The sequence below is a fragment of the Streptomyces sp. NPDC058880 genome, from assembly GCF_042742535.1.
GTDB lineage: Bacteria > Actinomycetota > Actinomycetes > Streptomycetales > Streptomycetaceae > Streptomyces.
Genome location: NZ_JBHYMC010000034.1, coordinates 1 through 57,671 on the forward strand (window position 1 = coordinate 1; position 57,671 = coordinate 57,671).

The window sequence follows — 57,671 nt, forward strand, 5'->3', positions numbered from 1 at the left end:
GCCCCCGCTGAGAGCAAGGCCCACGCCAGTAACCCACTTCCCCTCCTCACGCTCCACTGGAAGCAGGCTACGGGAGATCTCAAACGCGGTCTGAGGCGCAGGCGGCGGCAGTAGCGAAGGACGGCCCTTTGGCGCCGAGGTCAAGGGCGACTTCTCCTGATGCCGTGTCCGGCAGGCTGCGGGGCAACGCCAGGGGTGACACCCGGGAGGGATGGCCGTCAAGGAGTTGGGAGAACTCGCCGTTGTAGTTCTGCATGCTGTTGGAGGCGGTACCCAGGACGACGCCGACGCGTTCACCATTCCACGTCCGCGAGTCCAGTTGGCTGTCCATGACCGCTGCGCGGGCCGCGATCAGAGCGAAGTGACCGAAGCGATCCAGTCGCCTGGCACGAGAACGGCCGAACATTGCGGCGGCGTCGAAGGCCGGGACCTGGCAGGAGAAGTCGCTGGGCAGCCCGGACAGACGCGGATCCCGAGTGGCCAATGACCGCCCCTGGCACAGCGCAGACCAGTTGTCCTGGACGGTGAGTCCGGCCGGCGTGACGAGACCGATGCCGGTCACCGCGATGGCGTCAGCGCGCATGCTCGGCACCCTGACGTGGGGGGGCGAATGGCCGAGCCGAAAGGACGGTGATTGCCTCAAGAAGTCCGCCGCGATGCCGGCAAAGACGATCACGGCCCATACCGGCGTCCGAGCCTGAGCCGTCCCATACGCTGGGCGTACGGGTCAGTTGCCTCGAAAGCTTCATATCTGGTGCGGTGACCCTCAGCGCAGTGGCTCTCATACGGCCGCTCCGTCGGGCTCAGTCGAACCCTGGGCGGAGTGGATGTGTCGGTCGAGGGCAGCGGCGACATCCCCGACGGTCAGAGCCGAGCTGAGGTCTACGCCGAGTTCGGAAAGCGTCACGCCCAGCCTTTGATGGACTACCACCAGCATTTCCATCAGGCCCAAGGAATCCAGCCCGAGGCTTTCGAAGGTAACGTGCGGAGTCAGCATGGTGGTATCGACATCGTCGAAGTGCGTGGACAAGAGGTCGCGGATCGTCTCGAAGCCGTTCGCATACGGGGCCATGGTGACGTTCTTCCAAACAGGGCAGGTGGCCGGAGCCACGGAGGGTGACGGTGGGTGTTAGAGGCGAAGGGCGAGAGTACCGAGGCTGACCCCGCTCGCCATGCCCAGGAGCACCACCGGGTCACCGGGATGCAGACGCCCAGCCTCGACCTCCAAGGCGAGTTGCATGGGCAGGGTGGCGGCCGCAGTGTTTCCGTGGGTTTGGATCGTGGTGGACACCCGTGAGGCGGGAATATCAAGCGATGCCAGGATCCGGTCGGTCCAGCGCTGCGTCGGAAGGTGCATGAAAAATCGGGCGACATCGTCGAATGACATCCCGATAGCAGGCTCCACGACCCTCCTGTCGATGGCAAGAGAGCGACCCGCTCGCATCATGGCTTCCAAGCTGTTGGTCCATTCCCACTCCGGCGCGGAGGGAATAGGGATGACGGTGGCGCCCCAAGCCTTGGACTGCGCGAAGAAGCGCGCGCCGAGGATGCCTGGTTCGGCGGCGGCTTCGATCCACATCGCCGCCCCGGCATCCGACATGGTGTAGCTGACCATGGCGTGCGCGAACTCTCTGGGCGTCGCGACGCACAGGCGTCTGGTCTTCTGCCAGGTCTCACCACAGCACAACAGGATGCGTTCATACGCACCCGTCCGGATCAGCGCATCGGCGACCTCGAGGCCGTTGAGGAAACTGTTGCAGGCGTTCTTCACGTCGAATACCGGGCACTGTGCGCCGAGCTTGGACGCCACAATGTGCGCGGTCGCAGGCTCGAGGACATCCAACGAGGTCGCGGCGAAGATGATGAGATCTGCGTCCTGAATGCTCTGCCCGGTTTCGGCAAGAAGCTTCTGGGCGGCGGCGACCGCAAGGTCTGACGGACACTCATCCGGCGGACTGATGTACCGGTGTTCCACGCCGGTCACACTCTCAATCGATCCAGCAGGAACGGCGAAGCCCGGGCTTTTCCGGGCGATTTCCTCCTCAAGGTCGGTTGTCGAGATCCGCTTCTCGGGAAGATAAGCGGAAACTCCTGCCAGACGACTGAACCGGGGCGCGTTCACACTGGAAACATATCGGGCTGCATCGCACTCCGTGGGATTCGCGCGGCGCTCAGATCGTGCGCCCAGACCGGTTCACCCGAACGGCCCCCACTCATGTCCATGAGCGGTCCGGCAAAGGCCAGCAACCCGACTTCCGAACAACAGCTACCCGGGACCCGACCCCAAAGCAGCGAGCCCTGCTTGCCTTCCCTACACCTGGGCGAGTGAATCCAGGCGCCAACCGTTGTGTTGGCCGTCAGCACCGCGAACGCCCGCACCAGAGTGCTCCCCGGAAGGGTCCTCAGCAGCGCGTGAACACGGGAGTAGACCATGGACACCCGCCCGACAACGGCGCCGCCCGAAGGCACATCCCACGACGTCGCCCGGCGGCTGCTGCAGGCATCTCCACCGCCCGACTCCCAGACTTCCGTCACATGGGACACGACCGCCCCGGATGATGCCTGGTACTGCGTGCCCGAGCGCCTGTCGCTCTTCGGAACACCACTGTGGCAGCGCATGAACGACAAACAGCGCCGGGAGACGTCCCGCCGTGAACTCGCCAGCATGATGGGCTTGGCTCTGTGGTCCGAGCTCCTTTTGATGGAGACCTTCGCTCGGCACCTCACCCGACGCGACCCCAAGGACCCCCGCACCCAATACGCACTGACCGAAATCTCCGAAGAGGCCCGGCACTCCGCCATGTTCAGCAAACTCCTGGACCGGCTCGACTGCCCCGACTACCGCCCCCCAGCGGCACTCCACCGGGCAGCGGCGTGCTTCCTGCCGTCCCGCGACGACCTCACATTCGCCACACCGCTGATCTTCGAAGAAGTCCTCGACCGCTTCCAACGTGAGGCGGCCCGCGACGAACGGGTCCACCCACTCGTCCGCCAGGTATGTCAAATCCACGTCGCCGAAGAAGCCCGGCATATCACCTTCGCGCGTTCCGCCATGCGGGACGCGGTCAGACGCACCTCACCCGCACGCCTTGCCGTTCAACGGCAACGGATGGGTGTGCGCGCCATGGCAGCCACCAGGCTCCTGGTCAACACCCACGTCTATCGCGACATGGGCCTGGACCCACGCGCCGCCCGCAGCCAGGTACGCGCCAACCCACACTTCCGAGAGACGCTGCTGTGGAGCGGAGCCAAGGTCGTTCCCTTCCTCACAGACATCGGCATGATCACATCGACGGAAAGGCACTGGTGGAGGCACGCTGGCCTTCTCCAGTAGGCCCCGGCCCGGGCCGGCACGACGCCGCGGGCGCCGCCCGAGTGCCAGTAGCTCATCGAGTACACGGGCCGCCTGTTCGCCACCGCGGCACTGCTGGTCGCCGCAAGCATGGGCGCGCTGATGCTCGCCCGGACCAGCCTCCTGGTGGTGCTGGGCGCGACGATGACGGCCATCGTCCTCATCGACGCCACCGTCGTACGGGGCGTCCTGGTCCCCGCGTTCACGCAACTGGCCGGTTGGGCGACCTGGTGGTCACGGCCAACGCCCGGCCGGGCAGCGCCCGCCACGACTCCCACACCCGCCGAAGCACGGAACCCGTAACCGCAGCAACGACATGACTCTCCATGGCTTCTGACCCGCTCTTGCAGTGTGGCAGTGCCGAGATGCCAACCAGGCGCTGCTGCCACCGTGGTAAAAGTCGTCCGCCACGGCGAGGAACGAAGCGCTTGCTCCAGGGGCCTGCGATAAATCTGCACAAAACACCCTGATCGCGCTGGTTGTGCCGCCCTTTGAGGTAGGAGTTCCCATGTCACGTCTGCTCGCTCGTGCCGCTCTGCTCGCCGCCACGGCCGCCCTGGCCTGCAGCGGACCCGTATACGCGGCTGCAGCCGCCCCGACAGCTCTGCCCTGCCCGCCTCCGCGCACACCGACGGCACTCGTCCCGTTGGGCTGCCCGTGCAACCTTATCGGGCAGCGTGGCCTGGTGCCGAACTCCGTGTGCACACGCGTCGGCAACTCTGGTACCGGTATCATGTTGTGCCGCGCAGGTTACGCCCCGGCCTTGAACGGCACGGTGTGCCGGCAGACTGAGCCTGCGTAGAACGCCTGCAGGGCGCCGAGAACCCGTCTGGGGCGACTAGGCCGTGTTTTAGGAAGCGCGGGCGGCCAGCCACTTGGTGAGGTCGCCCGCGATGCGGTCGTTGCTGGTCTCGACGGTCACGTCGTGTTCGCGGCGGGTGGTGTCGCGGCGGACGATCTCGTATCCGCCCTCGTCCAGGACGGCGACTGAGGCGAACCAGGCGGGGTCGTCTTGGTCGGGCTGGATGACGACGAAGGTGTTGTCGAAGTCGTTGAGGTCGCCGATCAGCATGAACAGGGCGTCCTCGGACGGGTCGTCGACGTGATCGCCGTTCTCGCTGTCGGCGCAGTAGTACCTGGCGGTCACTGAACCCTCCCCATGCGTGTGCTGCCCAATGCCGTGATCAGGATGGCATGACCGTGCGGGCGACCGCTGGTCACAGCCACTGGTGGATCGCCGCTATCTGGACCGTCGCCTCGAACCGGACGGCGAGCTTGTCATACCGGGTCGCGACCGCCCGGTGCTGCTTGAGGCGGCTGATCCCGCACTCGACCGCGTGGCGGGCCTTGTAGTCCTCCCGGTCGAAGGCCGGCGGTCGGCCACCGGCGCGGCCACGGCGCTTGCGGTTGCGGACCTGGTCGGCCGGCTCGGCGATGGTGCAGCGGATCCCGCGTCTGCGCAGGTAGGCACGGTTGGCGCGCGAGGAGTACGCCTTGTCACCACGTACCCGCAGCGGCTTGCGCCTGGGACGGCCACCGCCGACCTTGGGCACCCGGATCGCTTCGAGGACCGGCTCGAACTGCGGACTGTCACCCCGCTGCCCCGCCGTGACCAGCAACGACAACGGCTTCTGCCCCTGCTCGCACGCCAGATGGATCTTCGTGGAGAACCCGCCCCGCGACCGGCCCAGCCCGTGATCCTCCGGCTCGACCCCGAGACCGCCGGGCGGCTCCTTCTGCCCGGACCCGTCCCGGCGGGCACCAGCAGCATGCTGATGGGCTCTGCAGACCGTGGAGTCGACGTTCACCTCCCAGGTGATGAGCCCGGCCGCATCAGCCCTCGCCTGCAACAGGGTGAGAATCCGGGCCCACACACCCTCGCGCTGCCAACGGCGAAAGAGCCCGTAAACCGTCTGCCAGGGCCCGTACTCGTGCGGCAGATCACGCCACGGAACACCCGTCCGAACCCGCCACCGAACTCCATTGACCAACCGCCGCCGGTTCCCCGACCTGCGGCTCACACCCGCCGCAGGCAGCAACGACTCCAGCACCGACCACTGCTCATCAGAAAGATCCCCACGCCCCACACCATGATCATCACGGCGCGAGGCGTGAACCGGAACCCCGATCTAAAACACGGCCTAGGGCGAGCGCCGCCTGCCCCGCGTACGCCAGGAGGGGTTCCAGCTCGTCCTCGGTGAAGGCGGGCTCTCCCGGGAAGCGTGCGAGCAGCATGACCCCCCAGCTGTCCAGGCCCTCGGTCCCCATCGGGACGACCACGGCGGGCCCGAGTCCGCCCGCCACCTGCGCGTCGGACGCGTACGGTTCGTCGTCCGACGGCGCGGCCGCGGCGACGGGCCGTGCCAGGACGTACGCCGCTCCGGAAAGCGTCCCCTCCAACGGGACGACCAGCCCTTGCCGGGTCTCTCGGTCCCCTCGCAGGGAGAACTCGACGACCAGGCTGTCGGTGCCGGGGACGGGCCCGGCGATGTCCGCGATCTCGGACCCGGTGATCTCCTGCGCCCGGCGGGCGATCAGCGCCAGCACCTCGGCCCGGGACCTGCCGGCCAGCAGGCTCTCGGTGATCTCCGCGTTGGCCCTGAGCCAGCGCTGCTGGCGCTGCGCGGCCTCGTACAGCCGAGCGTTGTCGATGGCCACGCCCGCCGCGACGGACAGCGTCGTGATCACGGCCTCGTCCTCGGCGTCGAAGTCCGCTCCGCCGCGCTTCTCGGTCAGGTAGAGATTGCCGAACACCTCCTGGCGCACCAGGATCGGTGCACCGAGGAAGGTCCGCATCGGCGGATGGTGGGCCGGGAAGCCGTGGGAGGAGGAGTGCGTGCCGAGGTCGCTCAGCCGCAGCGACTCGGGGTGGCGGATGATCTCGCCCAGCAGTCCGTGGCCCGCAGGGTAGGGGCCGATCGCGGCGACCTCGTCCTCGGCGAGCCCCACCGTGAGGAACTGTGAGAGCTTGCGACCGTCGGGGCGATGGCCCCCAAGGCGCCGTACTCGGCATCCACGAGGAGGGCCGCCGCCTCCACGATGCGTCGCAGGACCTGCGCCAGTTCCAGTTCGCGCCCGACGGCCACGACCGCCTCGAGCAGGCTGTGCACCCGGTCCCGGGTTCCGCGTACGGCGTCGATCCGCGCCTGGAGCTCGTCCAGCAACTCGTCCAACCGCATCCTCGGCACCCGTGCCGACACGGCCCCCGTGCCCAACCCAGCATCTCGTACAGGTCCCACGGGCACCAGGGCATCGAGGTGCGAGCGCCGGCCGGGCACCGCTCCCCCGACCCGCCGTGCGGAGGGAAGGGGCCGTTTGGCCCTGTCCGGCCCCGGCCCCGCGTCGATCATGGGGTGGTTGCCGGGAAGCGCCGCGGGTCCCCCGTCCGCGGCCCTTCCCGGTTCGTCATGTGTACGGCCGACACGAAGGTTGTCTGCTGACCTCCAGCATCCACTTGAGCTCCTCTCGCCGCACCAGCCACAGCCCCGAGAACATGACTACCCTGCGCAACCCCGCCATCGACACCCTGCGAGGCACCGGATACACCGGCATCCCGGCCGGCCTGCGCGAGGCCTCCTCCGCACCGCACAGCCGGCCGCTCGACCTACTCAGCCTGTCCCGACCAGCACAGACGCCAAACCGCCCCGACTATGAATCAGCCCTGCTCCAGGGGCTCCCGCGGAACTCTCACAGATGACCATTTCTGCGAGCAGGAAACGCGACGGCCTCCGCCGAGGAGGCGACTCCCGGAGGCGCACCACGCAGGGAGAGCTCCGATGCGACCGGACATTTCTCCACGCCAAACCTGTCCGAGGGGGCGCCGAGAGGTGTGCCGCACGGGAGAGGTGAACCCCTGTGACATGGTTTGCTCCGAATGATCCGTTAACCACGTTGCCGGGGCTATGCGAGGCGTTCCTGCCGTAGCTACGGTCAATTGCATGAGCACCCAAGGTGGAAGCCAGTTCGATACGGCAGCAGATGCCTACGAGGCATCGGCCGGCGACCTCCCCGTCCGCCCCCACATTGAGCATCCCTCCATCCGCGCACTCTGCGGCGACCTCACCGGAAAGCTCGCCCTCGACCTCGGCTGCGGCACGGGAATGTACAGCCGCAACCTCAAACAGTGGGGCGCCCAGCAGGTGATCGGCGCCGACATCTCCCTCGGGATGCTGGAGCGTGCCCGGGAGATCGAGAACGCGAGCCCGCTCGGCATCACCTACCTCCACCGTGACCTCAGGGAGGAGTGCCAGTGTGATCCACGGTTCGCCGACATCGCCGGGAACATCGACCTCGTCCTCGCTGTCTACGTGCTGTGCTACGCCACCAGCCGGGAGGACCTGACCGCGATGTGCCGCACCGCGCGGGCCGACCTGAAGCCGGGCGGCCGGTTCATCGCACCGGTCCTGAACCCCGACTACGCCGACGCAGCGGACTTCCCCCGCTTCTACGACGCCTACAACTTCTCCCTGACCGGTGTCGGGCCGACGGAGGAAGGCCGCACCGTCAGCCTGGACGCCTGGTTCCCCAAGGAATCCGGCATCGCCCCTGTCCACGTGGACGCCGTCTGGTGGACGAAGCAGACTTACGAGCAGGCGCTCCGGGCAGCGGGCTTCGAGACCGTCACCTGGCACGAGATGCAGGTGACCGGCCAGGGCGTGGCCGACAAGGGCAGAGAGTACTGGGTCAACTACCTCGCCCGGCCGCACGCCCTGGTCATCGAGGCGTCCTAGAGTGTGCCGGGTTCTGTTGGAGGCGGGGGACGGCACCCCGATCGAACGCGGCGAGTCGGTGATGTGGGGGGTCTCCCCGTTCAACTCGTTCTACTCGTCCGCCACCATCCGGTGCCTGATCCACTGGTCCGTACCCCGCTTCGACCGCGTCTACGTCCTGCTCGCGGGCCCGGAGGCGGCTCGCCGGTTCATCTCCGCAGGGATGGCACCACGCAAGGCAGTGGCCAAGGTGATGACTCAGGTCCACCAGCAGCGCCGCGCCGCCCAACGGGCTATAAGAACAGCCGGGTACGCCCACTCGGACCGGGACGTCATCGTCTGGTCGCGCCTCGCCGGGAACGCTCGCTACCTCGAACTGCGCTCCCTGATCCGTCAGGCCTACGAGACGGAACCCAACGTCAGGGAGGTAGTGCGCGCCACCACGGAACTGGCGCTGGCCGCGGCCGCCGGCGGCCGGTCCGCGGCCGAGGTGGTCGACGCGAATGTGGACTACGTCTTCGCGGAGACCCCGGTCGTCCTCGACGCAGCGGCCCTGCTGAGCCACGACCACACCGTGTTCGCCTACCACCGGCGCTTCCCGCTCTTCGACTACCTCGCCACCGGTGCGGTGCCTGCCCTGGCACCAGGTCCGGGACAGGTCTACGCCCAGCTGACTCTCACCCCGGAGGCTCCTCATGCAGTGCCCTGCGAGCCACTCGGCCATCGACTACCCCCTCCCGACCGGTGAACACGGCGGACCGTCGCCGCTGTTCGAGTCTCTGCGCCGCGACCATCCCCTGGTAAAAGTCCGGACATCAACCGGACAGATGGTGTGGCTGGCGACCCGGCACGCTGATATCACGCGGATCGTCACCGATCGCCGCTTCTCCCGTGACCTGACCCTCGGCGGGACCGTGCCGCTGCCACGGGACGACTTCAACGGTGTGCCGGGCGGGATCTTCAACCTCGATCCACCCGACCACACCAGAGTGCGACGCGTCCTGCAACGACACTTCTCTCCCGCCGCAGCAGCCGCACTCGAACCGGTGGTGGCCTCACATGCCCACCGCCTCATCGACACAATGTCCCAAGGGCCCAACCCAGCCGATCTGGTCGCCGCCTACGGTCGGCCGCTCGCTCTGCACATGGCGTGCGAGGTGATGCACGTTCCGGTGGAACAGCGTGTGCGGATCGTCGGGGATCTCCGGGTCCAGATGGACACCACAGCCGACTCCGTACTGGTGGGCGCCTCTACCGAACGGCTGCTGTGCTTCACCGACCAGATCCTGACCGACCCGCCGGAAGCCGGGCCCATCGGCTCCCTCGTTCAGGCCCATGCCGAGAACATGATCAGTGCCGAGGAACTACGAGGGACGGTGATGTACCTGTTCCTGACCTCCGCCGAACCTGTCATGGGCCCCACCGCCACCGCCGTGCACACACTGACCAGGCACCCGGAGGTCCTGCGCCAACTCCAGAACGGTACGAACGGGAACGAGCTGTGGGACGAGACGGTGTGGGAACTGTTGCGCTACCACCACAACTCCAACTCCTCCATGCCACGCGTCGCACTGGAAGACGTCACCATCACCGACGTCACCATCCGCCGGGGCGAGCACGTCGTCACCCCCTTCGGAGCCGCCGCCAACGACCCGGCCCACTTCAAGACACCGCATAAGTTCCGTACCGGACGTGCGGCTTCTGAGGACCCACAGGTCACCTTCGGGTCCGGACCGCACTTCTGCCTCGGCGTGAACATCGCCCGCATGTATCTACGCACCGCCCTGCGCACGCTTTGGGATCGTCTTCCCAATCTCACCCTGGCGGTCAAACACCAGGACGTGGCGTGGGAGCCGCGCGAGTTCTTGTTCACACGACCGGCCGAACTCCCCGTCGCCTGGTAGCCGGGACGCACCTGCCGGCTCGTTCATCAAGCGCCCCTCCCAACAGCCGGAGGACTGCTCGCAGGTGTCTGGACCCCAGCAGACCGCCGATGGCGCCGCGCCCCTTGCTGCTGGCCTCCGACATGAAGCGAACTTCATAGCCGAGGGTGATCGTCGGAGCACCGAGGCCCGCATCGCCCTCGCCGCCCGCGGCGTCCGCGACACAGGCGCAGGCTCCATGATGCTCGCCCGCATCGACCGCGAAGAGCCCTACTACACCCCAGGAGGCCGCCCAAGACCTCCAGCGCGACTGCGGCGTCGGCATCGAGCCCGCCCTTCAAGAAGAGATCGACACGGAGTGGATCTGGGGTAACCACCGCATGACCCACCTGACCCGCGGCGGACAGGGCGGGCAACCGCGTGTCTCCGCTACTGGCACAGGGCTCCGATAGGACTGTCGAGCCCTCGCCTCCGGTTCTGCGAGGATGGCATCTGACCAGGTCAGGTGGCGCGCGCCAGGTAAGATGCATCTCTTCGCTTATCGGATGACTTCGGAGGATAATGTGGGGGATTCGCCGGAGAGGGGGCCTGCGTCGATCGCAGAGGTCCGATTCACCTTCCTCAGTGGTGTCGAAGCGCTGCAGGGCGACCGACGACTGCCTCTGGGGCCCCCTCAGCGGAGAGCGGTGCTGTGCGCGCTGGCGTTCCGGCGCCGCCAGTGGGTATCCACCCAGAGCCTGCTCGCCGCCCTCTACGAGGGTTCCGCCCCGACAAGTGGTGTGGGTGTGATCCAGACGCATGTGGCCGGACTGCGCCGGGTCCTCGAACCGGAGCGAAGACCGAGGGCTGCCGGTACCGTGCTGCTGTCGGGGCACGGCGGCTACCAGCTGCGCATCGAGGACGATCAGACGGACCTGGGCGAGTTCGAGCAGGTGGTCACCGAGGGCAAGCACGCACGCGAGCACTCCGAGTGGCAGAAGGCCGAGCAGCTCTACGACCGAGCACTGCGGCTGTACCGCGGCGAACCCCTGGCCGGTATCCCCGGCCCGTATGCCGCCATGTGGCGCGCGACCTTGACCGAGCGCCGTCTGGCCGTCCTGGAGGACAGTCTCGATGTCGAGATCGCGCTCGGCCGGCACGACTCCGTGATCGACCGGCTGAGGGTGCTGACGACCGAGCACCCGTTGCGCGAACGCCCGCGTGCCCTCCTGATGCGCGCACTGCATCTGGCCGGCCGCCAGTCCGACGCACTGGAGGTCTACGCACGGACCCGGCGGCTCCTGATCGACGAACTGGGGGTCGACCCGGGCCCTGAGCTACGCGCCCTCCACAGCCGGATCCTGTCCCGGTCGCCGTCCGGCGCGTACGAGGAGACGTCTCCCGTCATCGTGACCGCCACGGCCCCCGCTGTCCTTCCGCCGGCACCGAAGCCCTCCGCCGAGGCCGCTCCATTGGTGGAGCGCGAGGACCAGCTCGCCGCGATCGTGACGCTCGCCGAGCGAGCGGCAGTCGCCGAGGGCGGCTTGGCCCTCGTGTCCGGCATCTACGGGCACGGCAAATCGCGATTCCTCGATGAAGCCGCTCGCCTGGTACCGGCCGCGCGGCGGCTCAACCTGCCGAGGAGCCCTTCCGTCGCGGACGCGCCCCTCGGTCTGCTCAACGCGATTCTGGACGGCATCGGTCGCGGAGCAGGTGACGGTCGTGCGGATTCGTCCGCTCTCCAGGCCCACGTCACGGACCACCGGCTGGCGGAGCAGATGATCGCCCTTCTGGTCGACAGTGCCGCAGGGGCCCCGTTGGTCCTCCTGGTGGACGATGTCCTGTGCATCGACGAGCGCTCGATGAAGGTCCTCACGCTGGTGGCACAGCGGCTGCGTTCCACACGCGTCCTCTTGGTGCTGGCGGTGGAGGACCGCCCCTGGGACCCGGAGGCGTACCGGCGGACTCTGGACCTGGGAAACGTCTCCTCGGCGACTCTGCACCTCGGCAGGCTCACCCGATCCGGGATCGCCGAGCTCGCGGCGGCTCGGGTGGACGCTCCTCACCTGCAGGAGTTCGCCCGGAGTGTCCATGAGGCGACAGCCGGTATCCCCAAGCTCGTCGTGGCGCTGATCGCGGACCTGTGTGCCCTGCCCGATGCCGACCTGCGGCGTGTGCCCGAGCACACCCCGGACGTCCGCTTCAAGCGGGCGATGGCGCTGATGCTGGACAACTACACGGACGACCGTGCCCTGTTGCTCCGAGCGATCGCGGTCCTGCACGAGTTTCAGCCGACGCCCCACGTACTCGCGGAGGTGTGCAAGGAGGCCGTGGCCGAGATTCAGGCCCGGTGCGAACGCCTGACGGCGATCGGCATCCTGTCCACGGCCGACCCCGCCCGCTTCCGGCACCCCCTGGTGCCCAACACCCTGCGCTGGCTCTGTTCGCCGGACGAGGACAGCCGGCTTCGGGTGGCAGCCGCGCGGTACTCCCTGAGCTCAGGGCACAGCGCCCGGCAGGCCGCCCGGTACCTGGACGCGCTGACGGGCACGCACTGGTCCTCCTGGACGACCGTCCTGGTGGACGCGGCCGACGAATGCCTTCGGCAGCACGCGGTCCGGGAGGCCATCCACCACCTCCAGGCGGCGCTCCGCATCGCCGGCCACGACCAGCGCGCCGCCGTGCTCGTCCAGCTCGGTCAGCTGGAGCTGTGGGTCAACCCCACCGCTTCGCTGACCCATCTCCACGAGGCACTCGAGGAACAACGTGCCGCGCGGAGGGCACCGACCGCGCTGATCCCCCTGGCCTGGACGATGGCGTCCAACCGTCGCGGCGGAGCCGCCCTCACCCTCATGGACGAAGTGATCGCCGAAACCGAACCGCGCGATCCGGCCGCGGCGGAGGCCGCTCGTGCCTCTGCCTGGATGGTGGCCGCGCTGACCCCCGAAAGCTGGGCCGTACATATCGAGCGGCTACGTGCGGCGCGAGCGTCAGGGGACCGGGCCGACGACCTGGTGACGAACGCCGTCCTCACCTGGGAGGACACGTACCAGGTGCGGTACAGCGCCGCGGAAGCGATGTCCCGTTTCCCCGCGGAGTGCCACCAGGACGGTGCGTGGGAGAAACTGCCGCGCGAAGTGGTGGGCATTCTGACGCACATCGCGAAATGGGCCGGGCAGTTCGCTCTCGCCGGACAGCTGAGCGATCTCCACGAGGACCGCTACTTCGGGACGATGGACATCTACCGACGCATCATGCGTTCCGAGGTCCACATGCGGGGCGGCGACTACCGGCGGGCCCTCGAGACATGCGCCCCCGTGGCCGGACTGTCCCTGGAGCAGGCGCCGCGCCGCCCGGCCGCACTGATCGCCCAGTACGCCCAGGCGCTCCTGGGTCTCGGCCAGGCGGACGAAGCCGAGAAGTGGCTCGACAGCGCGACGGAGCACGCCAACACCGAGACGTGGGAACTACCGGTGGTGAAGTGGGTACGCGGCCTGCTCCACTCCGCGCGCGGGCAGGCACACCAGGCGGCAGCCTGTTTCGTCGACTGTGGTCGTCGCAACGCTGCCTGGGGTCTGCACAATCCCGGGTACCTCGCCTGGCGCAGCTCCGCCGCCATGGAACTGCTCAAGACCGGTGAACGCGAGCGCGCCAGGGAGCTGGCGGCGGCCGAACTCGCGCTCGCACAGAGATGGGACACCGCCGTGTCGCTCGGTCGCGCCTGGCGGGCCGTCGCGCTGACGTCAGGTGACGACAGCACCCTGCCCCTGCTGGAACGGGCCGTCGGCCACCTGCGGAGCAGCGAGGCGGTGACCGAGCTGATCGCGGCCCTCATCGACCTGGCCCGTGCCCGCGCCGACCAGGACGACCACAGGCAAGCCCGCGAGCTCCTGCTGGAGGCTCGCGCGCTGTCCGAGCCCCGAGGGCTGGCCCTCTTCACCGCCGAGATCGACAGGATCCTGCGAGACCTGCCCCGTGTCGACTGAGTCACCCCACGTCGACACAGCGTTGTTCGGAGGACGTTGAGAGCGCGTTGAGAACGGTCTGCGAGAGTCCTCCCATGAACCTTGCGACATCGTCGGCCGAGACCACGGCCATGAGGGAGCGGTACGACGAGAGTCGTACAGCAGGGGTCGCTCATCGGTTCAGCCGCGTCGGCGGCGCTGCGCAGCCAGGTAGGCGGCGCTGCGGTCTCTCGCCAGCCGGTCGAGTGGGGCGGCGATGCCCTGCGGCAGGCGCAGCGGATCGAAACCGGGCTCCGAGGCGGGGACCTCCGCCCGTTCGAGGGTCAGGGTGCCCAGCGTCACCGACTGCTCCGAGGACCACAGACGGGTGGGGTCGTGGACCTCGTCCTGGGCGGCCGGAAGGTGGGCCACAAGGTCGAAGCGATCAGGCAGTTCGGCGTGCAGCCCGGCACGGAGATAGTCCCGCGGCCGGCTGCGGGACTCCTCGGGGATCAGCGGCTGCGCCGCGCGGAGCGGCCGCCAGCTCAGCCGGGCCCACAGGGTCATACCGGTCGGGTCCAGCAGACCGAACGCATGCACCGAGTGGTACGTCAGGCCCGTGAAACTCGCGGCAGGGCGGGCCTGCTGGGCCAGGTCGAGGGCGACGGCCGCCTCGGGGTGGCGGGCCACGTACGCGGGTACGGCCGTCGCCGGGTCCGGGGAGTTGGCGGCCCGGAGGAACTCGACCATGTCCGCGCCGGTGCGTGCGAAGAAGACCGGAAGAGTGAACATCACAAGGTCGAGGCCGCCGATCCGGGCGGCCATGCCGTGGTCCGACGGGTCCCCGTCGTGCCCGTGTGCGCCTCCGAGCGTGCTGGAGAAGCGGACCGTGGCAGGAGTGCTGGATACGGCGAAGAGCTCAGCCGTACTCAGGGAGGCGGCGATCTCCGACGGAGTGAAGGCACCCGCCGCCCAGGCACCTCGGGTGTGCAGGAGACGGTCGCTCGGATCGGCGCCTGTCGCCGAGGCGACCTGGTCGGCGAGCCGGGCGCCGTCTTCGAAGGAATGACTGCTCATGGCGGTGACGGTAGGCGGCCCGGCCCGACGGGCGCATCGGTCACCGTATCGGTCGCATCTGACTGCGACATCCCCCTCGCTCGCGAGGGGAAGCACGTGTGGTGTACGGGGAAGAAGCGGGGAGCACGGAAGTGAATCTGTACGGACGGGATCGAGAGCGGCAGGAGCTCGACCGACTCCTGGAGGAGGCACGGAGGGGAAACGGATCGGCCCTCGTGCTCTGGGGAGATCCAGGCATCGGAAAGACGGCGTTGCTCGAGTGCGCCGCCGCCCGAGCGGCCGGCTTCACGGTCCTGGGTTGCCGGGGCAGCCGGATGGAGTCCAGACTGGCCTTCGCCGCCCTGCACGGGCTGCTGTGGCCACTGGTCGACCGGATCGGCACGCTTCCGAAGCCGCAGGCCGACGCGCTTCGCGGGGCCCTGGGACACACCCAGCACGCGACCGACCAATTCCTGATCGGCGTGGCGACCCTCACCTTGCTCACCGAGCTCGCGGCTGAGGAACCCTTGCTGATCACCGTGGACGACACGGACCAGTTGGACGAGCCGACTGCGGCGTGCCTGGCCTTCGTCGCCCGACGGCTGGACACATCACGGGTGGCCATGCTGCTCGCCGCCCACAGCGATCCGGCGGCCGAAGGCCCCTGGGAGGGCCTGCGAGCGATCGGCCTGGCCCCGATCCGCGACGCCGACGCGGAGCGGCTGGTCCGCACCGAACATCCGACGGCACCCGAGGAAGCCGTGCGCCGTACCGTCGCGGCCGCCTGCGGAAACCCGCTGGCACTCCGGGAACTGCCGACCCTCACGGCCGGCCCGGGGGCGCGGCTTCCCGTCGGCCCCCTACTGCGCCGCGCCTTCGGAAGCCGCACCTCGGTACTCTCCCCCGGTGCGCGGTCTCTGATGCTCGTCGCGGCCGCGGAGGACCGCGGCGATCAGCACCTGGTGCGCGCCGCGGCTGCGACGCTCGGGGCCGGCGCGGCGGCCTGGGACGAGGTACTGCGGTCGGGGCTTCTCTCCCTCCAGGGCCCCTCGCTCCGGTTCAAGGCACCGCTGGTCGGAGCCGTCGTGTACGACGCGGCCTCCTTCGCCGAACGCCAGGCGGCCCACAGGGCCCTGGCCCAGGCACTCGAGCGGGACGCCACCGAGGAGGGACTGCGGGCCTGGCACCTGGCAGCGGCCACCGACGTGGCCGACGAAGCGGTGGCGGAACTGCTGGAACGCACCGCACGCCATGACGCGGCCTCCGGCGGCAACGCATCGGCCGTCCGAGCACTGCTCCGGGCCTCCGAGCTGTCGCCCGACCCCGTTGACGCGGCCCGCCGCCTGTCACTCGGGGCCCTCGCGGCCTGGGAGTGCGGGCAGGTGGCCAGGGCTCGGGATCTGCTGGACCAGGCGGGCCGGCTGGCGCCCACGCAGACAGTGGCGCAGGACAGCGGCGGTCTGAGCGGCCTCATCGAGTTCGCTCACGGCGACCAGGAAGTCGCGCACCGGCTGTTGCTGCGCGACGCGAGTTCGGTGCCGGACCGTACCAAGGCCATGGAACTGGCCTGCCTGGCGGTGCGGGCCGGCTGGGCCGCGGGATCCCCCGACCGGCAAGCCGCGGCTTTGCGCCGGTTGTCGGAGCTGACGTGCGGGGCGGAGACGCCGGAGGCGAGCGTCCTGTCCGCTCTCGCTCCGTGGTGGAGCGAGGGCGAAGCGGTGCCGCCCTTCGCGGAGGATGTCACGGCTCCTCTCGGCACCCTGTCATGGCGGCTGATGCCACCCGCACCGCTCGCCGCGGCGTGGGGTGCCGAGCGGGCGGTCTCCGACGTGCTCGGCCGCAAACTGGAGGTGATGCGTCGTACGGACGCGACGAACGCCCTCGTCCTGACGGTGCCGCAGACAGCCACCCTGGACATCGTCACGGGTCGCTGGAGCCAGGCCCGCGCCAGCGCCACGGAGACGCTGCGGCTGGCCGAGGAGATAGGAGCCGACCACGCCGCCTCGCAGTGCCGCAACTCCCTGGGCTGGCTGGCCGCGCTGAGCGGTGACGAGGAGGAGGTCGCCGAACTCAGCGCTGTCACCCTGCGGCTGTCGGTGCCACGGCGCGTGCGTGCGCTGACCGCCGCCGCCTACTGGAACCAGGGCCAGGCCGCCCTGTTCGCCGGGCGCGCCGAGGAGGCGCTCGAACTCCTGGTCCGGCTGACCGAAACCGGTCATGACGCGGCCCACGGCACCTTCGCGCTGCTCGCCGCTGCCGACACGGTGGAAGCGGCCGTCCGGGCCGGTCGTCCAACGGTCGGCGAGGCCGCCGCCGAAATCCTCGGTTCCTGGGCCCGGCGCGCGGGCGTGCCCTGGGCCGTTGCTGCGGCGCACCGCAGCACGGCGTTGCTCAGCGGCGACCGGGCGGAGGAGTGTTTCGAGCGGGCGCTCCGCGTGCCCGGGGCCGCCGACCGGCCGTTCTGGCACTCCCGCACCCGTCTGCTCTACGGGGAGTGGCTGCGCCGGGCGAAACGGCGCACCGAGGCACGGCTGCATCTCGCCGAGGCCGCCGAGACCTTCGCCCGGCTCGGCGCCCAGCCGATGCTCGTACGGGCACGCAGTGAACTGGAGCTGACCGGGGCCCAGCCGAGGCCGGCCGGCGTGGCCGAGGAGTCCATGCTGACACCTCAGGAGCTGCGGGTGGCCAAACTCGCCGCGGAGGGCCTCACCAACAAGGAGATCGCCTGCCACCTGCTGATCAGCCCCCGCACGGTGGGCCACCACCTGTCCAACGTGTTCCCGAAACTCGGGGTGGTGGCCCGCTCGGAGCTGGCCCGTGTGGACTTCGACAACGGGCTGCGGATGATCGCGTGAGGGCAGGAGCCATCGCCGCTCACCTGACGGATACGGTGACCGATGCCGGGACGCGCGCACCTGCCTAGCGTCGTCGGCATGAACGACGCAGCCTTCACCACCATCGTCGTCGGGGGCGGTTCCGCCGGAGCCGTCCTCGCGACCCGTCTCGCCGAGAGCCCCGACCGCCGCGTGCTCCTGCTGGAAGCCGGCCCCGCCTACGCACCGGACGCCTACCCCGCGGGGGTGGCCGACAGCGGCACGCTGGGCGGCTGGACCGGGCACGACTGGGGCTACCGGTCCGAGCCCGGGTTCATCGGCCACCCCGTCGACGCCTTCCGCGGCAAGGTCCTCGGCGGCAGCTCGGCCGTGAACGGCTCCGTCGCGGTGCGTTCCCTGCCCTCGGACTTCGCCCGCTGGTCGGAGCGCGGTCTCAAGGGATGGACCTACGGAGACATCCTGCCCGCGTTCAAGACGCTGGAGGCCACCGAAGCCGGCGACGACGAGCTGCACGGCCGCTCGGGTCCGCTCCCCGTCTCCCAGCTCACGCGCAACGACCTCAGCACCATGCAGCGCGCCTTCGTCGACGCTGCGCTGGCCGACGGCATCCGGCCCACCGACGACTTCAACGGCGCCGACCCGCACGGCGTGGGACCGTACCCGATGAACGTGCGCGAAGGCGTGCGCGTGAACACCGGCATGGCCTACCTGACCGAGGAAGTCCGTTCCCGGACCAACCTGACGATCCGTGCCGGTGTCCTCGTCGACCGCGTGCTCTTCGACGACGGGAGGGCGACGGGCGTACTCCTCGCCGACGGCACCGAGCTGCGCGCCGCCGAGGTGATCCTCAGCGCGGGCGCCTACGGCAGCGCGGCGATCCTGCTGCGATCCGGCATAGGTCCGGCAGACGACCTGCGCGCGCTGGACATCCCGTTGATCGCCGATCTCCCGGTGGGCCTGAACCTCCAGGACCACCCCTTCTACTACAACGCCTACGCCGCCGATCCCGACCTGATCGGCGAGCAGACACCTGTGATCGGCGCCAAGTCGTGGACGGCCAGCTCGACCGCAGCCGAAGGCGAACTGGATCTCCACATCACCGCCACCCACCTGTTCGACCACTCCACGAGCCCGACCGGCGTCGGCTTCGTGCTCGCCGTCGCCCTGGTCCGCCCCCATTCCCGTGGCACCCTCACCCTGGTCAGCAGGGATCCGGCGGAGGCCCCCAGGATCGACCTCAACTTCCTCGCCGAACCGGAGGACCGCCGCCGGCTCCTCGAAGGCGTCAAGCTCGCCCGCCGGCTCGGGGCCACCGAACCTCTGGCCGGGCTGGTCAAGCGTGAGCTCAACCCGGGCCCTCAGGCGAAGGACGACACCGAGATCCTGGCCTCCGTACTGACCACCCTGGACACGTACCACCACCCGACGTCCACGGCTCCGATGGGAGGCGAGGGCGACCCGGCGGCCGTCACCGACCGGCTCGGCGCGGTGCGCGGAGTGCCCGGCCTGCGGGTGGTCGACGCATCGATCTTCCCCGACGTCCCCTCCGCCGCCACGAACCTCACGGTCATCGCCGCGGCGGAGCACATCGCCCGTCAGATCTGAGCCGACGCCGCAACGGCCGTTCCGCTGGCGTGGCCGGCCGTAGTCCGGTCTCCGACCGGGTCCGGCCACCGCAGGCCGAGCGACGGATCACGTGACGGATGCGGCGCGCGCCCCGCACGGACCCAGTGGTGCCGTGCCGCCCGGGCAGGTCCGGCCGACGGCTCCCTGACCCGGTCCGACAGGCATACCTGAAACAAGAGGACAGCAATGAGCACCAACGAGTTCGACAACATCGTCGTGGGCGCCGGTTCGGCTGGCGCGGTGATCGCACGGCGCCTGGTGGACGCGGGCCGCAGGGTCCTCCTCCTGGAGGCGGGCCCCGTGGACGACACCGAGGCCATCCACGACCCCACCGGCTCGATCCAGCTGTGGAACAGCGCCTGGGACTGGGCTTTCCAGACCGAGCCGCAGACCTACGCGGACGGCCGCCGGCTCCCCTGGCCGCGTGGCAAGGGACTGGGCGGTTCCAGTTCGTTCAACGGCATGATCTACGTCCGGGGCGCCGCGGCGGACTACGACTCCTGGGCGTACCAGGGCGCGGCGGGCTGGTCCTGGCAGGACGTCGAGCCCTACTTCCGCCGTCTGGAGGCCTTCGAGGGAGGTGCGGCAGGAGGACGCGGAACGGACGGACCGCTACACGTCCAGCGCAACCCCGGGCCCGACGCACTGGTGCGGTCCTGGGTCGATGCGGCCCAGCAGTACGGCCTGCCGTTCAACGACGGCTACAACAGCGGCGACCAGTACGGAGTGAGCTACACCGAGCACACCATCAAGCACCACCGCCGCCAGTCGACGTGGGTGGCCTACGGCCGCCCGGTGCAGGACAGTCCCCTGCTCACCGTGACCACCGGCGCCCTCGTGACCCGCATCGTGTTCGACGGTGACCGCGCGACCGGCATCGCCTACGTCGTCGAAGGCGAGGAGCGCATCGCCCGGGCCGTGGACGACGTGGTCCTCTCCGGCGGCGTCTTCGGCACCCCTCAGCTGCTGATGCTGTCGGGCATCGGCCCCGCCGACCACCTGCGTGACCTCGGTCTGCGGGTGCGGGCCGACCTGCCGGGGGTGGGTCAGAACCTGCAGGACCACTGGTCGGCTCCGCTGGTCTGGAAGTCCAGGCAGCCGCTTCCGGCATGGTCGGCACAGGGCCTGGAGGCCCACTACTTCGCCTCGACCCGTCCGGGCCTGCCTGCGCCCGACATCCAGCCGCTCTTCCTGTCGTTCGCCTACCCCGTACCCGGAGCCGACCTGCCGGAGCACGGCTTCTCCGCCATGGGCCAGCTGCTGCACCCGCACAGCCGCGGAGAGGTACGGCTGCGCTCCACCGACCCGACGGCCCCGCTGGTCCTCGACCCGAAGGTGTTCTCCGATCCGCGCGATCTGGAGACGCTGGTCGACAACCTCGAAATGCTCCGCGACATCGCCGCACAGGGCGCGCTCAAGGAATGGAACGACGGCGAAGTGCTGCCCGGTCCCGGGACGATGACCCGTGCCCGACTGCGCGACCACGTCCGGGCCACGGTCGTCTCCGGGCACCACCAGATCGGCACCGCCCGGATGGGTCTGGACTCCCTGGCCGTCGTCGACCCGGAACTGCGGGTCCACGGCGTGGGGAACCTCCGCGTCGCCGACGCCTCCGTCATGCCGCACGAGCCCAGCGGGAACACCAACGCCCCCAGCATCATGATCGGCGAGAAGGCCGCCGACCTGGTGCTCGGCCGCTCCGCGCGCTAGTCGATCACAGCAGGGGTGGTGCGGCCCCGCTCCGCCTCACCGCCCCCTCACCACCCCTGCCGGTCCCTCCCGCGGTACCCGGACTCATACCGGGACCGCACTCCTCAGCCTGAGAATGCGAGCACATCGCCATGCCCACCACGGTCACTGCCGCCGTGTCCCGAAACGCCGGTTCGGAATTCCTCATCGAGGAACTGACGCTCGACGACCCGCGCCCGGACGAGATCCTGGTCCGTTACGAGGCCGTCGGAATCTGCCACACGGACCTGGAGGCGGCCGCAGGCCACCTTCCCACCCCGCACCCGGTCGTCCTGGGACACGAGGGCGCCGGCACCGTAGAGGCGGTCGGCGCGGCCGTGACCGGTTTCGCACCCGGCGACCGCGTCGTACTGAGCCTGGACTCGTGCGGCGCCTGCCGCAACTGCCTGGCCGGCCAGCCCGCCTACTGCGAGCAGCACATCCCGCTCAACTTCCACGCCCGCCGCCCGGACGGCACGGTCGGCCTGCGTGACGCGGCGGGCCGCCCCGTCCACGACCACTTCTTCGGCCAGTCCTCCTTCGCCTCGCACGGCCTGGCGCACCCCAGGAGTCTGGTCAGGATCGCCGACGACAGCCTGCCGCCGAGCACGCTGGCCCCGCTCGGCTGCGGGATCATCACCGGCGCAGGAGCGGTCCTCAACTCCCTCCAGGTCCGGGCCGCGAGCACGGTGGCGGTCTTCGGTCTCGGCACCGTCGGCCTGGCCGCCCTGATGGCCGCCGTCGCAGCGGGCGCCACCCGCGTCATCGCGGTCGACCGCAAGCCCGAACGACTCCTGCTCGCCAAGGAGCTGGGCGCCACCGACGTGGTGGACGCCGCGACCGCTGACGCCGCCCAGGCCGTCATGGACCTCACGAACGGCCGCGGGGTGGACTACAGCGTGGAGTCAACGGGTGTCATTCCCGTGATGAACACCGCCGTCGCGGTCCTCGCGCCGCTCGGCACAGCCGCCGTCCTGGGAGTGGCCGCCTTGGACGCCGACCTCAACGCGAACGCCTTCGAACTCCTCAAGGGCCGCACCGTCACAGGTTCCGTGATGGGCCACCAGGCCCCGGGCGTCCTCATCCCCCGCCTGCTGGAACTGCACCGCCAGGGCCGCTTCCCCTTGGACCGCCTCATCAGCACCTACCCGCTGGCCGAGATCAACCAGGCCGTCGCCGACGTCCAGGCCGGCATTGCGGTCAAAGCCGTCCTCACCCACCACGCGTAGCCGTCACCCGGCACACCGCAACGCATGGACGATCGCACGCCGTCCCGCTCCAATCCAGCGGATTCCCCCAGTGTCAGAAGGCCCCATACGCATGCCCAGCTCCCCGTTCAAGCGCTCAGCCGTCGACCGCTCGCTGCCGCCAGAGGCGATGGGCGGTGCCTACCGGCCGATCACCGAGACCGGTGATCCAGTGCTTCACCGGCGCTGTGCCGACGTGGTGGAGTTCAGGACGCCGTATCTGGCCCGACTGCTGCGGGACATGTACTTCACGATGCACGCCGCTCACGGAGCCGGTCTGGCGGCCAACCAGGTGGGCGTCGACCTCAGGCTCTTCGTCTACGACTGCCCGGATGAGGAAGGCACTCGGCGTATCGGCCACGTCATCAACCCCGAGCTCCGGCTCGCCGGTGACATCTGGAGTACGCGTGGTGAAGGCTGCCTGTCCGTCCCCGGCGCCCAGCAGGAGCTGAGGCGCCTGACGGAGGCCACCGTGCACGGGCAGGACTGGGAGGGAAACGCCGTCACCGTCCATGGCACCGGCCTGCTGGCACGCTGCCTCCAGCACGAGACCGACCACACCGACGGAACCCTGTACCTCGACCGTCTCGGCGCCGAAGCCCGTACCAGAGCGCTGCACCAGATGCGCAGGAACCGCGCCCGCACTGTCGCCGAGCGCGACGAGCGAGCCCGGCTGCTGGCCACCCAGCCCCAGACCCGGTGACGGCTGATCCCCATGCGCGAGGGCGGATCCACTCCGCCCGCAGGCGACGTTCCCCAACTACCGGACGGCTCCTCGACACCACAGCGGGGCAGTCCCACCAGCGAATCCGGAAACCACCATGGCACGACCGTGCAAGACCGCCGTCTCCCGTCCCACAGCCTTCGCACGTGCCCTCGTCGCCGCTGTCAGGGCCGTGTCGGGACCTCTCCTGGCATTCGCTGCCGTCTACCTCGTCGCGGTATGGACGCCGTTCGGACAGCGGGCGGAGAACGCGCTGGTGGTCGGCTATGCCGACGGTGCGTGGATGGCCGACGCCTCCCAGTCCTGGGGGCCGCCGCCGCTGACCCAGGACCTGGAGACCATCGCCGTGGGCCTGACCGCGATCGCCTCCATCGCCCTCGCCCGGAGGCGTTGGCTCGCCGGCTGTACGGCGATCGTGACCGTCCTCGGCACCATCGCCGCGTCACAGGTGCTCAAGAACGTTCTCCTCATCCGCCCGGACCTCGTGGGGGCGGACGACAACCTCGTCGAGGTGAGCTTTCCGAGCGGCCACGTGACACTCACCGCCACGCTCGTCGCAGGTGTCTCGCTCGTCGCCCCGGAGCGTTGGCGGCCCGCCCTCGCCGCCGTCGGTGCCGCCTGGCTCGCGTTGACCGCCGGAGCGGTTCAGGCACTTTACTGGCACCGGCCGAGCGATGTGTTCGGCGCAACACTCCTGGCCTGCGCGGGCTACTGTGCCGCCCACCGCTTCCTGCACTCCGGCAGCAGACCGAGCATGCCCCGGCCTCTGGCGTGGACAGCGCTCCTCCCGGCCGTGGCGGCCGCCGCGACAGGCGCCGGCCGCGAGGGGACCGTAGCGGGCCCACTCGTGTTCGGCTCTGCCGCCTGGATCTGCGCGGCCCTCCTGTGGATCACCATCGCCCGCACCTCGCCTCGGGACCCATGCCCCGCACCGCCACGGCGATGACAGCACGTCCGCGCGTGCCGCCGGACGCACCGCCCGTCCACAGCCTCCACACGACCGGGCCGATCGCGCTGACCCGGCGCACGGCCAACTCCGATGCGGCTCTTGCCGCACACACCCCATAAGGAATCACGTGAGCAAGCAGAAGCGGACTCGTCGCTCCGTCACCCTCGCCGCCGCAGCCGCCGTCGTGGCGGCCGCCTCCGTGGCCTCCCTGCCCCTCGCATTCGCGGACGCGGACTTCGGCGCGGACAGGGCGGCGCCTAAGCCCACCGTCGTCCTGGTTCACGGGGCCTTCGCCGACGCCTCGGGCTGGAACGGCACCGCCGCCAGACTGCGCGACCAGGGCTTCACCGTACGGGCGGTGGCCAACCCCCTGCGGGGCCCGGACTACGACGCGGCCTACCTGCAGAGCCAGCTCCAGAGCGTCAAGGGCCCCAAGATCCTTGTCGGCCATTCGTACGGCGGCGCCGTCATCACCAACGCGGCCACCGCCATACCCGACGTCAAGGCACTCGTGTACATCGCCGCGTTCATCCCGGAGAAAGGCGAGTCGCTCGGCGGGTTGATGGAGCAGCACCCCGACACGGGCGCCCCGCCCCTGCCGACGGCGCCCTTCCCGTTCACCCGGCCCGACGGCACCAACGCCACCGAGGTCATGCTCGACCCCGCCAGGTTCCACGCCGCCTTCGCGGCCGACGTCCCGGCCGCGACATCCGCTCTGATGGCCGCCTCCCAGCGGCCGATCGCGGCGGAGGCTTTCGGTCAGCCGCTCAAGAACGCGGCGTGGAAGAGCATCCCGTCGTGGGCTCTGGTCGCCAGGAACGACCAGGCGATCGGCCCGTCTCTGGAACGCTTCATGGCCAAGCGTGCCGGCGCCCGTATCACCGAGGTCAACGGCTCTCACGCCGTCATGGTCAGCCGCCCCGACGCGGTCACGAACCTCGTCAAGCAGGCGTACCGAGCCACTCGCTGACACCGTCGCACCGCCACCGGCCAGCTCTTCTCTTCCGAACGTGCCCCCGCCGATCAGCGCAGGGCCCGCTCCCACCTCCAGGCACCACCGATCGGATCACCTCAATGCCCGTCAAGACGTTCCTCGCCATCTCCGGCAGCCTCCGCCGGTCCTCCCACAACACCGGCCTTCTGCGCGCCCTGCAGGCACTCGCACCGACCGGCGTCACCATCGACCTCTACCAGGGCCTGGACACCCTCCCCTTCTTCACCCAGGACCTGGAGAACGGGGCGGGACCGGCCGCCGTCGCAGATCTGCGCCGACGCGTACGCGAGGCGGACGGCGTCATCATCGCCACGCCCGAGTACAACTCCGCCATCCCCGGCGTGCTCATGAACGCCCTCGACTGGCTCTCCCGACCCGCCGACGGCGACCCGGTCCTGCGCGACAAGCCGACCGCCATCCTCGGCGCCTCACCGTCCCAGTTCGGCACCGCCCGTGGCCAGCTGGTCCTGCGCCAGATCCTCCACCGCATCCAGACTCCTGTCGTCGCCCATCCCGAGGTCACCGTCTTCCAGTCCCACCAGCGCTTCGCCGCCGACGGCACCTTCGCCGGCGACGACTTCACCGAGAGCCTCCTGCGGGCCCTGCTGGCGGAGCTGGTCCTGCTGACTGAGCACAAGTCCCTGGCCGGCATCGCCTGACCCGCACCGTCTCCGGCCCCGCCCTGGCGGGGCCAGCCTGGGCACCCCACCGAGGTCCCCCCGGTTGTCATGACTGATACCGTGACCGATTTCGCGAGGCAGACACCGCCGTAGTGTCGAAGCAGTCGGGGTTGTCGACCGACGAGCAGCTCTACTCGCCGAGCTCGTGGGACCCCCGCCCCGCACTGACGGGACCTCATCGCCCACCGGAACCGCCCGCACGCTCCCCCACGCCGGAGCCTGCACCTCACACATGCAAGGACCCATCACCATGCAGCACGCCCGCAACTTCATCGACGGCAAGTGGGTCGACTCGGCCAAGCAGACCGAGTCCCTGAACCCCTCCACCGGCACGGTCCTCGGCACCTTCGCCGACGCAGGAGCGGAGGAGGCGACAGCAGCGATCGCCGCCGCACGTCGTGCCTTCGACACCACCGGCTGGTCGCGTGACCGCAACCTGCGCGCCCGGGCGCTCTTCGAGATGGCCGACCGCTTGGCCGAGCGCCGTGACGAGTTCGTCACGATGCTCGCCCGTGAGAACGGCAAGATCCTCGAAGAGGCCGCCTTCGAGATCGATCTCACGATCCCCAAGCTCCGCTACTACGCCGCGCTCGCCCTGAGCGACCACGGCAGCTCGGCCGAGGTCCGTCCCGGCCTCTACTCCATGACGCTCCGCGAGGGGGCGGGAGTCGCCGCCGTCATCGCGCCCTGGAACTCCCCCGTCGTCCTTGCCGTCCGCTCCTTCGCCCCTGCCCTGGCCGCCGGCTGTACCGTGGTCATGAAGCTTCCGGGCCAGACCGGTCTCGTCAACGGTCTGCTCAGCGAACTCGTCGCTCAGACCGAGAGCCTCCCGGCGGGCGTGGTGAACATCTTCACCGAGTCGGGCAACGACGGTGCGCCACTGCTGATCAGCTCGCCGGATGTGGACGTCATCAGTTACACCGGCTCCACCGTGGTGGGCCGCCTCATCGCCGCGAACGCCGCGCCCACCCTCAAGGCGCTCTCCCTGGAGCTCGGCGGCAAGAGCCCGATGATCGTCTTCGACGACGCGGACCTGGACGCCGCCGTCCCGGTCCTCACGAAGGCCATCACCACCTTCACCGGCCAGTTCTGCATGACCGGCAGTCGCATCCTGGTCCAGCGCGGCATCGCGGACGAGCTCCGGCGCCGCATGGTCGCCTCGCTACAGGCCGTGAAGGTCGGCCCCGGCGACGATCCGGCCAGCGAGATGGGCCCGCTCATCGACGAGCACAATGCCCGGCGCGTCGAGGGTGTCGTCGCCGACGCTGCCACGTACGCCAAGGTCCTCGTACACGGCCGACGCGACGGAGCGTTCCTTTCGCCCTCTCTGGTCGAGGTCGCCGACCTGAACGCCCCGATCGTGCAGCAGGAGGTGTTCGGACCCGTCGCCACCTTCGAGGTGTTCGACACCGAGGCGGAGGCCGTCACCCGGGCCAACGCCACCGAGTTCGGCCTGGCCGCCTCGATCTGGACCCGCGACGTCGACCGTCCGCTGCGTGTGGGACGCGAGATCGAGGCCGGGACGGTGTGGACCAACACCTGGGCGATCGTTCACGACATGTTCGAGGAGGGCGGCTTCAAGCAGTCCGGTGTGGGCCGCCTGAACGGAGTGCGCGGCCTGGAGGAGTTCCAGGAGACCAAGCACTACGTCCACGCCGCGCCCCGCCCCTGAACAGCGGCCGGCCCCGCCATCACATCCGATCAGGAGTCCCGTGACCGCCCCCGCCGAGAGCACCGTCCTCACTTCCCGCGGAGACATGGCCCTGATCGCCGCCCGGATCGTCGAGCACGGCCACGAGGAAGCGTTTCAGCGGTGGGCACGGGACGTCCTGGCAGCAGCAGCCACCATTCCCGGCAACCTGGGCGGCGGCCTCTTCCGCCCTGTGGATGACGGCGGCTCCTGGGTCGTCGTCCACCGCTTCCGGGACCGCGAAGCGCTGGAACGCTGGCTCAAGTCTCCGCTGAGAGAGAAGCTGTTCACACACCAGGAGCATCACCACGAGGTCGCCCGCCGGGAACTGGCCGGCCTTGAGGCTTGGTTCGCCGAACCCGGCGGGACGGCGCTTCCTCCGCCCCGGTGGAAGACGGCGGTGAGCTCCGCCATCGGCATCTTCCCGATCTCCCTGCTGGGCAGCGTGTACCTGGCCCCCTTCTTGACGGTGCTGCCGCAGGTGGCACGAACCGCCGTCTTCGCCTTGCTGTTCAGCGTGCTGATGACCTACGTGGCCATGCCCGTCGTCACTCGCGTGCTCCGCCGCTGGCTCAACCCCGACACCCCGCCTCGTCCCGTACCGAAGGAACGCCTCTCATGACCACAGCCATCATCGGCACCGGCAACATCGGCGGCCGACTGGCCGCGAACCTCGTCCAGGGCGGCGAAGACGTCCTGATCGCCGGCAGCGACCTCAAGGCCGCGCAGTCCCTCGCCACTTCGCTGGGCAGCCACGCCACGCCACTGACGGTAGAGCAGGTGATGGAGCAAGCGGACGTGATCGTCTTCGCCGTCTGGCTGGACACGATAAAGGAGTTCATCACCCGGTACGGCGGCAAACTGTCCGGCAAGATCCTGGTCGACCCGTCCAACCCGATCGCACCAGACGGTGCCGGCGGCTTCGTCAAGACCATCGGAGCCGGAGAATCCTCCGGCCGGCTCCTGGCAGACCTCCTCCCGGAAGGCGCCAAGCTCGTCAAGGCGTTCGGCACCCTCTCGGCCGGAAGCCTGACCTCCGCCTCCCGCAGGGCGCCCGAACGCGCAGTCGGCTTCTACGCGACCGATGACGACGCAGCCGGCCGGGTGGTGGCCGAACTGATCACGGCCGCGGGCTTCGACCCCGTCAAGGTGGGAGGCATCGACGAGTCGATCCGCATCGAGGTCTTCGGCGACCTCCACGAGTACGGGGCGCTCGGCAAGGCCGTGACCCGCGACGAAGCGTGCGCAGCCCTGTGACGCCGAGCACCTCGGCTCAACCCGGCAACCCCTCGATCTGAAAGAGCAAGCACATGACAGAGCCAAGGCCTCTCACCGCCACGGACCGGTTCGAGATCTTCGAACAGCTCACACTCCACCAGCGCTGCATCGACAACGACGCGAGCCGCGAGTCCGCCGACAAGTACGTGGACCTGTACTGGCCCGAGGCCACCTTCACCGTTCACGACCTGCGCAGCCAGACCTTCACCGGACCCGACGAGCTCAAGAACCTCTACGACTACGCGCACAGCGTGTTCCCGCTGGAGAAGTGGTTCCACGAGGTCGGATGGTTCGAGATCACCGGCGCCGGGGACGTCGCCACCGTGTCATGGCGCTGGCGCGTCAATTGGAAGCAGGACGGCGAAGGGGTGGTGTCGAGCGGCACATACCAGGATCGCTTCGAGCGCCGGGAGGGCGTGTGGAAGGTGATCGAGCGCGTCTCGGACATCGACCCGAACTGGCCCGCAGCACTCTTCCAGCCGTACGTCGACCGTCAGAACGAGCTGTTCAGGGCGTCCTGACCACCCACGAGACCCGAGGCCGCGGCGGCAAGACGGCCGCGGCCTTTCTCAGCCCCCGGCGCCGCGCGCCGGGGCACCCGTCGAAGTATGGGAACCGAACCGAACGCCCGGGCGTCGTTGCGGCATACGGAGTCGGCAAGCGCCCTACGCGCTGGATCTGGCACATGTCTCCAGGACAGTCCCGACGGGAAGCAGCCGCGTGAAGCGACTCCGCAATAGCCCGCGTGAAGGGCTCGGTCTCTCCAAGCGCACACCTGCGGCTGATGGGCGTCCCCGAACCGCGAGCTGACGGTCTCGGGCTCTGAGGCGGCCTCACCGGAGACCCAACCTGGCTTCACGGAACGTCACTACCGAGAGACGGATGGGGCTCCGGTGCCCAACAGCTCGAACCCGTGCTCCAGCCGCTTCAAAACTCCCATCCGTCGCACAGGAAAGGGCTCCGCCCAGCAGCCACCTGACAGAGGTGACGGCCCATCAGAACGCATGCCGTTCGTGCGTCAAACGTGCGTCACGTGCGTCAGATATGCGTCAGATATGCGTCAAGATATCGCACGTAACGCCCATAAGGCACACTCGGTAAACTTGCAGGTCAGCGACGCGTGAGGCGCAAAACGGACTCTAGATCAATGTGCATTATGTGCGCTACGGGCGCTACGTGCGGCTCCTGACGCACGCCGGAAGCGAAGCAGCACCTTCACAGACAGGGGAACGCCGTTGGGCGTTCGAAACGCCATCTCATGTCGTGGCGGACGGCGACACCAACTTCTTACCCGACGGTGGCCCCAGCAGCGGCATCTTCGATTCCCTGACCGCCGGCACCCCTGCAAGCAATACGCGAGCAGGTCGGCAAGCGGTGGGTGCCCGTCTGGAGGAGCCGCGCACGGATCGAGCGGGACAACCTGGACGAGCTGATTGCCGACGTCGACCAGACTCATGGCCCTACCGACCTGGAGGCTGTCGCTGCCAAGCGGGCCAAGCCCACTGGCCGCTCCTCCGCAGGAGCCGGGGCAGCAGGGTGAGCGGCGCGCTCATCCTGGACAGCGAGGGCCTGGCCGAAGCCTTACAACGCGACCGCGAGTCCACGAATGGCTCACCGCCGCTCGCGACGCCGACCTTCCCATGCTCACCGCGGCATTCGTGCTCGTCGAGGTGCCCCACCCCCGGATCAGCGACGTCGCGCGGGGGCGAAGCCCGAGGCAGGAAGCTGGCGGAGCCGCGATGCACCGGCCTGCTATGGGTGGCTTTCACGGCTGATCTAGATCGCCGAGGAGGGCGGTTCGCAGGGTGAAGGGCGCCGCCGCGTCGGCGCTGACGGCAAAGGCCACGAGCAGGCGGGGCAGCACGTGGTCGTCCCCCGCGCGCACAGCGCGAACAATATCGGCGATCAAGAGGTGTACGGGGGGTGAAGAGCACCAGGGCATGAGCGGTATCCCATGCGTTCCGACGCCTGCTGCCAAGACGCGGAGCGGCCAAACCCTCCGTACGTGTGACGCCTTCACCGATCCGAATCCACAAGCGCCCCGACTGCGAGCGCGGTCGGTACACAGGAGCTGCAGGCCTAGGTTCTGTCCGGCGGATCATGGTCGGAGCCAGAGTCTGATGGCTGCTGTGGTGATGGTGCCGTGGAAGACGTAGGCGCGTTTGTCGTAGCGGGTGGCGACGGCTCGGTGGTGTTTGAGTCGGTTGATGGTCCGTTCGACTTCGTTGCGACGCTTGTAGAGCTCGCTGTCGAAGCCGGCGGGCCGGCCGCCCTTGCTGCCACGGCGTTTGCGGTTGGCCCGCTGGTCCTTCGGCTCTGGGATCGTGTGCTTGATCTGGCGTCTTCGCAGGTGGCTGCGGTTGTGGCGTGAGCTGTATGCCTTGTCGCCGCTGACGTGGTCCGGCCTGGTGCGGGCGTGTCCGCCGCGAGGCCGGGCCACACGAATCCGGGCAAGGACTTCGGTGAACTGGGGTGCGTCGCCCCATTGGCCCGGAGTGACCAGGAAGGCCAGCGGGCGGCATCCGCCCTCGCCAGCGAGGTGGATTTTGCAGGTCAGGCCGCCCCGGGACCGGCCGATTCCCTCGTCGGGGCGGTGGTTTCGAGGCGTCGTTCTTTTTTCGGGACCCGCGGGGCGGTCTTGCGGGCCCCGGCCGCGTGCTGGTGAGCGCGGCACGTGGTCGAATCGACGCCCACCATGCTCCAGTCGAGCCGGCCCGCCAGATCGGTGTCGGCCTGGACCGCCCGCAGGATCCGGTCCCACGTGCCGTCAGCGGACCAGCGCCGATGACGTTCGTAGACGGTCTTCCAGCTGCCGTATCGCTCAGGAAGGTCCCGCCACGGGACCCCGGTCCGCACCCGGAACAAGACCCCGTTGACCACCTGCCGGTGGTCACCCCAGCGTCCGCCCCGCTGCCCGGCGGCAGGCAGGTGCGGCTCAAGCCGCACCCACTCCGCATTCGTCAGATCACCCCGCCCCATGCCCGGCCTAACGACCGGACAAGCAGACAGTCACAAGATCCGCCGGACGGAACCTAGTCCTCCGCGTGGGGGCCGGGCCCGGGTCGAGAGCAGCGGTCAGGGCGCGCACGTCCCGATCGTCGCGCAGCAGATCTCCCTCGCAACGGTGCTCCCGGTGGCTGTCCTCGCCGCTCTTACCGCGGGGGCTGGGACTGGGAGTCTGGCGATCTCATGCCGGTATGGGGGTTGCCGCTGGCTGGGCACCGTAGCCGCTGTCAGAAAATGCCGGCAGCGGCTTGGGCTCGGTCCTGTGAGAGATGTTGGAGATCGGGTGGGCGGTCTAGCAGTTGTTGGTCGGGGAGCCGCCGGTCCTGCAGACGGTGTAGCCGGTGGTGTTCTTGATGGTGCCGTTGTTGGGGCCGGTGACGATGATGCTTCCGCGGCCGCCGTTCTGGCTGTAGCCGTCGATGACCGCCCCGGCCGCGTTGGTGCCGTTGACGGTGAGGTTGTTGATGCCGGGTCCGCCGGTCAGGGTGCCACCGTTACCGCCCTGAGTTGTGATCACGTGAGTGGAGTTTGCCGTGCTGGAGGTGACCTTCGCGTTGAGGACCGCGACGGATCCGCCCTGGCCTACGGCGGTGATGCGGTCGTTGGTACCGACCCCCTGGACCGTCGCCGCGACGACCCCGGCGGCACTGCGGTCGCTGGAGGGGCTGATGCCGCCGCTGGCCCTGACGGTGTTCGCCTCTACCCGGCCACCACTGATGCCAGCGCCGCCCGTGCCTCTGGAGGCTGGGCCGCCCGTGGCGGTGACGTTGGTCGCCTCTACCTGAGCGCCACCGATGCCAGTGCCGCCGAGAAGTCCGCCGCGGCCGCCGATGGCAGTGACGGAGGCGGTGGCGGTGGTCGCCTCTACCCGAGTGCCGACAGCGATACCTGGGCCACCGACGCCACCGACGCCGCTGCCGCTGCCGCCGTCGCCGCCGCCGGCGGTGATGGTGGTCGCCCTTACTTGGGCACCGCCGATACCGCCGCCGCCGGCGCCGCCGTTGTAGCCGCTGCCGCCACCGCCTCCGCGGGCGGTGATGGTGGTCGCCTCTACCTGAGCGCCGCCGATGCCTCTGCCGCCGGCGCCGCCGATCAAGGCGGTGGGGTCGGTGCCTCCTTCGAAGCGGGTACCGCCGTTGCCTCCGGTGGCGGTGACGATGGGCGCAGTGACCACCGTGCCACTGCCGGTGATACCGTCGCCCCCGACCGTCGAGCCGACCCCGCCGGTGGCGGTGACCTTACTCGCGGTCACCTTGGAGCCGTCGGCAAGGCCGGCTCCGCCACTACCCCGGTTGACGCTTCCGACGGTGCCGCCGCGGGCGTCGACGGTACCGGTGCCGGTGACCGTTCCAGAGTTGCCGGCACCGGCGATACCGGTGGCAACGGAGCCGCCGTTGAGGTTGGCGGCGGCGCGGTTGAGGTTGATGGTTCCGTCGTTGCCGTTACGGCCGGGGCTGCCGGTGGCGGTGAGGGTGATGCCTTGGCCGTTGAGGGTGACGGTGCCGTCGGTGCCGTTGGTGGGGCCGATGGCGGGGTGTGAGCCGGTCGGCACGGTCACGGTGACCGTCTGGGCGATAGTGCTGGTGCTCTGCAGGGAGCCCAAGATGGGTCCGAGGATGATGATTTGGGTGATGTTCTGGGCGGCCGGGACCTGCAGGACCTGGCCGACGGGGATGCCGTTGGCACAGGTGATGGTGACCGCGACCTGCGCGCAGCCGGGCACTGCGGCATGCGCGGCCGGGATGGCCGCCGCGCTGAGACAGGTGGTCAGGACCACCGAGGCCGCGAGGATCGTCAGGCCCGTACGTCTGGCAGGAAGCTGAGGGGATCGCATAGGGGGCGTCGCCTTCCTGGGCTGAGAGGGGTCCTCTTTGCGTGCCGCGTGGAGAGGCGTGATCCACGCTTTCCTGGTCTGTATGTGCCCGCCTCCTCCGCAACGAGACGGACCCGAACGGGTGAGAGGTGTTGGCCATGGGCCAGAGCGCCACTACAGCGGCTTCGCCTCGCCCCCGGGCACCGTCGGGAAGTCGATCTGCCGCACCGTCTCCTTCGGGGGCCGGGATGCCAACGGCTGTGTCGATGCTTCCCAAGGCCGGGGTGGCCGTGCGGGGCTGGCGGCCCGGGCCTCACTATCCGGCTCCCACACTCGGTCCGTGGACAGTCGTAGCCGGCGCAGGTGGGGCTGCCGTCCCGGCAGGCGCCGCAGGGGTGTTGTCCCGACGTTGGACGAGTTGCCGAGGACGCGGGTGTACGCGGTGAAGGCCGGTGCTGCGCCGGTCAGTAGAGTCTTGGCCAGGGCGGAGGCGGCGACGCCCTGCTGGGTGACCACACCCGCGGCGTTCGCGGCGAGTAGACCTGTGGAGCCCATCACCAGCCCGCCGACCCGCCCATCCGCGATCAGAGGCCCGGGCTGACCTCACACCAACCGTTCAATCCGCAACAAAAGCCCCTCCGAAGCCAACTATTGACTCAAAGGCGCATGGGAGTCGTCCTGCCGTAGGGCTGGCGAGGTCATGAGCGTGCGGACGGCTTTCCCGAAGGGCGCGGGACCGTGACAGAGGAGCAGCGCCGGTCCGTCGGCCGTCTTGCCTCGCAGTTCACGGTCCCGCCCCGGCCCGTGTTCTGGATGGTGCAGGTGTCCGTGTCGGCTCCGCCGTTGACGGTGCCGAAGCCGGGGCCAACCACCAAGGGGACCCCGCCGATCCCGCGGATCCTGTCGTCGCCGCTGCCACCATCGACCACGCCACTGCCCGTCGATCCGACGCTGGCCGCCGCGATGTCATCGTTTCCCGCGCCGCCGAGGACGGCGCCCTGGCCGCCGACGAGGCCGCGGACGGCGTCGGTGATGATGGTGTCGTTGCCGTCGTCGCCGCCGAAGCGACCGGAGACGATGCCGGTGAAGATAGTGTCGTCGCCAGAGCCGCCGCCGACACCGCCCCGGGTGAAGACGATGCCGGAGATGGTGATGTTGTCATTGTCGCCGCGGCCCTCGACAAGGACGTCGACGTTTCCGGTGCAGATGATGCGATCGTCGCCGTTGGTGCCCATGGTGCCGGATGCGCCGTTGACGGTGCACACGGGTTGGGCGTGAGCGGGCGGGGCCAAGGCCAGCAGGGCAGCAGGGCAGCAAGGCAGCAAGGCAGCGGGCAGGGTGGCCCGGAGCGCGATCAACCGGGTGCGACGGGAGGCACTGCCAAATACGGTCATGGTCAGCATGCAATCTGTACGAGCCCGGGGTGACCGACCCCGGAGACTCGGCCCCCGCAGTGTGTTGGATGGCCCCGCCCTCCCACCCCTGCACGCGCAAGATCCTTCGGCTGCAGGACGCGCACAACGGCCCGCACGACGTGCAGACGCAGTACCAACGCTCACCCGAGAGCCACGCGGCCCAAGCGCAGAAAGACCTTTCACTGCCGATTGCCTCACCGCCCAGGCCCCACGCGGAACCCTCCCCCCCCTGCCGGTACAACCCTCACCGCGGTGAGCGCGGCCTCCGGCTGCTCTAGCCGCTCCCAGAGGGCACGGACGAGGCGGGCGCGGTTCTGGAAGCAGTGCACGGCGCCCTGGGCGACGCTCCAAGGCACCGTGGTTGCAATGTGATTGTGCGAGCGCGGTCCGCGCTATGCCTTCAGATGTGCGGCCATGCGGAGTCAGGATGGCCAGGGGCCTGCCAAAGCTGCCTGTCGAGGCGGGGCCGGGCCGGTCTAGCAGCCGGGGCGTCAGTTGATGTGCAGGGTAAAGCTGTTGATTGAGCTGAATGCGTTCTGCCGACCGGTGAGGGGGCGCAGAAAGGTGTCGAGCCGGGCTTCCAGAAGGATGTTCCCCAGGGGGAGAGCGGACTGGAGGCTGTGGGTGTCGGTGTAGGGGCCACCTGGGCTGTCGCCGGTCGTGGAGTAGATCGGAAGATCGGGAAGGCTAGGTGAGGCGTAGGTAGCAGTGCTGGTGGCTCTCCGCCCGGGCGGCAGGTTGCGGACGCCGGACAGGGTGGCGGTGGCGTTGAGGCTGTCACTGGGACTGCCCGCGAGGCGGATGCGCAACGTGCAGGACTTGAAACCGTTAGTAGGCACTCCCAAGGAGCTGACGGCCACCAACTGACTGAAAGAGACTTGGAGGGTCTTTCCGTCGCTGCTGATGCTGCTTTGGGCGGTGCCGGTGGGGCACCCTGTGCCGGAGTAGCTCACGGTGGTGACGGCGACGGCTGCGGCAGCAGGTGAGGCTGCGGTGAGAGACAGGGCCGGCAGGATGAGGGCGAGTGCGGCAGTGAACCGGGCAATCCTCACGCGGGTCTCCAGACGGGCTTGCTAGCGCCAGTTGTAGACCTCCAACCGACCACCGGGACAATGCATTAAGCAACTCAATCAGTCCATACGTGTAGCGAGGGTGAGCCTCCGCAGGACACGTCGCGCAGGCATCCACCTGGGTAGCGGCGCCCCCGCCGGCTTGTTCTCTGCGCACCAAGAACTTCCCATATGCCTGCAGATGGGTGCCCGGCACTTGTTCCTGCCTCCGGATGGCCTCCGGCGCCCGGCGCCTCGGGGCCTATCGGGTGCGGAGTGTGTCTACGGCGATGCGGGCGGTGGTTCCGATGACGGCGTCGATGGCGGGGAGGGTGGCGGCGGGGTTGGCTGCGCGGGTGAAGACGGCGATGGCGTAGCGGCCGCCGTCGGGGTATTCGATGACGCCGACCTCGTTGCGGAGGGTGGGCAGGGTGCCGGTCTTTCCTGCGACGTGGACGTCGTCGAAGGGGAAGCCGGAGGCCATGCGGTGGGGCCAGACCTGCAGGCCGAGGAGGCGGCGGATCGCTGTGCCGTGTTCGGGTGTGCACGGCTCGTCGCGCCAGAGTGCGGCAAGCAGGCGAGTCATGTCGCGGGGGGTGCTGTGGTTGGTGCGGGCCGGGTCCAGTGCGCGCAGGCGGGCGATGACGTGGGGGTCGGTGAGGGCCTGGGTGCCGGCGGGGCCGGCGTCTTCGCGGATGGTGGCGAGGGTCTGGGCGAATGTGTACAGGGCGCGGGTGCGGGTGAGGCCGAGGCGCTGTGTGGTGGTGTTGACGGCGTCGAGGCCGACGCGTTCTAGCAGGAGTTCGGCGGCGGCGTTGTCGCTGACGGCCGTCATGAGGTAGGCGGCGTCCCTGAGGGAGATCCGTACGCCGTCGAGCATGGCGGCGAGTCCGGTCGGGCCTGAGGTGCGTCCGGCAGGTGGGCATTCGATCTGTTCGGTCAGGTCCAGGAGACCTTGCTCGGCGTGCTGGTGGAGGGTGAGGAGCAGGCAGAGCTTGTGGACGCTGGCGGTGACGACCGCTTGGCCGGCGCCGACATCAATCTCGGCGCCGGTGTCGATATCGACGGCATGGAGCCAGCCGGCCGCGCCGGCTTCGGCAAAGGCGTTGTGGATGCGCTGGAGGGGGTTCACAGCCAATACTCCGATGCCGGACGCAGGTGCAGGGGGCGGCGCGGGGGCTGGTCGGCGGACACCCCGTTCATGTTGCGCAGGACGGTGTGGGCGGCGTCGGCGAAGGCGGTGACGGCGGCACTGTTGCGGTCCGTGGGCCAGGCCGCGGAGAAACGCCAGGCGAGCGGGGCGCCCGTCAGGGGCCGCCAGACAGTGCCCGCTTCGCTGTCGTCGGCCGGGCGGCCCGGCTCGGGTGGGGCGGTGAAGGCGACGGCGTTGACGGAGCGGATCAGACCGCGGATGAAGCTGTCGCCCTGGCCGTGGCGGACGGTATCGGGGGTGTAGCCGCCGCGCGCGCAGGTGGTGAGCAGTTCGTCGTAGAGGGCGGGGGCGTCCGCGCGAGGGAAGAGGACCAGGTCGCATCCGGTGAGCGCGGACAGCGGCACCTCTGCCCGTGCGGCCAGGGGCGAGGCCGGGGGCAGGAGGACGCCGAGTTCGCGGCGCAGGACGGGGCCGAGTTCGAGGCCGGTGGTGTCGCAGGGGTGGTGGATCAGTCCTGCGTCGAGTTCGTGGCAGGCCATGCGGGCGAGTTGTTCGGCGGTGGACAGCTCGTGGAGTTCCACTTCCAGGCCGGGCTGGTGGCGGCGCAGGCCAGCGAGGATCGCGGCGACGGACTCGCCGGCGATGCCGGAAGGGAGCGCGGCACGCAAGAGGCCACTGCGGCCGTCCCGGATGCGGGCGGCCCCAGCCAGGAACGCATCGGTACGGGCGAGCAGGGCGCGCGCGTCGTCCAGCAGCAGAGCGCCGCCCGGGGTGAGGGTGACGCTGCGGCTGGTGCGTTCGAAGAGCCTCACGCCGAGCTCCTTCTCCAGGCGCTGGATGCGCTGCGAGAGAGGCGGCTGGGCCATGCCCAGCCGGACAGCGGCCCGACCGAAATGTCTCTCCTCTGCAACAGCGACAAAGCACCGCACATGCCCAACTATGTCCACGAGCAGGAACGATATCAGAATCACATTATTGTGGATTTGATTCAGATATTGGACATAGTGCTGGTGCTGATGCTGATCTCGGGGCGTGCCCACACCTACGCTCCATGTCTTCGCCCTACTCGTCCCGCTGCTCGCGGTCGGCGTGGGCGCCTGCACCCTGGCGTGCGCCCCGGCCACTGATCCCGGGCCACGACCCGAGCCGAAGGGCCCTGCAGCTGTGCCCGCTGCGGCGGAAGAGCGCCTGCGCGACGCCGACGGGCCGCGACGCCCGCGTTCCCGCTGCGCGATCTCCGGGCTCTGGCCGCCCCGGCCCGCCCCTGATGCCGCCCCTGGGTCCGCATTCCCGCGGGACCGCTCCTGACCTGAGCAGCCGCACGCTCCGAAACACGCACCGCTGACGTCGTGACCCAGCCCAGCTGGAGATGGAAGGACCATCTGATGCATGAACTGCAACGCCCTGTCCCCGCCCGCCGCCGACGTCGGCGCTTCCTGCGCACTGCCGCCGCGGCGGTGGCGGCATCCACCGCTGCGGCGGGCGGCGCGTACGCGGTGGGGTGGGGGCCGTTCGGGCCGGGCCGCCCGGCAGTCGATCCGGATGCCGTGGCGCAGGCGGAGGCGTTCCTGGCGGACTGGGCGTGCGGGCGTGCCGAGAGCGCGGGGGCCCGCACCACCAGCCCCGACCAGGCGCAGACCATCCTGCGGAACTTCACCGCGGGGCTCGAGATCACCAAACCGGACCTGACGGCAGGTGCGGCAAGTGCGGCGAAGGACGGCACCGTCACTGTCGCGTTCTCCGCGAAGATGCCGGTCACCGGTCTGGGGACCTGGTCCTACGACTCCCAGATACCCCTGCGCCGACACGAGGACGGGGGCTGGAAGGTCGCGTGGGAGCTGTCGCTGGTCCACCCGAACCTGAGCAGCACCGAGAAGTTCCGACTCCAGCGCCAGGACACAAACGCCTCCCCGGTCACCGACCGCACCGGGCAGCCCCTGTCCGCGGACGCCAGCCCGTCCCTGAAGCCGGTGCTCACCCAGATCGCGCAGCGCGCGGGCGCCGGCCCACGCGGCGCGATCGAGCGGGTCAACCGGGAAAGCGGGCAGGTCACCGCAGTCGAGGCCCGGTTCGGCAAGGAAGACGGCGCTGCGGCCGGGCAGAGCGTCCGCAGCACGCTCGACTCCCAGTGGCAGGCAGCGGCCGACAAGGCCCTGGCGGCGAAGGCCGGCGGTAAGGATGCAGCCCTGGTCGCGCTGCGCATCGACAACGGCGAGATCCTGGCCGTGGCGAACTCACCGGCCGCCGGCTTCAACCGCGCCCTCTCCGGCACCTACGCCCCCGGCTCCACCTGGAAGATCGTCACCACCAGCGCACTGCTCCTGCGCGATGCCGTCAAACCGGGCGACATCGTTGACTGCCCCAAATATCTGACCGTCGGAAAGCAGTTCCACAACGTCGAGACCTCCGAGTTCCCCGGTGCGACGTTCACCAAGAACTTCACCGAGTCCTGCAACACCGGATTCATCAGCCTGCGCGGCAAGGTCGGCGACGCCGAACTCGGCGAGGTCGCCACGAAGTACTTCGGCATCGGACAGAAGTGGAACGTGGGCCTTCCCACCTTCGACGGCTCCGTCCCCGACCCCCGTGACCAGACAGAGAAGGCCGCCTCGATGATCGGCCAGGGCCGCGTGCTGGGAAACCCGCTGACCATGGCCTCCGTCGCCGCGACCGCCGCCTCCGGAACCTTCCACCAGCCCACCATCACCCCCGGCGCGCAGGACAAAACCACCACCACCCCACTCCCCGGCGAGGTCGTCACCCAGCTGCGCGCCCTGATGCGGGCCACCGTGACCGACGGCACCGCGCGCGGACTGGCCGGCCTGCCCGGGAACGTCAGCGCGAAGACCGGCACCGCCGAAGTCAGCGAGAACGCCCCGAACAACGGCTGGGTCGTCGCCACCCGCGGCAACGTCGCCATCGCCGCCGTCGTCGAAGGCGGCATCACCGGCGGATCCTCCGCCGTACCCGTCGTGCGCCACCTCCTCGAAGCCCTCCCCAACGACCCGTCCTGACCAGACGCCGCCCCGGCCCACCAACCTGCCGGTGGCAGGGCCTTCCCCGAAAGTGAAAATGAACAAGACCCTCCGACGTACGGCAGTCTTCTTCGGGCTGCTGTTCTTCGCCCTGCTCGCCCGGGCGACCTGGATCCACGCCGTCTCCGGCGAGAGCCTGGCCAAGGACCCGAACAACCGCAGAAACCTCATCGAGGCATTCAGCCGCCCGCGCGGAGACATCATCGTCGGCGGACACCCCATCACCGGATCCATACCGACCCCCGGCTCCGACCTGCGCTACAAACGCACCTACGCCGACGGGCCCATGTACGCGCCGGTCACCGGCTACCTCTCCCAGGCCCAGGGCGCCACCATGCTCGAAGGCGTCCACCGCGGCATACTCGCCGGCACCGATCCACGCCTGCACCACAACGTCTTCGACGCCCTGATCGGCAAGGACACCGCAGGCGGCGACATCGTCACCACCATCGACCCCGACGCGCAGAAGGCCGCTTACCAGGGGCTCACGGACCTCGGTGCGAAGGGCGCGGTCGTCGCTCTCGACCCCCGCAGCGGGAAGATCCTCGCCATGGCCAGCACCCCGTCCTACGATCCGTCCGTCTTCGCCGGGAACTCTCTCAAGGAGGGTGAGGAGTTCACGCGCCTCGACGAGGCCAAGGACAAGCCGCTGAGCAACCGGGCCATCCGCGAGTCCTACCCGCCCGGCTCCACCTTCAAGATCCTCACCGCGGCCGCCGCCCTCGAACACGGCACGGCCACCGACATCAACGCTCCCTCCGGCATCCCCTCCCCCTACCAGCTGCCGGACAGCTCAAGGAAAATCGGCAACGTGGTGCCGGACGCCCAGTGCGACAAAGTCTCGATGAAGACGGCCATGCAGTGGTCCTGCAACAACGTCTTCCTGGACGCGGCGCTGAAGACCGGCGTCAACAAGATGCGCGAGACGGCGGAGAAGTTCGGCTTCAACCAGGGACACTTCCTGCCCGTCCGAACCTCCGCCGCAACCTACCCCGACAAGCTCGACAGGCCCCAGACCGCGCTCACCGGCATGGGTCAGGGAAGCCTGACCAGCACACCCCTGCAGATGGCCATGGTCGCCGCCGGCATCGCCAACAACGGCACCGTCATGAAGCCCTACCTCGTCGAGCAGATCCAAGCCCCCGACCTGTCCGTCATCGAGAAAGCGGCCCCCAAGGCGCACGGCCAGGCGGTCTCCGAACGCACCGCGAAGAAGGTGCAGGAGATGATGGAGCACACCGTCCGCGAAGGCAGCGCCAACGGAGCACAGATCCCGGGGGTGACGGTCGGCGGGAAACCCGGCACCGCAGAACACGGCGTCAACGTAGACGACGAACGCCCCTACGCCTGGTTCGTCTCCTACGCCAAACAGAAGGACGGAACCTCACCCGTCGCAGTCGCCGTGTTCATCGACCCCAAAGACATGAACATCGCCCCCTCCCACATCGGCGGCGGCCGCCTCGGCGCACCCATCGCCAAAGCAGTCATGAACGCCATACTCAAGTGACCGCAACCTGCGCTGCCCCCGCAGGACCGGGAGGACGCCGCATCCAGCCCACCCCGCACCTGGTCACGTTGGCGCAGCGAAATCGACCGACACGAGCCACTGCGGTTTGGTCAGACCAAGGAGCGCCACAACGGGCCGGACAGCAGGCCACCGGCATTCGAGGCTCTCAAATACGCCGAATCGACCCGGGTGCTGCCAGCATCGCACTCTCCCTTCATCTCATAGTCCGCCACTCCGTTCGACCAGCTCAGGGTCCCGTCAGAGCTGTTGACGACCACCTGTGTGCCCACGCTGTTGAAGCCGACGAACCCGTAGCTAGGCGAGACAGCCGCTGTGCTCGCTCTGTCGCCTACAAGCGTCACGGTGATCGCGACGTCATAAAGGGCCAAGCCCGCGACCACTGCGGAACCCCGGGTTGTCGTGTACTCGCCGACCGCAACGGTACGCCAGTCAGCGATACTGCCACCACAGATTGGAGCCGCCGTAGGAGCAACCGCGACCTCTGAGGTCGGCAACGCCGCTGCAGATCCCGCCAACAGAGACAGGCCGCACAGGGCCAGAGCGCCCGCCGTCACGACCCGAAGGGGTGTACGGCGAAGCACAGGCGAACATGGAAGGCTACGCATGAGGTACTCCTTCTGACTTCCGATGTGTCTAATAACATTGGAAGCACATAGTTGACCTGTCACCGGGTGAACAGGGCCGGATGGAGCACTCCATGCACGCTCCCGCGTAAGGCAAGGCGCCGGCAGCCGTCCGAAAGTGCACTGAACTCCAGTCAACGCCTGGGCGTGCGAACTCTTCGTGGACGAGGGCACCGACCCTGCGGCCCTTGGGAGACGTCACCGGCTTCGCATCACGCATGCGCCTGCTGTGTCTGGATCAGGGCAGCGGCGGTAGGAACGCCGCGAGGCCAGTGGCCGAGCCAGAACGCTGCGACTGAAGGCTGATCTTGGCCTTCGGTGGAGCCGTCGTGCAGCAGGTATTCGGTCGGGACTACGCAGCCTTCGCCGGGGGCGAGGTGCGCTCGGATAATGCGGATGGGCTGTCCGCATGCCACGTAGGTACGGTAGTCGTCCGTGTGGGGGTATCGCTGGGTGTGGTCGTCGAAGTAAACAGCCCGGCAGACTGCTTGGGCATCAATGGCGCCGAGGATGATGTACCTGCTGCCGGGGCCGAGGTTGAGGCAGAGCCGGCAGCGTCCGGCGTGTTGGTCGGCTTCCCTGCCCGCCCATTACACGTTTGGCTCTCTCGGGTGCCAGTGCAATCTGGTGGGCCAGTCGACCCTGGTTCCCGATTCCTACTGCGCGCCTCCTGGCGTGTCCACGTGCCGGCCCGGCTTCGTTCGACGGGGTGAGCTGTGCGTCAGGTCAGACTCGCGCCGGGCATCGCGGTGGCCCGAGGCCGACCAACGAGTTCCTTCCCGTGAGCTTCTTGAAGCGTGGGCTGCCCAGGGGGGTACTTGGCCTATTGGAGAAGGCCGGCGCGCCTCCACCAGAACCTCTCGGCCGATGTGATCATGCCGATACCTGTCAGGAACGGAACGACTTTGGCTCCGCTCCACAGCAGCGTTCCTCGGAAATGTGCGTTGGCGCGTACCTGGCTGCGGGCAACGCGTGGATCCAGGCCCATGTCGCGAAAGACGCGAGAGTTGACCAAAAGCTTGGTGGCTGCCAGGGTGCGCACTCCCATGCGCTGCCGCTGTACGGCCAGGCGGGCGGGCGGCGTGCGTCTGACAGAGTCCCGCATGGCGGAACGTGCGAAGCTGATGTGCCGGGCTTCATCGGCGACGTGGATCCGGCACACCTGGCGGACTAGGGGGTGGACCCGCTCGTCGCGGGCCGCCTCACGCTGGAAGCGGTCGAGGACTTCCTCGAAGATCAGCGGTGTGGCGAACCTGAGGTCGTCGCGGGAGGGGAGGAAGCATGCCGCTGCACGGTGGAGTGCTGCCGGGGGACGGTAGTCGGGGCAGTCGAGGCGGTCCAGGAGCTGGCTGAACATGGCGGAGTGCCGAGCTTCTTCGGAAATTTCGGTCAGTGCGTACTGGGTGCGGGGATCCCTGGGGTCGCGTCGGGTGAGAAGCCGGGCGAAGGTCTCCATCAGAAGGAGCTCCGACCACAGAGCCAGGCCCATCATGCTGGCGAGTTCGCGGCGGGACATCTCCCGGCGCTGCTGGTCGTCCATGCGTTGCCACAACGGCGTTCCAAAGAGTGGCAGGCGCTCGGGCACGCAGTACCAGGCATCATCCGGGGCAGGTGTGTCCCAGGCAACGGAAGTCTGGAAGTCGAGCGGTGCAGGGGATGCCTGCAGTAGCCGCTGGGCGACCTCGCGCGACGTGCCTTCAGCCGGTGCCGCTGCCGGGCGGGTATCCATGGCCTGCCTCCCTTATTGACACGCTGCTGGAGACGGTGTCCGTGAGCACTTTGGTACGGACACTCACGATGCCGCCGGCCAACACAACCCTGGACGACTTGATTCACCCGCCCAGGTCAGCAGAGCATGCAAGGGCCCGGTGTATCTGGCCGGGTCCGGTCGCCCCGATCGCTGCCGTTCAAATTTCGACCCTCGGCCTCTGCCTGCCCCGTCCGCGGGCATGACCAGGACCATTCGGGTGGACCGACCTGGAACGCACGACCCGAGAACTACGCGAGACCACCGGAATGCGTTGTCGCCCGATACGTTTCCAGTGTGAACGCGCCCCGATTCAGCCGTATGGCTGGAGTTTCCGCATACCTCCCCGAGAACCGGATCTCGACATCCGCCCTCGAGGAGGACATCGCCCGCAACAGCCCGGACTTCACTGTCCCTGCCGGGTCTATCGAGAGCGTAACCGGCGTAGAACACCGTTACATCAGTCCGCCAGATGAATGTCCGTCAGACCTAGCGGCCGCCGCCACACAGAAGCTTCTCGCCGATACCGGGCGGAGTATTCAGGACGCAGATCTCCTCATCTTCGCCGCCACCTCTTCGGATGTTCTGGAGCCCGCCACCGCGCACATCGTAGCGTCCAAACTCGGTGCACAGTGTCCAGTATTCGACGTGAAGAACGCCTGCAACAGCTTCCTCAACGCCCTCGAAATCGCCGATTCACTGATCCGGGGAGGTGCCTACGACCGCATCCTGGTGTGCTGCGGGGAAACGTGGCGGCAGACCAGACGCATGTGCATCAACAAACCCAGAGAGTTCGCGCACGCCATGGTCAGCTACACCATGTCCGACGCCGGGGCCGCCATGTGGATCGAAGCCGCCCCCGAACCAGGCATCCTCGGCTCCCACTTCTTCGCCCAGTCCAAGGCTTGGGACGCCACCGTCATCCCTATCCCCTCCGCTCCGGAATGGGAATGGACCAACAGCCTAGAGGCCATGATGCGAGCTGGCCGCTCCCTGGCCATCGACCGAACGGTCCTGGAGCGGACTCTCGGGATGTCATTCGACGATGCCGCCCGCTTCTGCATGCATTTGCCGACGCAGCGCTGGACCAACCGGATCCTGGAATCGCTCGATATCCCCTCCTCCCTGGTGCTCACCACGATTCGAACCCACGGCAACACCGCAGCCGCCACACTCCCCCTGCAGCTCGCCCTGGACATCGAAGCAGGCCGCGCGCATCCCGGTGAGACGGTGGTGCTCCTAGGCATGGCGAGCGGGGTCAGCCTCGGTGCTCTCGCTCTCCGTCTGTGACCCCATCACCGCCCCCTGCTCCTTGCCCCCTGCCCCACTTGAAAGAACCTCACCATGGCGCCGTATGCGAACGGTTTCGAGGCGATCTGCGACCTCCTGACAACGCACTTCGACAATGCAGATACCAGCATGCTGACTCCGAACGTCACCTTCGAAAGCCTCGGGCTGGACTCCTTGGGCCTGATGGAAATGCTTGTGGTAGTCCATCAAAGGTTGGGCGTGACGATCTCCGAACTCGGCGTAGACCTCCGCTCGGACCTGACCCTCGGCGAGGTCGCATCCGTCCTCGACCACCACACCTACGCCTCCCCGGCTCCGTCTACGGCCGAAGGAGCGATGGCATGAGAGTCACCGCGACAAGTCCCGCCGCGCCAAGCACGAAGCCTCGGACGCCCCTGGCCCACAAGCGCAGCACAATGGACAACTCCGGATCGGGCGGCAACACGATCCGCGACCGCCTCCGCCGAAATACCGGTCGATGTCGCGACAAGACAAAAGGCATCCTCTTCGACCGGCCATTCGTCCCCGCTCGTCAAGCCGCCGCGCATGCACACTGATGCAATCGCGGTGACCGGCATCGGGCTCGTCACGCCGGCCGGACTCACCGCCCAGGACAACTGGACCGCGCTATGCCAGGGGCGATCACTCGCCGCCCACGACCCGCAACTGTCCGGCTTGCCCTGCGACTTCTCCTGCCAGGTCCCACCCTTCGACGCCGCCGCACTGTTCGGCCGTTCCCGTGCCCGGCGACTGGATCGCTTCGGCCACTTCGCACTGATCGCCGCCCGCGCGGCGGTCATGGACAGCCACCTGGACCCACAGACTTGGAACGGCGAACGCGTCGGTGTCGTCCTCGGAACCGCCTCCAACAGCATGCAGAACTACAACAGCGAGTTCTCCCAGCTCCTCGACGGCCATCCCTCCCGGGTATCACCGCTTGCCCTGCCCCGCAGCCTGCCGGACACGGCATCAGGCGAGGTCGCCCTCGACCTCGGCGCCAAAGGGCCGTCCTTCGCCACCGCTGCCGCCTGCGCCTCCGGCGCAGTCGCTCTGAGCACCGCCCGCGACCTCCTGCGCTCGGGCGCCTGCGACATCGTCCTTGCCGGAGGCAGCGAATCCCCCCTCGCACCCATGACCGTCGCCTGCTTCGCCCAGATGGGGGCCATCTCCCGGCGCCGCGACCAGCCCCACCTGGCCTGCCGCCCCTTCGATGCCGAACGCGACGGACTTGTCCTCGGAGAAGGCGCTGCCGTCCTGGTTCTGGAACGCCACGCCACGGCCAAGGCTCGATCCGCACCCGTCAAGGCGCTCCTGCGTGGCTGTGGAACCACCACGGACGCCCACCACCCCATCGCACCGCACCCCACCGGGGACGGTGCCACCCGAGCCCTGCGCATCGCGCTGGAAGACAGTGGCTGCAGCCCTCGCGACATCGGGCACATCAACGCGCATGGCACTTCCACCCGACACAACGACGCCACGGAAGCAATCGCCCTTACCGACGTCTTCGGCCCGCACCTGCCCCCGGTCACCGCTCCCAAGAGCGTCATCGGCCATGCCATCGGCGCCGCCGGAGCCATCGAGGCGGCCTACACCGTCTTGGCCCTCCAACACCAGCAGGTACCGCCTACCGCAAACTTCGAAGCCCAGGACGGGGGCCGCAAACTTGACATCGTCACCGGCGCCCCTCGCCCCGTCACCATGAACACCGCGATCACCTGCTCGTTCGGATTCGGCGGCCGCAACTCGGCGCTGCTTCTCACAACTCCATAGTCGCGGCGCCTCCATCGACCCGCTGAACACACCGCCCCGGCTGCCCGACATCCCCGAACCACGAGCCGACGATCTCAGGCCCTTTCTCGGGCACTGGAGCCCGTACGGCCTCTGGCTCACATGGGCCGGACCCCCACCTAGCCTCACGGAATGTCACTACCGAGAAGCGGGTGGAGCCGGGGGCAGCCAACAGCCCAGCAGCCAGTGCTCCAGCCACCTCAATATGCCTAAGACAGGGCTGCGGTGACGTGGGCAGGCGCACTGAGGAGCACGGATATGCGGCCGTAGCGACGGACCACACCTTAGACGTACTTACCGCCGGAGGCGGGGTAGCGGGCGGCCAGGCGCGCTGAGGACATCGCGTTGCAGTACGCCACCACCGCTGCCAGCGCCAGGCCGAGCAGCAGCCCCGACCCGGCCGCACCGGCCGCCGGAGCCAGGGCCGCGAAAACCCCCGCCTCGATCATCGACCCCAGGCCGATCACCACAGCGCCGAACACACCCAGGTGCCGCTTCAGCCCGTCCGTGCCTGCAGGCTCCGACGCACACCATCACTCGCTCCCCAGCCACACTCCGGCAGACGTACCGGCGCACCGTATAGGGACGAGCTGACGAGACGAGGATCCGGTCCCGCTCGCGGCGGGGCCAGGCAGGCCACCGATACGGATGACAAGGCCCACGCCGGGCCGGACCGGACTCCCGGCCCGCCCGGTCTCACCCGTCCGGTCAGACGCCGAAGTCGGCGACGATCCCGGACAGGCCGGAGGCGTAGCCCTGGCCGACTGCGCGGAACTTCCATTCGGCGCCGCTGCGGTAGAGCTCGCCGAAGATCATCGCGGTCTCGGTGGCGGCGTCCTCGGAGAGGTCGTAGCGGGCGAGTTCGGCGCCGTCGGCCTGGTTGACGACGCGGATGAAGGCGCCCGTATACAAGTCCTCCCGCCCATCTGCCGGAAGACCTCAAAGAACCGTTGCACCTACTGGTCGACCTTGTGCTTCGGTTCGACCAGATACGGCTCCCACATAGCCGCTGCCGCCCGTGAGGTGACGTCACGAGCCTGCTCGGCCATCACGTGCGCTGAGACTCCGGCCTCGGCAATGACGACGGCCGTGGTAGGCCCTGCTTCTCCAGCCCCGACCACGACAACGCGCTCACTTGCGGTCGTGATCGTGACACTAGCTGCCGGTTGATGCTGCTGAAGGAGGCCCGCGGAGCTGCATCGTGGAGTTTGCGGTTCAGGCGTCCTTGAATTGATCTCTAACTTGGTGGACGCCCCAGCCTCGGGCGACGAGTTCTTCCGTGTAGGGCGCAGCGTGCTTTCGATGGGTGGCCATCACGAGCAGGTGCGTGGGGCGGGTGGCCCCGACGAAGATGAGCTGTGCAGCGTGCTGCACGGTTTTCTGGGCACGCTGGATGTCACCTCCGGCCAGGAGTTTGAGCGTCTCATGGATGTCGTGCTTGCGGCCTCGCCTGTCCAGGCACTCAAGGATCAGCGTTGCTGCATGGGTCTCCCCCTTGGCGCTCTGGATGGACCCGGCGACTGAAGGCACCTGTTCTGATAGGTCTTGATCATCATGGTCGACTGCGATGTCGACAGCCGCGCTGTCCAGGCGTGGGGCGAACCCAAGACTCTCTGCCAGCGCGGAAGCATCTCGCAGCGGCTCTTGGGTGAGATCGGGAACGAGTGCGAGGAGGCGTGCAGTCGCTCTGTTCCAGGTCGCTTCATCGGTGTCGCTGGCGCCCGTGAGTAGATCGCGGAGGATAAGCCGAAGTTGCCCGCCACCCTTGGTCATGGAGCGTTCAAGTCGACTTAGTGGTGGCAGGGTTGTGGTTAGGGCCGGCCTCATGGTCGTGCGTATGCCTTCCCAGAGTTCAGCCACGGCTTCGTACTCACTGCCACTAACCGCCCATCGTGCCCCAGCAGCGCGAACGGTACTGATCAGCTCCCTCTGTGCAGGGACACGTCCTGCTGGAGCATGATCGGGGAGGTAGCAGGTGAGCGATTGCGGATACGTGGCTGATGTCCCCTTGGTCAGCCGTGCTCCAAGTATTCGGGGCGGGTTTCGGACCAACACTTCCCGCGGGACGAGCTCGTGTGCCAGGCGTTCGAATGCCGGCACGACCTCAGGGACGGAATGATCATCGAAGAGGAGAAGGCCGATCTGGGTGTCCGGGCCAGCACCGCTGATTCGTTGCTGGCGGCGGATGGTGAGAGCGCTCGCCATGTCCGCAATCTTAGGTCCGAATCTCTGACTGACGGGCAGCTCGGCCGCCAACGGGGCGGGAAACGCAGATGCCCTCGGCGAAGCCGGCATCCCGTCTGTGTAGATCCCCTGGTTCACGTCCCCCACGCGCTGGACGACTGCACCTGAGGAGAAGACGAGGTCCAGCAAGTGCTGCTGCACGTCGCTGGTGTCCTGCATCTCGTCGAGCAGCACGAATGGGAAGCGCTGCGATACCGCAGCTGCGATGGCGGGGTTCCGTATCAGGTACCACTCCGCGATCGCGTACATGTCGTCGTAGCGAAATACTCCTTCCTTGGCCAGCTGTCGCTTCAGACGGTCGTACTGCCGACCGCTGGCTGTCGTGTCAGGATCGGCCGGCGTGCTGCCGCGGGGGCCGGTCACCTTCAGCTCTCCGGCCTCGCAGACAAAGACGGCCTGGGCGACTGTGTCGAGCCCGTCGCGGCGACGGCTCAGGAAGCTGCGGAGGGTGGAGAAGTCTCGACGCTCCAGCAGACGCAGGGCTGCGGCTTCGTAGACGTGATCGTCCACAGCCTGTACTTCGTAGCCCAGGGCGCGGATGGCCGGCAGGGCGAGGAAGGTGTTGGCGAAGGACTGAATCGTCCCGATGAAGTGCGGGTAATTGAGGAACCGTGGTCCGTCGGGAACCGCTGTAAGACGGTTGATAATCTCGTCCTTCGCCGTGTTTGTGTGCGAGAGGACGCAGATGCCCCGGGTCCGCGAGGTCCATGCGCCTGCGAGCAGGGCCAGCTTGAGTCCGATCAGCGTGGTTTTGCCGGAACCAGGTGCCGCTTGGAGGTCCTGGGAGAGCTCGCTCTGTACGAAGTCCCACTGCTCGGCATGCGGCAGGCCGAGGGCGAGGCTCTGGGCGAGGACCTCAACCTTGTCTTTCGCAAGGGCATCGGGCAGATACGCGGGCTTCACCGCTCCACCTCGCCGCAGATGTGGTCGAACGCGGCGACCAGGTAGGGCGGAAGGATGTCTTCCGTAAGGTCCGTGACCTCAAGGAGGTCAGCCGCGTGCTGCGCTGTAATCGTCTTGCTGGCGTTGCCCGCCTTCAAGGGCTCGTAGATGAGGAGAGCGACAGTTTCCAGTGGGACGTCGTTTGCCTTCCACGTCTCCACCTCCTGTCGCGCAGCGTCAGTCAGTTTCTTGAGCTTCTCCGCGCCCGGCCACGAGCTCTCGGACGAACGGGCGGCGCGGACCGCTTGATGCATCAAGGTAGCCATGGGCCAGGAAGCCGCCGCCAGGTCATACTCAAGGGTCCAGAAGTCCGAAACGAAGGTCGATACCGGGCCGCTGTCCTCACTTTTGAGGCCCGCAACGTGCTCGGCGATCTCAGCCGGCGTCATCTCCGCCGAACAACGCAGTTTGCCCCTCATCTCGGCCGGGGTGTCCTTCGGCACGAGGTCCCGGTCCCTGATACAGGCCACAGGGATGGGCACCTGCTCGCCGTCGCGCTGGAAGATCCTGCTGTAGCGGAATAGTCCGACGTGCCCGACGTTCACAACGCTGATGCCGCGTTCGTTGAAGGATCGACCCATGGCCTTGGCGAGAGCGGGGAGGAAGATCGCTTCGGCATCGCCCTCCACGACTGCGACGCCGCGGGCGAAGAACAGGTTGGCCTTGGTCACGTCCAGGAAGCGAGAGAGAAAGGCGTAGTCACCGTCGTCGAGCTTGGTGTGCTTAGGTGCCAGGCTGAACGTACGTCCCCGGGCCACCATGGTGAGGGACCCGACCGGCATGGCTGAGGCCAGGTTGGGACTGTGGGTGGTCAGGATGACCTGAACGGGGGCCGCTGCGGCTTCCTCGGCCTCTTCTGATCGTTCACGCAGTAGGTCCATGATCCGGGCCTGAAGCTGTGGATGAAGATGCGCCTCTGGCTCTTCAATGAGCAGCAGCGGCGCGATATCGCCTTTCCCGAGAAGCAAGAGCTCTGCAGCCATGAACAACGCGTTGTTGTAGCCCAGCCCTCGACGGGTCCATTCATCGGACGCCGAGAACAAGGTCAGCTCCAGCCGCTCCAGGGCCCGGGCCAGCGACGCGTCGCCCGCGACCCCGATCTTCCCTCGGAGCACGTCCCCGCCGATCGCAAACTTCTGCAGGTACGCCGTGTTGATGTCGTCTCGGGCCGCGGTAACGGCTGGGTTCCGACCGATGTGGTGTTCGGCGCGACTGAGGATGCCTACGAGGGTGGAAGCCGAGTCGTCCTCCGCGTCGAAGTCATCGTTGCCCTGGTCCATCATTGCTGGGTAGCTGGCAAGGATCTGTGACAGCCGGGACCCCCGTCCTGAGCGGAGTTCGGCTTCGGCGTCTCGTAGCGGGCGGAGGTAGGTGGCTTTGAGGAACTCGCGCGCCGCCCCATCCAGGGCGGGCCCCTTTCCGCCCTCGCCGGTACGCGTGCTCCAGGACACGCGATTCTTGAGCGGGTCCATGAGCTGCGCCTTGAAGGTGATGACCAGGACAGCGTTGCCGCGACCGTCGTTAGTGAGCATCTCCAGGAAGGTGGCCTGCTCCTCCGTGGAAAGGTCCTCGAACCGACAGGAGATCGAGAAGGTGTCCGCCCTGCCACGGTCACCAACGTGGAAGTCGTCCCTCGATATCCGGTAGAAGTCCGCTGCTGCGGTCTGCAAGCACAGGCGAATCGCGTCGACGATCGCAGTCTTCCCGCTGTCGTTCTCGCCCACCAGGACGTTCGTGCCTGGGCTGAACGACACGTCCAGCGACTCCCCCGAACCGTTGTCCTCTTGTGCCGCAGCGCCAAAGATTCTGAAGTTCTCGGCACGCAGTCGCGCTAGGTACATGGCCCCCCTGCCAAAGGGGCCTACGCCCGAGCAGGCGCAGGCGAAGACAACCGCTTCAAGTGCCCCACTCATAAGCGGATTACCCACGGATCATATGCCCGTCCTGGTTGCTCAGGAGGAGGATCACCATGCTCTGTGGGCAGCAAAGGATCTGTACCCGGCACACGGCTGGTTCGGCGACGAATCGGCTCAGGCGCGGGGCTGGCAACGCTCTTGTCCCACCCGCTTAATGCAGGCCCCGACGGCTGCCTAAGCTGGCCGGCCTGACGAACGCCTCCGCTTCGTCCCCAGCGGCGGCCAGCCGCACCGGGCAAGCGAATGGGCCGACGGCCCCGGACGCCCCCTCGAAGACCAGCTCGCCGCCGAGATCGCGCAGGAGGTCACGCTTCGCGGCGAAGCCGCTCAACGCAGACGGCTCGACGAGATCGAAGCAGCGCGTCAGAAGTACGGCCGCTGGGAAGCCGCCAGGGAAGAAGCACGCGTCCAGTACGCCGAGGCGTGCCGCGTCAGGCACTTCGAGGCGCAGGAAGCGGCATGGCGCCACGCCATCAAACTGACGGAGTACGTGAGCGCCATACGCACCCGGGTCGAGGCCACGCCCGCGAATCAGGCCAGGAGCGAAGCCGAAGCATGGATCGACTGGGCGGCAGCACGCGTGGAGGGCCCCGCCCCGGCTGCCCGACATCCCCGAATCACGAGCCGACGATCTCAGGCCTTTCCTCGGGCACTGGAGTCCCTACGGCCTCTGACGGAACACGCACCGGAGACCCAACGTAGCGTCACGGAACGTCACTACCGAGAGGCAGATGGGGGTGGGGGAGCCAACAGTTCGGCAATCGGTACTCGAGCCACTTCAAGGTACCTACCGCCACACGGGCGAGGGCTCCACCCAACAGTCGCCGATGACGCATGACGCCCCATCAGGAACCGCGTCATTCGTGCGTCAAACGTGCGTCACGTGCGTCGAATATGCGTCAAGATATCGCACCTAACGCACGTAACGCCCATAATGCACACTCGAAGAAACGGCAGGTCAGAGGCCCTTTTCGGCGGGTTCAAGGATCGCGACACACTCGACGTGGTGGGTCATCGGAAAGAGGTCGAAGACGCGGAGGGTGCGGGGTTTGTAGCCGTATTCCCTGAAGTAGCCCAGGTCGCGGGCCAGGGCCGCCGGGTCGCAGGCGACGTAGGCGATGCGGCGGGCCGAGAGGCCGGCCACGTGGCGGACCGTCTGCTTGCCCGCGCCCGCGCGCGGCGGGTCCAGGACGACCAGGTCGCATTCCGTGATGCCGGTCTTCGGGAGGACCGTCTCGACCTTGCCCTGTTCGATGCGGACCCGGGGGAAGTCCGCAAGGTTGTGCCGGGCGTCCTCCACCGCGCGCTTCGTCGACTCGATGCCGAGCACCGCGCCCGTTTCGCCGAGGCGTTCGGCGAGCGCGCCCGCGAAGATGCCGACGCCGCAGTACAGGTCGAGGGCCATCTCGCCCTTGCGCGGCATCAGGCCCTGCATGACGGCCTTGATCAGGGTGTCCGCGGCCTGCGGGTGGACCTGCCAGAAGCCGCCCATGCCGACGCGGTACGTACGGCCGTCCGCGCGCTCCCGTACGAAGGGGCGGCCGTGGACGCGGTGGACGCCGCCGTCCTTCTCCTCGACGCGGAGGACGGAGACCGGCTTGTCGAGTTCGACGAGCGGGAGGCGACCACCGGGGCGAGGGGTGAGGACGACCTGGCGGTCGCCCGAGCCGGATGCGGCGATCGCCTCGACCGTGGCCATCTGGGGCCAGTCCTGCTTCTCGATGCCGAGCTCGCTGACGCCGGGCGCAGCGATCATGCAGTGGTCGATCGGCTCGATCTCGTGCGAGCGGTGCTTGCGCAGCCCGACGGTGCCGTCGGCGTCAACGGCGTACTGCACGCGCGTGCGCCACTGCGGCACCTGCCCGGCCGGCAGCTTGTCGCCCTCGGCGGGCATCACGGTGCCGTCCCAACCGGCCTCCTCCGCGGTCAGCCCGGCAAGCCGCTTCAGCTGTTCGGCGACGACCTCGCCCTTGAGCCGGCGCTGTGCGCCCGGCTTGGCGTGCTGCCAGTCGCAGCCGCCGCACCTGCCGGGGCCCGCGTAGGGGCAGGGGGCCTCGACCCGGTCCTTGGAGGCTTCGAGCACGGTGATCGCGTCGGCGCGCAGGAAGCGGGAGTCGACGTCGCCCTCGGTGACCTTCGCGACGACCTTCTCACCGGGGAGGGTGTGGCGGACGAACAGGACGCGGCCCTCCGCGGTCCGGGCGATGCAGTGCCCGCCGTGCGCCACGGGTCCGACCTCGACCTCGTACTCCTCCCCGACCAGTGACTGCTTCTCGTTCTGCTCCGTCATGGCGGGGAGGCTCCAAGGCTAAGAAAGACCAAAAGTGAAACGGCCGGACGACCGACCCACCAGTTTACGTGGATCTCGTCCGGCCGTTCACCAACCTGCTCAGCCCTTGCCGGTCGGCGCCTTCGGCGGTCGCGGGGTGTCCACGGGACCGCGGCGCACCGAGCCCGGCGCGTTCCAGTCCTGCCGCTTCTTGGCCCTCCGCTTCGCGAGCTCCGAGGATTCGAGCTGGTACGGCACCGAGGTGACCATCACACCGGGGGTGAAGAGCAGCCTGCCCTTGAGGCGCAGCGCGCTCTGGTTGTGCAGCAGGTGCTCCCACCAGCGGCCGACGACGTACTCGGGGATGTACACGCTGACCGCGTCGCGCGGGTTCTCGCTGCGCAGGCCCTTGACGTACTCGACGACCGGGCGGGTGATCTCGCGGTACGGCGAGTCGAGGATCTTGAGCGGGACGTTGATCCTGCGCCGGTCCCACTCCTCGCGCAGGGCCTTGGTCTCGGCCTGGTCGACGCTGATGCTGAGTGCTTCCAGGGTGTCCGAGCGGGTGAGCTTGGCGAAGGCCAGGGCGCGCAGCGTGGGCTTGTGCACCTTGGAGACCAGGACGATGGAGTGGACCCGGGAGGGGCGCACGCTGTCGTCGCTGGGGCCCTCGGCGGCGGCGATCTCGGCGGAGACCCGGTCGTAGTGCTTCCGGATCGCCGTCATCGTGCCGTAGAAGATCACCATGCCGAGCAGGGCGACCCAGGCGCCATGGGTGAACTTGGTGGCCAGGACGACGACCAGAACCATGCCCGTGAAGAAGGCGCCGAAGGTGTTGATCGCCCGGGAGCGGTGCATGCGCCGGCGGGCGGCCACGTCGCGTTCCGTCCTCAGGTGCCGGTTCCAGTGCCGGACCATGCCGATCTGGCTCAGCGTGAAGGACACGAAGACGCCGACGATGTAGAGCTGGATCAGCTTCGTCGAGTCCGCGTCGTAGATCCAGACGAGCAGGATGGCGGCGCCGGCGAGGAGCACGATGCCGTTGGAGAAGGCGAGCCGGTCGCCGCGGGTGTGCAGCTGGCGCGGCAGGTAGCGGTCCTGCGCGAGGATCGAGCCGAGCAGCGGGAAGCCGTTGTACGCGGTGTTCGCGGCCAGGAACAGCACCAGCGCGGTGGCGGTGGCCAGCAGGACGAAGAGGATGCTGCCGTTGCCGAAGACGGCCTCGCCGACCTGGGAGATCACCGGGTCCTGGACGTAGTCGGGGCCGACCGGGACGCCGTCGTGCAGCAGGTCCACGGCCGGGTTCTCGGCCATCCGCACGTTGGTGGCCATGGCCAGGCCGATGATGCCGCAGAACATGGTGACCGCCAGGCCGCCCATGAGGGCGAGCGTGGTCGCGGCGTTCTTGCTCTTGGGCTTGCGGAAGGCGGGGACACCGTTGCTGATCGCCTCGACGCCGGTCAGCGCCGCACAGCCCGAGGAGAAGGCGCGCAGCAGCAGGAAGACCATGGCGAAGCCGGCCAGGCCCTTCTGTTCTGGTTCGATCTCGAAATCGGCCGTCGGCGCCGACATGGTCTCGCCGAGGACGATGCCCTTCCAGGCACCCCAGCCGATCATGACGAAGACCGCGGCGACGAAGACGTAGGTCGGGATCGCGAAGAGCTTGCCGGACTCCTTCACGCCGCGCAGGTTCATCAGCGTGAGCAGAAGGATCATGACGATCGCCGAGAGCACCTTGTGCTCGATGACGAAATGCACCGCGGAGCCGAGGTTCTCGACCCCGGAGGAGATCGACACGGCGACGGTCAGGACGTAGTCGACGAGCAGGGCGCTCGCGACGGTCAGGCCGGCCCGGGGCCCGAGGTTGGTGTTGGCCACCTCGTAGTCGCCGCCACCGCTGGGGTAGGCGTGGACGTTCTGCCGGTAGGAGGCCACCACCGTGAACATCAGCACCACGACCGCGAGGGCGATCCAGGGGCTGTAGTGGTAGGCCGAGACGCCCGCGATCGACAGGACCAGCAGGACCTCACCCGGTGCGTAGGCCACCGAGGAGAGAGGGTCGGACGCGAAGACGGGAAGGGCGATCCGCTTGGGAAGGAGGGTTTCCCCGAGGCGGTCGCTGCGCAGCGCCCGGCCGATCAGGATCCGTTTGGGCACGTCGGTCAGTTTGGACACGCAGAGGATCGTAAGCGTTCGAAATGAGACTGACGAACCCCCACCCCCTGATGCCGCCATCCCGTTGCTTTTCCTCCCCGAGCGCACCACGAACGTGACACGAACGTGCTGCGGATACGTCCATGAAAGCCCCGAGGGGTCACACCGGCGACCACCCGTGTGTAGCTTGGGCCGTGGTCTGAGACCCTGTTTAACCAGAGCATGCAATGAGGCTGGGAACCAGCGAGTCGCTGACAGCCGGAAGGACGGCCGTGCACATCGTCATCATGGGTTGCGGAAGAGTGGGCTCCGCCCTCGCGCAAACCCTGGAACAGCAGGGTCATACGGTCGCAGTCGTCGACCAGGACCCCACCGCATTCCGCCGGCTCGGCGCCGGTTTCGGCGGCCGCCGCGTCACCGGGGTCGGCTTTGACCAGGACACCCTGCGGGAGGCGGGAATCGAGGACGCGGGCGCGTTCGCGGCCGTCAGCAGTGGTGACAATTCCAACATCATCGCCGCCCGGGTGGCCCGGGAGATGTTCGGCGTCGAGAACGTCGCCGCGCGCATCTACGACCCCAAGCGCGCCGAGGTCTATCAGCGTCTGGGCATCCCCACCGTCGCCACCGTGCGCTGGACCGCCGACCAGATGCTGCGCCGGCTGCTGCCATCGGGCGCCGAGCCGCTGTGGCGGGACCCGAGCGGCGGCGTCCAGCTCGCCGAGGTGCACACCTCCCCCGCCTGGATCGGCCACAAGGTCAGCAAGATCCAGGACGAGACCGGCGTGCGTGTCGCGTTCCTCACCCGGCTGGGCGAGGCCATGCTGCCGACCTCCCAGACGGTGCTGCAGGAGGGCGACCTCGTCCACGTGATGATGCGCACGGACGAGATCGACAAGGTCGAGGCGGTCTTCGCCGAGGGGCCTGAGGAGGCACACGCATGAGGGTCGCGATCGCCGGGGCGGGAGCGGTGGGCCGCTCCATCGCGGGCGAGCTGCTGGAGAACGGCCACGAGGTGCTCCTGGT

General features: G+C 68.6%; 42 protein-coding genes and 4 pseudogenes (1 of these 46 running past the window's edge). 26 read left to right on the forward strand and 20 right to left on the reverse strand.

The genetic code is table 11. From position 1 onward, the window contains the following. Positions 1–79: 79 nt before the first annotated feature. The 3 genes from ACFW2G_RS19890 to ACFW2G_RS19900 form a co-directional block, all read right to left on the reverse strand. Positions 80–583 carry a beta-ketoacyl synthase N-terminal-like domain-containing protein gene (locus tag ACFW2G_RS19890; protein ID WP_384581630.1) on the reverse strand — a complete coding sequence of 168 codons (504 nt, stop codon included), beginning with the start codon at positions 581–583 and terminating at the stop codon, positions 80–82. 198 nt (positions 584–781) lie between these two features. Then, a complete protein-coding gene (locus ACFW2G_RS19895; protein WP_384452112.1) occupies positions 782–1,111 on the reverse strand; it encodes an acyl carrier protein in 330 nt (109 codons plus the stop codon). 18 nt (positions 1,112–1,129) lie between these two features. After that, positions 1,130–2,122, reverse strand: a complete 993-nt coding sequence (locus ACFW2G_RS19900; protein WP_384452115.1) for a 3-oxoacyl-ACP synthase III family protein — start codon at positions 2,120–2,122, stop codon at positions 1,130–1,132. Positions 2,123–2,431: 309 nt separating this feature from the next. Here ACFW2G_RS19900 and ACFW2G_RS19905 point away from each other — a divergent pair, with 309 nt between their 5' ends. Both ACFW2G_RS19905 and ACFW2G_RS19910 read left to right on the forward strand, forming a co-directional pair. Beyond that, a complete protein-coding gene (locus tag ACFW2G_RS19905) occupies positions 2,432–3,334 on the forward strand; it encodes a diiron oxygenase (protein WP_384452118.1) in 903 nt (300 codons plus the stop codon). 72 nt (positions 3,335–3,406) lie between these two features. Further along, a complete protein-coding gene (locus tag ACFW2G_RS19910) occupies positions 3,407–3,655 on the forward strand; it encodes a hypothetical protein (protein ID WP_384452205.1) in 249 nt (82 codons plus the stop codon). Positions 3,656–4,202: 547 nt separating this feature from the next. On the opposite strand, the gene ACFW2G_RS19915 is transcribed toward ACFW2G_RS19910, so the two are convergent. The 3 genes and pseudogenes from ACFW2G_RS19915 to ACFW2G_RS19925 all read right to left on the reverse strand — a co-directional run. Beyond that, the gene (locus ACFW2G_RS19915; RefSeq protein WP_384452120.1) at positions 4,203–4,499 is read right to left on the reverse strand and encodes a hypothetical protein; all 297 of its coding nucleotides are present in this window, start codon (positions 4,497–4,499) and stop codon (positions 4,203–4,205) included. Between the two features lie 70 nt (positions 4,500–4,569). After that, complete coding sequence (locus ACFW2G_RS19920; RefSeq protein ID WP_384581628.1) at positions 4,570–5,439, reverse strand: IS5 family transposase; 870 nt, start codon at positions 5,437–5,439, stop codon at positions 4,570–4,572. 16 nt (positions 5,440–5,455) lie between these two features. Continuing rightward, positions 5,456–6,531, reverse strand: a pseudogene (locus ACFW2G_RS19925) (GAF domain-containing protein); the annotation flags it as partial. A 759-nt stretch (positions 6,532–7,290) separates the two neighbouring features. Between ACFW2G_RS19925 and ACFW2G_RS19930 the strand changes: the two are divergent. From ACFW2G_RS19930 to ACFW2G_RS19945, 4 genes are all read left to right on the forward strand, one after another. Beyond that, a complete protein-coding gene (locus ACFW2G_RS19930; RefSeq protein WP_384452123.1) occupies positions 7,291–8,082 on the forward strand; it encodes a class I SAM-dependent DNA methyltransferase in 792 nt (263 codons plus the stop codon). A 1-nt stretch (position 8,083) separates the two neighbouring features. After that, entirely contained in the window at positions 8,084–8,809 is a 726-nt protein-coding gene (locus tag ACFW2G_RS19935; RefSeq protein WP_384452126.1) for a tRNA-dependent cyclodipeptide synthase, read from the forward strand. 79 nt (positions 8,810–8,888) lie between these two features. Continuing rightward, the gene (locus ACFW2G_RS19940; protein WP_384452129.1) at positions 8,889–9,965 is read left to right on the forward strand and encodes a cytochrome P450; all 1,077 of its coding nucleotides are present in this window, start codon (positions 8,889–8,891) and stop codon (positions 9,963–9,965) included. A gap of 764 nt (positions 9,966–10,729) precedes the next feature. Then, positions 10,730–13,909, forward strand: coding sequence for a BTAD domain-containing putative transcriptional regulator (locus ACFW2G_RS19945; protein ID WP_384581626.1), 3,180 nt, complete (start codon positions 10,730–10,732; stop codon positions 13,907–13,909). Between the two features lie 159 nt (positions 13,910–14,068). Here ACFW2G_RS19945 and ACFW2G_RS19950 read toward each other — a convergent pair whose 3' ends face one another. Continuing rightward, positions 14,069–14,944: a catalase gene (locus tag ACFW2G_RS19950; protein ID WP_384581624.1), complete on the reverse strand. Its 876-nt coding sequence runs from the start codon at positions 14,942–14,944 to the stop codon at positions 14,069–14,071. Positions 14,945–15,075: 131 nt separating this feature from the next. Here ACFW2G_RS19950 and ACFW2G_RS19955 point away from each other — a divergent pair, with 131 nt between their 5' ends. From ACFW2G_RS19955 to ACFW2G_RS20015, 13 genes and pseudogenes are all read left to right on the forward strand, one after another. Continuing rightward, entirely contained in the window at positions 15,076–17,778 is a 2,703-nt protein-coding gene (locus ACFW2G_RS19955) for an AAA family ATPase (RefSeq protein ID WP_384680996.1), read from the forward strand. A gap of 78 nt (positions 17,779–17,856) precedes the next feature. Further along, the gene (locus ACFW2G_RS19960; protein ID WP_384581620.1) at positions 17,857–19,362 is read left to right on the forward strand and encodes a GMC family oxidoreductase; all 1,506 of its coding nucleotides are present in this window, start codon (positions 17,857–17,859) and stop codon (positions 19,360–19,362) included. A gap of 207 nt (positions 19,363–19,569) precedes the next feature. Beyond that, positions 19,570–21,093 (forward strand): GMC family oxidoreductase, encoded by a 1,524-nt coding sequence (locus ACFW2G_RS19965; protein ID WP_384581618.1) that lies wholly within the window; start codon positions 19,570–19,572, stop codon positions 21,091–21,093. 131 nt (positions 21,094–21,224) lie between these two features. Then, complete coding sequence (locus tag ACFW2G_RS19970; protein WP_384581616.1) at positions 21,225–22,340, forward strand: NAD(P)-dependent alcohol dehydrogenase; 1,116 nt, start codon at positions 21,225–21,227, stop codon at positions 22,338–22,340. Positions 22,341–22,431: 91 nt separating this feature from the next. After that, positions 22,432–23,061 (forward strand): peptide deformylase, encoded by a 630-nt coding sequence (gene def, locus ACFW2G_RS19975; RefSeq protein ID WP_384581614.1) that lies wholly within the window; start codon positions 22,432–22,434, stop codon positions 23,059–23,061. A 118-nt stretch (positions 23,062–23,179) separates the two neighbouring features. Continuing rightward, positions 23,180–24,028, forward strand: a complete 849-nt coding sequence (locus tag ACFW2G_RS19980; RefSeq protein ID WP_384581612.1) for a phosphatase PAP2 family protein — start codon at positions 23,180–23,182, stop codon at positions 24,026–24,028. Positions 24,029–24,158: 130 nt separating this feature from the next. Further along, positions 24,159–25,001, forward strand: a complete 843-nt coding sequence (locus ACFW2G_RS19985) for an alpha/beta fold hydrolase (protein WP_384581610.1) — start codon at positions 24,159–24,161, stop codon at positions 24,999–25,001. A gap of 104 nt (positions 25,002–25,105) precedes the next feature. Then, the gene (locus tag ACFW2G_RS19990; protein WP_384581608.1) at positions 25,106–25,684 is read left to right on the forward strand and encodes an NADPH-dependent FMN reductase; all 579 of its coding nucleotides are present in this window, start codon (positions 25,106–25,108) and stop codon (positions 25,682–25,684) included. Positions 25,685–25,955: 271 nt separating this feature from the next. Further along, on the forward strand, positions 25,956–27,377 hold the full coding sequence (locus ACFW2G_RS19995; protein ID WP_384581606.1) for an aldehyde dehydrogenase family protein: 1,422 nt from the start codon (positions 25,956–25,958) through the stop codon (positions 27,375–27,377). Between the two features lie 40 nt (positions 27,378–27,417). Then, positions 27,418–28,017 carry an antibiotic biosynthesis monooxygenase gene (locus ACFW2G_RS20000; RefSeq protein WP_384581604.1) on the forward strand — a complete coding sequence of 200 codons (600 nt, stop codon included), beginning with the start codon at positions 27,418–27,420 and terminating at the stop codon, positions 28,015–28,017. After that, positions 28,014–28,652 carry an NADPH-dependent F420 reductase gene (locus ACFW2G_RS20005; protein ID WP_384581602.1) on the forward strand — a complete coding sequence of 213 codons (639 nt, stop codon included), beginning with the start codon at positions 28,014–28,016 and terminating at the stop codon, positions 28,650–28,652. Before ACFW2G_RS20000 ends, ACFW2G_RS20005 begins: the two co-directional genes overlap by 4 nt. A 53-nt stretch (positions 28,653–28,705) precedes the next feature. Beyond that, positions 28,706–29,194, forward strand: a complete 489-nt coding sequence (locus tag ACFW2G_RS20010) for a nuclear transport factor 2 family protein (RefSeq protein ID WP_384452170.1) — start codon at positions 28,706–28,708, stop codon at positions 29,192–29,194. 1,015 nt (positions 29,195–30,209) lie between these two features. After that, a pseudogene (locus tag ACFW2G_RS20015) lies at positions 30,210–30,373 on the forward strand (DNA-binding protein); the annotation flags it as partial. Positions 30,374–30,771: 398 nt separating this feature from the next. On the opposite strand, the gene ACFW2G_RS20020 reads toward ACFW2G_RS20015, so the two are convergent. From ACFW2G_RS20020 to ACFW2G_RS20045, 6 genes are all read right to left on the reverse strand, one after another. Beyond that, a protein-coding gene (locus ACFW2G_RS20020; RefSeq protein ID WP_384581600.1) for an IS5 family transposase occupies positions 30,772–31,652 on the reverse strand; the annotation gives its coding sequence in 2 pieces (ribosomal slippage) (positions 30,772–31,292 and positions 31,292–31,652; 882 coding nt in all). A gap of 319 nt (positions 31,653–31,971) precedes the next feature. Then, entirely contained in the window at positions 31,972–33,513 is a 1,542-nt protein-coding gene (locus ACFW2G_RS20025; protein ID WP_384581598.1) for a hypothetical protein, read from the reverse strand. Between the two features lie 677 nt (positions 33,514–34,190). After that, positions 34,191–34,895, reverse strand: a complete 705-nt coding sequence (locus ACFW2G_RS20030; protein WP_384581596.1) for a hypothetical protein — start codon at positions 34,893–34,895, stop codon at positions 34,191–34,193. A gap of 503 nt (positions 34,896–35,398) precedes the next feature. Next, the gene (locus ACFW2G_RS20035; RefSeq protein ID WP_384581594.1) at positions 35,399–35,959 is read right to left on the reverse strand and encodes a DUF4360 domain-containing protein; all 561 of its coding nucleotides are present in this window, start codon (positions 35,957–35,959) and stop codon (positions 35,399–35,401) included. Between the two features lie 259 nt (positions 35,960–36,218). After that, the gene (locus ACFW2G_RS20040; RefSeq protein ID WP_384581592.1) at positions 36,219–37,094 is read right to left on the reverse strand and encodes a serine hydrolase; all 876 of its coding nucleotides are present in this window, start codon (positions 37,092–37,094) and stop codon (positions 36,219–36,221) included. Next, the gene (locus tag ACFW2G_RS20045) at positions 37,085–38,056 is read right to left on the reverse strand and encodes a LysR family transcriptional regulator (protein ID WP_384581590.1); all 972 of its coding nucleotides are present in this window, start codon (positions 38,054–38,056) and stop codon (positions 37,085–37,087) included. Before ACFW2G_RS20045 ends, ACFW2G_RS20040 begins: the two co-directional genes overlap by 10 nt. 438 nt (positions 38,057–38,494) lie before the next feature. On the opposite strand from ACFW2G_RS20045, the gene ACFW2G_RS20050 reads away from it, so the two are divergent. Together ACFW2G_RS20050 and ACFW2G_RS20055 are read left to right on the forward strand one after the other, a co-directional pair. Beyond that, positions 38,495–40,123, forward strand: coding sequence for a penicillin-binding transpeptidase domain-containing protein (locus ACFW2G_RS20050; RefSeq protein WP_384581588.1), 1,629 nt, complete (start codon positions 38,495–38,497; stop codon positions 40,121–40,123). A gap of 58 nt (positions 40,124–40,181) precedes the next feature. Further along, positions 40,182–41,651: a peptidoglycan D,D-transpeptidase FtsI family protein gene (locus ACFW2G_RS20055; RefSeq protein ID WP_384581586.1), complete on the forward strand. Its 1,470-nt coding sequence runs from the start codon at positions 40,182–40,184 to the stop codon at positions 41,649–41,651. 1,467 nt (positions 41,652–43,118) lie between these two features. Here ACFW2G_RS20055 and ACFW2G_RS20060 read toward each other — a convergent pair. Then, a complete protein-coding gene (locus ACFW2G_RS20060; protein ID WP_384581584.1) occupies positions 43,119–44,024 on the reverse strand; it encodes a diiron oxygenase in 906 nt (301 codons plus the stop codon). A 315-nt stretch (positions 44,025–44,339) separates the two neighbouring features. Between ACFW2G_RS20060 and ACFW2G_RS20065 the strand changes: the two genes are divergently transcribed. From ACFW2G_RS20065 to ACFW2G_RS20075, 3 genes are all read left to right on the forward strand, one after another. Next, positions 44,340–45,332 carry a 3-oxoacyl-ACP synthase III family protein gene (locus ACFW2G_RS20065; RefSeq protein WP_384581582.1) on the forward strand — a complete coding sequence of 331 codons (993 nt, stop codon included), beginning with the start codon at positions 44,340–44,342 and terminating at the stop codon, positions 45,330–45,332. A gap of 54 nt (positions 45,333–45,386) precedes the next feature. Further along, positions 45,387–45,677, forward strand: a complete 291-nt coding sequence (locus tag ACFW2G_RS20070) for an acyl carrier protein (RefSeq protein ID WP_384581580.1) — start codon at positions 45,387–45,389, stop codon at positions 45,675–45,677. Positions 45,678–45,878: 201 nt separating this feature from the next. Next, positions 45,879–47,105, forward strand: coding sequence for a beta-ketoacyl-[acyl-carrier-protein] synthase family protein (locus ACFW2G_RS20075; protein WP_384581578.1), 1,227 nt, complete (start codon positions 45,879–45,881; stop codon positions 47,103–47,105). 305 nt (positions 47,106–47,410) lie between these two features. Here ACFW2G_RS20075 and ACFW2G_RS20080 read toward each other — a convergent pair. The 6 genes and pseudogenes from ACFW2G_RS20080 to ACFW2G_RS20105 all read right to left on the reverse strand — a co-directional run. Continuing rightward, a pseudogene (locus ACFW2G_RS20080) lies at positions 47,411–47,623 on the reverse strand (amino acid permease); the annotation flags it as partial. 208 nt (positions 47,624–47,831) lie between these two features. Beyond that, positions 47,832–48,023, reverse strand: a pseudogene (locus ACFW2G_RS20085) (TerD family protein); the annotation flags it as partial. Positions 48,024–48,338: 315 nt separating this feature from the next. Beyond that, positions 48,339–50,270, reverse strand: coding sequence for a UvrD-helicase domain-containing protein (locus ACFW2G_RS20090; RefSeq protein WP_384581576.1), 1,932 nt, complete (start codon positions 50,268–50,270; stop codon positions 48,339–48,341). Beyond that, positions 50,267–52,222, reverse strand: coding sequence for an AAA family ATPase (locus tag ACFW2G_RS20095; protein WP_384581573.1), 1,956 nt, complete (start codon positions 52,220–52,222; stop codon positions 50,267–50,269). The genes ACFW2G_RS20090 and ACFW2G_RS20095 overlap by 4 nt, the downstream gene beginning before the upstream one ends. 961 nt (positions 52,223–53,183) lie before the next feature. Continuing rightward, a complete protein-coding gene (locus ACFW2G_RS20100) occupies positions 53,184–54,515 on the reverse strand; it encodes a class I SAM-dependent RNA methyltransferase (protein WP_384581571.1) in 1,332 nt (443 codons plus the stop codon). Positions 54,516–54,614: 99 nt separating this feature from the next. Continuing rightward, positions 54,615–56,669, reverse strand: a complete 2,055-nt coding sequence (locus ACFW2G_RS20105) for an APC family permease (protein WP_384452175.1) — start codon at positions 56,667–56,669, stop codon at positions 54,615–54,617. Between the two features lie 251 nt (positions 56,670–56,920). On the opposite strand from ACFW2G_RS20105, the gene ACFW2G_RS20110 reads away from it, so the two are divergent. Then, positions 56,921–57,589 (forward strand): TrkA family potassium uptake protein, encoded by a 669-nt coding sequence (locus ACFW2G_RS20110; protein WP_037929616.1) that lies wholly within the window; start codon positions 56,921–56,923, stop codon positions 57,587–57,589. Further along, a protein-coding gene (locus ACFW2G_RS20115) for a TrkA family potassium uptake protein (protein WP_030650639.1) crosses the window boundary here: on the forward strand, positions 57,586–57,671 show its start. 577 nt of this gene lie beyond the right edge of the window; 86 of the gene's 663 nt are visible here — the first part of the coding sequence; the start codon lies at positions 57,586–57,588; its stop codon lies beyond the right edge, outside the window. The genes ACFW2G_RS20110 and ACFW2G_RS20115 overlap by 4 nt, the downstream gene beginning before the upstream one ends.

Bases quoted from the DNA above. Each gene is read 5' to 3' on its own strand.
- ACFW2G_RS20025 (WP_384581598.1), bottom strand. From the start codon at position 33,513: ATGCGATCCCCTCAGCTTCCTGCCAGACGTACGGGCCTGACGATCCTC.
- ACFW2G_RS19930 (WP_384452123.1), top strand. From the start codon at position 7,291: ATGAGCACCCAAGGTGGAAGCCAGTTCGATACGGCAGCAGATGCCTAC.
- ACFW2G_RS19965 (WP_384581618.1), top strand. From the start codon at position 19,570: ATGAGCACCAACGAGTTCGACAACATCGTCGTGGGCGCCGGTTCGGCT.
- ACFW2G_RS20060 (WP_384581584.1), bottom strand. From the start codon at position 44,024: ATGGATACCCGCCCGGCAGCGGCACCGGCTGAAGGCACGTCGCGCGAG.
- ACFW2G_RS20070 (WP_384581580.1), top strand. From the start codon at position 45,387: ATGGCGCCGTATGCGAACGGTTTCGAGGCGATCTGCGACCTCCTGACA.
- ACFW2G_RS19995 (WP_384581606.1), top strand. From the start codon at position 25,956: ATGCAGCACGCCCGCAACTTCATCGACGGCAAGTGGGTCGACTCGGCC.
- ACFW2G_RS20005 (WP_384581602.1), top strand. From the start codon at position 28,014: ATGACCACAGCCATCATCGGCACCGGCAACATCGGCGGCCGACTGGCC.
- ACFW2G_RS19940 (WP_384452129.1), top strand. From the start codon at position 8,889: ATGGTGTGGCTGGCGACCCGGCACGCTGATATCACGCGGATCGTCACC.
- ACFW2G_RS20050 (WP_384581588.1), top strand. From the start codon at position 38,495: ATGCATGAACTGCAACGCCCTGTCCCCGCCCGCCGCCGACGTCGGCGC.
- ACFW2G_RS20095 (WP_384581573.1), bottom strand. From the start codon at position 52,222: ATGAGTGGGGCACTTGAAGCGGTTGTCTTCGCCTGCGCCTGCTCGGGC.
- ACFW2G_RS19990 (WP_384581608.1), top strand. From the start codon at position 25,106: ATGCCCGTCAAGACGTTCCTCGCCATCTCCGGCAGCCTCCGCCGGTCC.
- ACFW2G_RS19970 (WP_384581616.1), top strand. From the start codon at position 21,225: ATGCCCACCACGGTCACTGCCGCCGTGTCCCGAAACGCCGGTTCGGAA.
- ACFW2G_RS20010 (WP_384452170.1), top strand. From the start codon at position 28,706: ATGACAGAGCCAAGGCCTCTCACCGCCACGGACCGGTTCGAGATCTTC.
- ACFW2G_RS20030 (WP_384581596.1), bottom strand. From the start codon at position 34,895: ATGCTGACCATGACCGTATTTGGCAGTGCCTCCCGTCGCACCCGGTTG.
- ACFW2G_RS19980 (WP_384581612.1), top strand. From the start codon at position 23,180: ATGGCACGACCGTGCAAGACCGCCGTCTCCCGTCCCACAGCCTTCGCA.
- ACFW2G_RS20055 (WP_384581586.1), top strand. From the start codon at position 40,182: ATGAACAAGACCCTCCGACGTACGGCAGTCTTCTTCGGGCTGCTGTTC.
- ACFW2G_RS20100 (WP_384581571.1), bottom strand. From the start codon at position 54,515: ATGACGGAGCAGAACGAGAAGCAGTCACTGGTCGGGGAGGAGTACGAG.
- ACFW2G_RS20075 (WP_384581578.1), top strand. From the start codon at position 45,879: ATGCACACTGATGCAATCGCGGTGACCGGCATCGGGCTCGTCACGCCG.
- def (WP_384581614.1), top strand. From the start codon at position 22,432: ATGCCCAGCTCCCCGTTCAAGCGCTCAGCCGTCGACCGCTCGCTGCCG.
- ACFW2G_RS19960 (WP_384581620.1), top strand. From the start codon at position 17,857: ATGAACGACGCAGCCTTCACCACCATCGTCGTCGGGGGCGGTTCCGCC.
- ACFW2G_RS19950 (WP_384581624.1), bottom strand. From the start codon at position 14,944: ATGAGCAGTCATTCCTTCGAAGACGGCGCCCGGCTCGCCGACCAGGTC.
- ACFW2G_RS19890 (WP_384581630.1), bottom strand. From the start codon at position 583: ATGCGCGCTGACGCCATCGCGGTGACCGGCATCGGTCTCGTCACGCCG.
- ACFW2G_RS19905 (WP_384452118.1), top strand. From the start codon at position 2,432: ATGGACACCCGCCCGACAACGGCGCCGCCCGAAGGCACATCCCACGAC.